Here is a 54,710-nt window from a genome sequence, read left to right as displayed (position 1 = left end):
ACGCCACCACCGACAACAAGGTGCCGACACTGGCCTCGGCCACCAAGCCGGCGGCGCCGGTCGCCGCAGCCCCGGCGGTGGGCAACACCGGTTTCACCATTGCCGGTGGCAAGGATGAAGCCTTCGCCAAGGTCGGTACCGCACTGGAAGGCGTGGAAGGCGTGACCATTGCCAGCCGCGCGCAGCTGCTGGGCTCGTACGACGTGGCCTACGAAGGCAGCAACTTCCTGATCCGCGTGGTGGCGGTTGATGCAGGTGCCTACATCTCCGCGGTCGACCCGCGTGGCCTGCCGGCCACCGCCGAAGCGCCGGTGAAGCTGATCGCCGCGCTGAAGGCGAAGCTGGCTCAGTAAGGGCCGCCCTGGTGGAGGCCGACCTTGGTCGGCGCTTCCGTGCCAACCAAGGTTGGCACCTACCGGAAGACGTCCCTTGGTAGAGGCCGACCTTGGTCGGCGCTTTTGTGCCAACCAAGGTTGGCACCTACCGAGAACAGAAAAGGGCGCCATGGGCGCCCTTTTCTGTTGCCGCCGCGGGCGCTTCTCAGCGCTCCAGCAGCTTCAGCTTGTCCGGCTTGCCGTCCCATTCGCCGGCGTCGGCGGGCGGGTCCTTGCGCACGGTCAGCACCGGCCACTCCTTCGCCAGCTCGGCGTTGAGGGCAACGAAGCCTTCCTGGCCGGCGGGGACGTCGTCCTCGGGGAAAATCGCGTTGACCGGGCACTCCGGCTCGCAGAGGGTGCAGTCGATGCACTCATCCGGGTCGATCACCAGGAAGTTCGGGCCTTCGTGGAAGCAATCCACGGGGCACACTTCCACGCAATCGGTGTGTTTGCACTTGATGCAGTTTTCGGTGACGACAAAGGGCATGGGCTGGGGGTGGATCGATTCCTGAACCCGCCAATTCTAGAACAGGTTGGCCCCCGGTGTCGGGATGGGACGGAAAACGGGCGTCTGGCAGGCGCGGCCATTGGCGGCACGGCAGGGCGTGTGCGAGGCTGCGCGACAACCGGTCCTGGTGGCCGGGCTCCCTTCCCAGCAGGATCGTCCATGTCCCAGGCCCCGTCCCGCACCGCCTCCCACGGTGGTGAAAACACGGCGTTCATCGTCCTGATCAGTTGCGTGGCCACGCTTGGTGGCTTCCTGTTCGGCTTCGACAGTGGTGTCATCAACGGCACGGTCGATGGCCTGCGCCAGGCCTTCAACTCCAGCGAGGCGGCGCTGGGTTTCGAAGTTGCCTCGATGCTGCTGGGCTGCGCGATCGGTGCCTTCCTGGCCGGTTGGTTGGGCGACCGCCTGGGGCGCCGTGGTGTCCTGATCGTGTCCGCGCTGATGTTCCTGGTCTCGGCGCTGGGCGCCGGGGCGGCCCACGCGTCCTGGCTGTTCATCGCGGCCCGCGTGCTGGGCGGCTTTGCGGTGGGGGCGGCCAGCGTGATGTCACCGGCCTACATCGCCGAAGTCGCCTCAGCGCGCTATCGCGGTCGGCTGGCCACGGTGCAGCAGATGGCCATCATCTGCGGTTTGTTCGCGGCTTTCCTCAGCAATTACCTGCTGGCCCGCGCCGCCGGCGCCTCGACCGAGCCGCTGTGGCTGGGCCATGAGGCGTGGCGCTGGATGTTCTGGATGCAGGCGCTGCCCTCCGCGCTGTTCCTGCTGTTGCTGCTGGTGATTCCGGAAAGCCCGCGCTTCCTGGTGCTGAAGGGCCGCCAGGGGCAGGCGAGGGCGGTGTTGTCGCGACTGTACGGCGAGGCCGCTGCCCGGGCCAAGCAGGCCGAGATCGAAGCCAGCCTGGCACAGGACCAGCACAAGCCGCGCTTCGGCGACCTGCGCAGCAGGGCTACCGGCAGGCTGCGCCCGATCCTCTGGGTGGGCATCGGCCTGGCCATGTTCCAGCAGCTGGTCGGCATCAACGTGGTGTTCTACTACGGCGCGGTGCTGTGGCAGGCGGTGGGTTTCTCTGAAAGCGACGCACTGCTGATCAATGTGCTGTCCGGCGCGCTGAGCATCGGCGCCTGCCTGCTCACCGTGCTGCTGATCGACCGCATCGGGCGCAAGCCGCTGCTGTGGGTCGGCTCGGTCGGCATGTCGGTGGCGCTGGTGCTGATGGTGGTGGCGTTTGCCAGCGGCAGCCTGGCCGGCGGGCGCCTGCAGCTGTCCGATGGCATGGGACGGCTGGCGCTGGTCGCCGCCAACGTCTACGTGGTGTTCTTCAACATGTCCTGGGGCCCGGTGATGTGGGTGATGCTGGGCGAGATGTTCCCCAACCAGATCCGCGGCCCGGCGCTGGCGGTGGCGGGTGCGGCGCAATGGACCTCGAACTTCGCGATCACCGTGACCTTCCCGATGCTGCTGGCCGGCATCGGCCTGGCCGGCGCCTATGGCATCTACGCGGTCGCGGCGATCCTCTCGATCGTCTTCGTGGTCCGCTACGTACGCGAGACCAAGGGCAAGGAGCTGGAGCAGATGGAAGGCTGACGGCGACTGGCTTCGGTTGCGTTCCGTTGGCGCCTGCTTGTCCAGAGTGTGAGGGGGCAGGCTGATCTGGCCCCCTCCTGACAGTTTCATGGTGCGTGCGGATGCGGCGAAGCGCTGGTCGGTTGTTGCCGCAGCTGGCGGGAAACCGTCCAGAGTCGGTGGGGTCACCCAGGGCAGGACCGTTGGCGCCAAGGATGGCGCCATCGAGCCCCCATGGATGGGTTCACGGCGTGTCCTGCCCTGGGTGACCCCACCGGCTCGAGCCGATTGCAGGGAGGCGCCAAAGCGACCAACCCGACCGCAATCACTGCAATCCCGGAAAACAGAAAAGCCCGCACAAGGCGGGCTTTTTCGGTTCCTGCTGCGGCGACTGGCGCTCCCTAGGGGACTCGAACCCCTGTTTTAGCCTTGAGAGGGCCACGTCCTAACCACTAGACGAAGGGAGCGTAACTGTGTCGCTGCCGAGGCAGGAGCGCTAGTATATGCACCTCGATGCCATTGGGCAATCCCGAAACTTCAACCGGAAGCGCCAACATCATTTCCTCTGCTACATCACCGTTCAGCCTGCGCGTCATCCCGCGCGACCAGCACACGATCTCCCGCAAGGACATCAGCCCGAACGCCCTGCGCGTGCTTTACCGCCTGCGCGATGCCGGCTTCGGCGCCTACCTTGTCGGCGGCGCGGTGCGCGATCTGCTGGTCAATGGCCAACCCAAGGATTTCGACGTGGCCACCGACGCCACGCCCGAGCAGGTCAAGCAGCTGTTCCGCAACTGCCGCCTGATCGGCCGCCGGTTCCGCCTCGCCCACGTAGTGTTCGGTCGCGAAATCATCGAAGTCGCCACCTTCCGTGCCAACAGCGATGACGGCAGCGGCGACCGCGAGATGGAAAACGGCATGCTCGTGCGCGACAACGTGTACGGCACCATCGAAGACGACGCCATCCGCCGCGACTTCACCTGCAACGCCCTGTACTACGCCATCGAGGACTTCTCGGTGCGCGACTACACCGGTGGTTTCGAGGACGTGCAGGCGCGCCTGATGAAGCTGATCGGCGACCCGGTGCAGCGCTACCAGGAAGACCCGGTACGCATGCTGCGAGCGGTGCGCCTGGCGGCCAAGCTCGGCTTCCAGATCGAAGAGGGTACTGCCGCGCCGATCCCGCACCTGGCCGGCCTGCTCAACGAAGCCGCGCCAGCGCGCCTGTTCGAGGAAGTGCTCAAGCTGTTCCTGTCCGGACACGGCGTGGCCAGCTTCGAAGGCCTTGAGCGTTACGGCCTGCTCGACGTGCTGTTCCCGGAAAGCGCCAAGGCGCTGAAAGCCAACCGCACCGGCGCGCTGCGCCGCATGCTGGTCGAGGGCCTGGCCAATACCGATGCGCGGGTGGCCAACGACGAACCGGTCTCGCCGGCGTTCCTGTTCGCGCTGCTGCTGTGGCCGGCGTTCTGCCGTGCACAGGCGACCCTGCTCAAGCAGGGCGTGGCACCGGAAGAGGCGCAGCGCCGCGCCGCCGACCGCGTCACCGTGCAGCAGTTGAGCACCATCGCGCTGCCGCGCCGCTTCTCGCTGCCGATGCAGGAAATCTGGCTGCTGCAGTCGCGCTTCAGCTCGCGCCAGCGCAAGCGCGTGTTCCGCACCCTGACCCATCCGCGCTTCCGTGCCGCGTTCGATTTCCTCAGCCTGCGCCAGGTGGCGTCGTCCGAGCACGCCGCCGATGTCGAGTTCTGGCGCGAAGCGCAGGCGCAGTCCGGTCGTGAGCTGGAGTCGTCGCTGGATGCGATGCACAGCGAAGATGGCGATGACGAGAGCGGAGCGCCGCGCAAGCGCCGCCGTCGCCGCCGTCGTCCGGGTGCCGCGGCCGGTGCAGCGGGCGAGTAAGCGATGACCCTCGCCTGGATCGGCCTCGGCGCCAACCTCGGCGACGCGGCCGCCACCGTCGGCGCGGCGATTGCCTCGCTGGACGGCCTGCCCGGGACCCGGCTGCGCCAGGCCTCGCGGCTTTACGCAACGCCGGCCTGGGGCAATGAAGACCAGCCGCCGTTCGTCAATGCGGTGGCCTCGGTCGAAACCACCTTGCCGGCCGATGAGCTGCTGCAGGCCATGCTGGCGCTGGAGCAGCGCTTCGGTCGCACGCGTGATCCGGCAGTGCACTGGGGCCCGCGCGCGCTGGACCTGGACCTGCTGCTGTATGGCGCGCAAGCGCTCGACCAGCCTGGGCTGAAGGTGCCGCATCCGTACCTGCACGAGCGTGCCTTCGTGCTGGTGCCGCTGGCCGAAATCGCGCCGGAACTTACAATTCCTGGCCATGGACGCGTGCAGGATGCAGTGATGCGGGTCGATGCCTGCGGGATCGCGCCGATAGGGTGATAATGCCCGGGTTATCTCCCCCGGTTATCAGCACATGAGCACCCACGCAGACAGCAAGCCCTGGACCGTTCCCGCCCTGGCCGAGGCCAAGCGCAATGGCCAGAAGCTGGTCATGTTGACCGCCTACGACGCCGGCTTCGCCCGCACCTTCGATGCCAACGGCGTCGACCTGATCCTGATCGGCGATTCGCTGGGCATGGTCGTGCAGGGTCATGATTCGACCCTGCCGGTGACCGTGGCCGACATGGTCTACCACACCCGGGCCGTGGCCCGCGTGCTGCAGCGTGCGCTGCTGGTGGCCGACCTGCCGTTCGGCGCCGATGCCACCCCGGAACGCGCGCTGGATGCCTCGCTGCAGCTGCTGCAGGCCGGTGCCGAGATGGTCAAGATCGAAGGTGCCGGCTTCAAGGTCGACATCATCCGCTACCTGGTCGAGCGCGAGATTCCGGTCTGCGCGCACCTCGGCCTGACCCCGCAGTCGGTGCTGCGACTGGGCGGCTTCAAGATCCAGGGCCGCGGCGATGCTGCGCGCCAGCTGGTGGAGGACGCCAGGGCCGTGGCCGCCGCAGGCGCCAGCATCATGGTGCTTGAATGCGTGCCGACTCCGGTCGCTGCCGAAGTGACCGCTGCGGTGGATGTGCCGACCATCGGCATTGGCGCGGGCCCGCAGTGCGATGGCCAGGTGCTGGTGCTGCACGATTTCCTCGGCCTGGACAGTGGCCATCGCCGTCCCAAGTTCGTCAAGGATTTCCTTGCCGAAGGTGGCTCGGTGGCCGGTGCCACCCGCGCCTTTGCCGACGCGGTGCGCGACGGCAGCTTCCCCGACGAACAGCACGCCTACGCCCAATGATCCAGACCTTCAACGAGCTCGGCGCGTTGCGCGAGCAGATCGCCCAGTGGAAGCGTGAGGGCCTGCGCGTGGCGCTGGTGCCGACCATGGGCAACCTGCATGGGGGGCACCATTCGCTGGTGACCCTGGCCCGCCAGTACGCCGACAAGGTGGTGGCGAGCATCTTCGTCAATCCGACCCAGTTCGGCCCCAACGAGGATTTCAGTCGCTACCCGCGCACGCCCGAGGCCGACGTGGCCGGGCTGGAGCAGGTCGGCTGCGATGCCGTGTGGCTGCCCAGCGTGGAGACGATGTATCCGCTGGGCGTGGACAGGACCACGCGCATGCACGCGCCGGGTGTCAGTGAAGTGCTGGAGGGCGCCAGCCGCCCGGGGCACTTCGATGGCGTCTGCACGGTGGTGGCGCGCCTGTTCCTGCAGGTGCAGCCGGACGTGGCCGTGTTCGGCCGCAAGGACTACCAGCAGCTTGCCGTGATCAGGCAGATGGTGGCCGAGCTGTCGTTCCCGATCCAGATCGTCGGTGCTGAGATCGTGCGCGACGAGGATGGCCTGGCCAAGAGTTCGCGCAACCAGTACCTGAGCGACGAACAGCGCCCGGTCGCGACCACCATCCACCGCACCCTGCTGGGCATGCGCGAGGGCTACGTGGCGGGGCAGGCACGTGATCGCATCGAAGCCGACGCCACGGCCGCATTGCAGGCAGCCGGGTTCCAGGTCGACTACGCGGTGCTGCGCACCCCGGAGCTGGCCGAGCCGACCTTCGACGGCGGTGGCCGCGTGGCGCTGATTGCCGCGCGCCTGGGAACCACCCGGTTGATCGACAACCTGGAGTTCTGAGTTCCGGCGGCGCCGCGCGATGCATGGGGTCAGATCCCTTTTCCAGGGGAAAAGGGTTCTGACCCCGGTTTCACCGCCTACCTGAACAGGTTGCCGGCCGTGATGCCCCGCGCTGCGCGGGTGCTAGAATCCGCTCTTTCCTTTGCCGTTGCAGCGCCCCCATGCACCTGTCCCTGCTCAAGACCAAGATCCATCGCGCCACCGTCACCCATTCCGAGCTGAACTACGAAGGCTCGATCGCCATCGATGACAACCTGCTGGCTGCCACCGGCATCCGCGAGTTCGAGCAGGTGCACATCTGGGACGTGACCAATGGTGCGCGTTTCTCGACCTATGCCATCCGCGCCGAAGCCGGCAGCGGCGTTGTCTCGCTCAACGGTGGCGCCGCGCGCCACGTGCAGGTCGGTGACATCATCATCATCGCCGCGTTCGCCAGCATGACCGAGCAGGAAGCTGACAGCTTCAGGCCGAAGCTGGTGTACGTTGATGGCAACAACCAGATCACCCACACCAACGACACGATCCCGACCCAGGCCGCATGACAACGAACAACGGATTCGACTCGCTGCATTCCCACGCCCAGCGCCTGAAGGGCGCAAGCATTCCCAGCCTGCTCGCCGCCGAACCCGGCCGTGTACAGGAGCTGGCGCTGCGGGTCGGTCCGTTGTACGTCAATTTCGCCCGGCAGAAATACGATGCCGCGGCGTTGCAGGCGCTGTTGGCGCTGGCTGCCGAGCGTGATGTCGGTGGTGCCATCACGCGCCTGTTCCGCGGCGAACAGGTCAACCTGACCGAAGGGCGCGCCGCGCTGCATACCGCGCTGCGCGGCGATGTGGTCGATGCGCCGGTGGCGGCCGAGGCCTATGCCACCGCGCGCGCGATCCGCCAGCGCATGGGCGTGCTGGTGCGCGCGCTGGAAGACAGTGGCGTGACCGATGTGGTCAGCGTCGGCATCGGTGGTTCCGACCTTGGCCCGCGCCTGGTCGCCGACGCGCTGCGTCCGGTCAGCGGTGCGCGCCTGCGCGTGCATTTCGTCTCGAACGTGGACGGCGCCGCCATGCAGCGCACGCTGGCCACGCTGGATCCGGCCAAGACCGCCGGCATCCTCATCTCCAAGACCTTCGGTACGCAGGAAACGCTGCTCAACGGCCAGATCCTGCACGACTGGCTGGGCGGCAGCGAGCGCCTGTATGCAGTCAGCGCCAATCCGGATCGCGCCGCCAAGGCCTTCGCGATCGCCGCCGATCGCGTACTGCCGATGTGGGACTGGGTGGGTGGCCGCTATTCGCTGTGGTCGGCGGTCGGTTTCCCGATCGCGTTGGCGATCGGCTTCGAGCGCTTTGAGCAGCTGCTGGAAGGCGCCGCACAGATGGATGCGCATGCGCTGGATGCACCGCTGGAGCGCAACCTGCCGGTGCTGCATGGCCTGACCGACATCTGGAACCGCAACCTGCTGGGCCATGCCACGCATGCGGTGATGACCTACGACCAGCGTCTGGCGCTGCTGCCGGCCTACCTGCAGCAGCTGGTGATGGAAAGCCTGGGCAAGCGCGTGCAGCGTGATGGTGCGCCGGTCACCACCGACACCGTGCCGGTGTGGTGGGGTGGGGCAGGCACCGATGTGCAGCACAGCTTCTTCCAGGCGCTGCACCAGGGCACCAGCGTCGTTCCGGCCGACTTCATCGGCTGTGTGCACAACGATGATCCCTACACGATCAATCACCAGGCCCTGCTGGCCAACCTGTTGGCACAGACCGAGGCGCTGGCCAATGGCCAGAGCAGCGACGATCCGCACCGTGATTACCCGGGCGGGCGGCCGAGTACGCTGATCCTGCTCGACGCGCTGACCCCGCAGGCACTGGGTGCGCTGATCGCCATGTACGAACACGCCGTGTACGTGCAGTCGGTGATCTGGAACATCAACGCGTTCGACCAGTTCGGTGTCGAGCTCGGCAAGCAACTGGCCAGTGGCCTGCTGCCGGCGCTGCAGGGCGAGGATGTGGCGGTTGCCGATCCGATGACCCGCGAGATCCTGGCGCAGCTGAAGCGCTGATGCTCTGGTAGTGCCGGCCGCTGGCCGGCATCCAGGTGATGCTTCAATCGTTCATGAGGTTGCCGGCCAGCGGCCGGCACTACCGCAGCGGATGGGTTGCCGGCCACCGGCCGGCACTACCGCGTCACCGGCTCGGGTCGCGCTCCGGGCTTGGCCGCTTGGCCAGTTTGCGCTGCAGCGAGCGCCGGTGCATGCCGAGAAGGCGCGCGGCCGCTGACACGTTGCCGCCGGTCTCGTGCATCGCCTGCTGGATGTGTTCCCACTGCAGGCGGCTGATCGGCGTCATCGCATCGGGCACTTCCATTTCGCCATCGTCGGCCGGGCCGTCGTCTTCCTCGCCGAGGGCGCGCAGGATCATCGGCACCGTGGCCGGCTTCGGCAGGTAATCATCCGCACCCAGCTTGATCGCCTCCACCGCGGTGGCGATGCTGGCGTAGCCGGTCACCAGCAGGATCCGCATGTCCGCGCGCAGCGCGCGCAGCGGCTGGATCAGTGCCAGGCCGGAATCGCTGCCCAGCTTCAGGTCGATCAGCGCGAAGGCCGGTGGATGCTGCCGGGCCAGCGCCAGCGCACTGGCGGCATCCTGTGCGGTCTGCGTTTCAAGCCCCTTGCGGGCCAGGCTGCGTTGCAGGGTACGCAGGTACAGCTCGTCGTCGTCGACCAGCAGGCCCAGGGTGGAATGGTGAAGGGTCATGGGGTGTCCTCGCGTGGGGCCAGCGGCAGGCGGAAGCCGACGCGGCTGCCGGCCCCCTGGGCCGGGCGCATCCACATCTCGCCGTCGAGGCGTTCGATGGTGGCATGGGACAGGGCCAGGCCGACGCCCATGCCCTCGCTCTTGCTGCTGCCGAACAGCTTGCCCGGCAGCACGGCGGCACGGGCGTCGAAGCCATGGCCGTAGTCGCGGACTTCGCCGATCAGGTCGTCGCCTTCGATGCGCAGGTCCAGGTCCACGCGTGGCCGGCCGGCTTTCTCGCCGGCATCGGCGGCGTTGTTGAGCAGGACCATCAGCAGATGGCCTACGCCCGGGTCCAGCGGCAGCCGCAGCGGCGCATCATCGTTGCGGTGCAGGTCGATGGTCGGCCGCACCAGGCGCCATTGCTCAAGCACCTGCTGTGCGCTGGAATGGCTGCGGCCCGGTGCGTCGGCCGAGGCCGGAGCAGCCAGCGCCAGCACGCGCTCCCGGCACTGCACCAGCAGCTCGCGCAGGGTTTCCATGTCCTCGCGCACTTCCGGCTCTTCGCTGCGCTCGGCCACATCGTCGGCCAGCAGGGTCATGGTCGCCAGCGGCGTGTTCAGTTCATGCGCCACCGAGGCGGCATGGGTGGCCAGCGCGACGATGCCCTCGTTGCGGGCGAAGCGCTCGCGCAGTGCCGACAGTTCCAGTTCGCGCTCCCGCAGGGCCAGCGCCAGCCGGGTGGAGAAGGCCAGTACCACCGCGGCGGAGATCAGGAAGTTGGCGACCACGCCCCAGCGATTCAGGTCCTGCGCGCGGAAATAACCGTCCGGCAATGGCTGGCCGAAGATGCCGCTGGCGGCGTAGCCGAGCAGGCAGGCCAGTGCGACCGCCAATGCCCAGCGCAGGGGCAGGGCGAACGCGGCCAGCGCGATCAGGATCAGGAACAGCGAGCTGAACGGGTTGGCCATGCCGCCGCTCCAGCCGACCATCCAGGTCAGGATGATCACGTCCACCAGGATGTGGCCGAACGCGGTCAGCGGTGCGGTGTCAGCCGCGTCCGGACGCAACTGGGTATAGATGTTGAACAGGGCCAGCACCGCCACGCCGGCCCATAGCGGCAGCTGCGGCAACGGCAGGCCCAGCACCCAGGTGGCAACCAGGATGGTGGCGGCCTGGCCGCCTACGGCAAGCCAGCGCAGGCTGCACAGGGTACGGAGAAACGGGGCGTCGGGACCGGTCATTCACGCTCATCGTATGCGTTCACGGGCGGCTGTGCCTGCGACAATCGGCCGCAGCCGTGCCACCGGCTGAATGCGAGTCACCCGGAATGCGGGGGCGGGCGGTAGAATGCGCCCATGCACGACGCCGTCACCCGCCCGACTCCTCCCTCCGATGCCACCTCCTGGCCCCGCCGCCAGACCCATGCCGTGCAGATCGGCGGGGTCACCGTAGGCGGAGGCAAGCCGGTCGTGGTGCAGTCGATGACCAACACCGACACGTCCGACGTGGCCTCCAGCGTGAAGCAGGTGGCCGAGCTGTGGCGGGCCGGTTCGGAAATGGTGCGTTTGACCGTCAATACCGTGGAAGCCGCTGCGGCGATCCCGCGCATCGTCGACAAGCTGGCGATGATGGGCATCGACGTGCCGCTGATCGGTGATTTCCACTACAACGGCCACCAGCTGCTGACCGCCGAGCCGGCATGTGCCGAAGCGCTGGCCAAGTACCGCATCAATCCGGGCAACGTCGGCTTCGGCAAGAAGAAGGATCTGCAGTTCGCTCAGTTGATCGAGTTCGCGATCCGCTACAACAAGCCGGTGCGCATCGGTGCCAACTGGGGCTCGCTGGACCAGGCCCTGGCGGCGAAGTTGATGGACGAGAACAACCTGCGCGAGCAGCCCTGGGATGCCGGTCGCGTGCTGCGCGAGGCGCTGATCCGTTCGGCGCTGGATTCGGCCGAGCAGGCGGTGGAGCTCGGCCTGCCGCGCGATCGCATCGTGCTGTCGGCCAAGGTCAGTGGCGTGCAGGAGCTGATCGCGGTGTACCGCGACCTGGCCCAGCGCTCCGATTTTGCCCTGCACCTGGGCCTGACCGAGGCCGGTATCGGCAGCAAGGGCATCGTCGCCTCGTCGGCGGCGTTGGGCGTGCTGCTGCAGGAAGGCATCGGTGACACCATCCGCATCTCGCTGACCCCGGAACCGGGCCAGTCGCGCACGCAGGAAGTGATCGTCGCCCAGGAACTGCTGCAGACCACCGGCCAGCGTGCCTTCACGCCGCTGGTCACGGCTTGTCCGGGCTGCGGCCGCACCACCTCCGAGTTCTTCCAGGAACTGGCCAAGGTGGTGCAGAACCACGTGCGCGAGAAGATGCCGCTGTGGAAGATCCACCATCCGGGTGCGGAGAACATGACCCTGGCGGTGATGGGCTGCATCGTCAATGGGCCGGGTGAGTCGCGGCACGCCAACATCGGTATTTCCCTGCCGGGCACCGGTGAAACCCCGGCCGCGCCCGTGTTCGTCGATGGCGAGAAGAAGGTGACCCTGCGTGGCGAGAACATCGCCCAGGAGTTCGTCGCCCTGATCGACGATTACGTCGAACACAAATATGTCCGAAGCGCCGGATAAGCCTGCGATCCTCGCTGCGCCGGAGTCCGCCTCCGGTTTCCGCCACTGGATGGCGCACAATGCCTGGCGCCTGGTGCTGCTGTTCGGTGGCGTGCTGCTGCCGTTGGCGGGTTTCGTCGCGCTGGCCGACGAAGTGCACGAATTTGAATCGTTCCATTTCGATGCGCCGCTGCTGTGGCAGATGCATGGCCTGCACTCACCGCTGCTGGACCGCTTCTTCGTGCTCATTTCCAGGCTGGGCTACGAATGGTTCCTGATTCCCGCCGACGTGCTGATCATCGGCGTGCTGCTGGGCTACCGGCGTTGGCGTGAGGCCACGTTCGTAGCGGTCAGCTTCGTCGGCTCGGCGCTGCTGAACATGGGCAGCAAGCATTTCTTCCAGCGCCAGCGCCCCAGCCTGTGGGAATCGATCGCGCCGGAATCGACGTTCAGCTTTCCCAGCGGCCACGCGATGGGCTCGATGACCCTGGCCGTGACCCTGGTGCTGCTGGCCTGGAACACCCGCTGGCGCTGGCCGGTGCTGCTGCTGGCGCCCGCGTTCAGCCTGCTGGTCAGCGTCTCCCGGGTCTATCTGGGCGTGCATTACCCCTCCGATATCCTGGCCGGATGGTGTGCCGCGCTGGTTTGGGTGGTAGGGTGCTATCTGGTCATGTTCAGTCGCCGGCATCCTTGGCGACGTCAGTATTCGCCGCCAGCGACGGCCAGCGAAGCATCATCACAGGGGGATTGACGTGGATGGCCCCTCCGGGGCGTCTACGTAATAGATCAGTTGTTTCGTTGCAGCAGGTTCTGCAAGACAGGGGGCAAGCACAACGCGCGGTACTGTGATGCGCAAGGCAGAATGCCCGGGTCGCATCTCGAACGCGCTTGCAGGGGTATCGGCGCCCTGCCTAGCTTGACCTGCAATGGCCGCATTCGAAGAGGTACGTGAATGACGATTCGAGTCTACCTGGTGGATGACCACGCACTGGTCCGCACCGGGATGAAGATGATCCTGTCGGGGGAGACCGACATCGAGGTGGTGGGCGAAGCCGAGACCGGCGAAGATGCGCTGCGCGACGTCCGCCAGCTGCTGCCGGACGTGGTGCTGTGCGACCTGCACCTGCCCGGCGTGAGTGGCATGGAGGTGACCGAGCGCATCGTCCGCAGCCATCGCAACACCCGCGTGGTGATCGTGTCGGTGCTGGAAGACGGGCCGCTGCCGAAGCGTTTGCTGGAAGCCGGGGCTGCGGGCTACATCGGCAAGGGCTGCGATGCACAGGAGCTGCTGCGTGCGGTACGCGATGTGGCCATGGGCCGTCGCTACCTGGGCACCAGCATCGCGCAGAACCTGGCCTTGTCGACCGTTGAAGGCAACGGCTCTCCATTTGACAGCCTGTCGCCGCGCGAGCTGGAAGTGGCGTTGCTGCTGACCCAGGGCCTGCGCCAGGAAGACATCGCGCGGCGCCTGAGCCTGAGCGCGAAGACAGTGAACACGCACAAGGCGCGGCTGTTCGAGAAGATGGGGATCCACGACAACATCGCGCTGGCGCGCATGGCCAGCCAGTACGGGCTGGTGGATCCGGCACGGCCGCTGTAAGGGATTCGGCCAACGGCTGAGCCCCTCTCGGTGGTAGTGCGGTTGGATTGTGGTGGTTGGCCGGGCGGATGGGCTGTGCAGGGGGCGCTGCAAGTACGTCCATGTAAGCTCGGTCGCCGCATCCATGCGGCTCACGCCCCTGCACATCCCATCCGCCCGGCCACGGACAGGTTCCGTGCGCGTCCACCGCGGAAAGAAGAAGGGAAAGGCGGGAGCGGGTCGCGCGCTGTGCGCGCTCGTCGTCCGGGGTCGGATCCCTTTCCCGGTGGGAAAGGGCTCTGACCCCGATGATGCTGGAGCCGAGCATGGGCTCGGCTCCACAGCTGCGTCGGGCTCAGTGGCCGCGTACGCGCTTGATGATCTTCGCGGCGTCGGCGGCGCTGGCGCGCACCTTGTCCCACTGACCGTCGGCGATCCAGCTGCCCGGCACCATCCACGAACCGCCGATGCAGACCACGTTCTTCTGCTCGAGGTACTCGGCGGCGGTGTTTTCGGTGATGCCGCCGGTCGGGCACAGCTTGAGGTCGGCAACCGGGCCGGCCAGACCCTTGATCATCGCCAGCCCCCCCACGGCGGTGGCAGGGAACAGCTTGCACACGCGGAAGCCGCGCGCATACAGCGACAGCAGTTCGGTCGGCGTGGCCGCACCCGGCACTACCGGCAGCGGTGCCGCCGCCAGCGCATCGGCCAGCGCCGGTGGCGTACCCGGGGTCACCAGGAAGTCCGCGCCCGCATCGATCGACTGCTGCATCTGCTCCACGGTCAGCACCGTGCCGGCGCCCACCACCACGTCCGGCAGCTCGCGCTTGAGCATCGCCAATGCTTCCATCGCCACTGGCGTACGCAGCGTCAACTCGATCGCCGGCAGGCCACCTTCCAGCAACGCCGCACTGACCGCACGCGCCTGGTCCAGCGTATGAATCGTCACCACCGGCAGGATGCCCGCCGCACGCAACAGCTCCGCCGCCTTCACCTGATGTTGTTCGATACCCATGCTTTTGCCCTTGCCTTTGCTCTTCTTGATTCAGTGGCCGCAGCGCAAATGACGCGCCGGGAATTGTCCAGGGCGCTCTACTGCCCAGGCCGGGAAGCCTGCCGCGGCTTTTCGCTTCAGGCGTCTTTTGCCTCATGCGGCGCCGCCGCCGCTGCGGCATCGTGCCCCAGCTCGTACTCCGCGTCGTATTCCCACGGCCCGCCATCGGCCGCCGCCGGCCCGCACGAAATCGAAATCGCACCCTGATCGGCCGGCCCCACCACGCGTCGGTTGATCGCGAACAGGTTGCGGCCCAGGTCATGCGCGGCAGGCGCCGTGTTCGGGGCCAGCGGACGCGCGGCCCACTCGGCCGCGTCCACCAGCACTTCCAGCGTGCCGGCCTCGCCATCAAGGCGGATCATGTCGCCCTCGCGGACCTTGGCCAGCGGACCACCGCGCGCCGCTTCCGGCGTCACATGGATCGCCGCCGGAATCTTGCCCGAGGCGCCGGACAGGCGGCCGTCGGTGACCAGTGCCACGCGCCGGCCCTGGTTCTGCAGCAGCCCCAGCAGCGGCGCCAGCGAATGCAGTTCCGGCATGCCGTTGGCACGCGGGCCCTGGTAACGCACCACCGCCACGAAGTGCTCGGGCAGTAGGCCGCCGGCATGCAGCTTGTTCAGCACCTGCGGCGCATCGACAACCACGGCCGGTGCTTCGATCGTGCGGTACTGCGGCTTCACCGCCGACAGCTTGATCAGCGACTTGCCCAGGTTGCCGCGCAGCAGGCGCAGGCCGCCCTGGTGCTCGAACGGGTTGTCGACGCCACGCACCACTTCGTCATCGGCGCTGTGTTGCAGGCCCGGCAGGTAGACCAGCTGGCCGTCGCGCAGCTGCGGCTCGCGCGCGTAGTCGGCCATGCCGCCGCGCGCCACGCTGACCAGGTCACCGTGCATCAGGCCCGCCCTGATCAGCTCGCCGAACACGAAGGCCGGTCCGCCAGCGGCCGCGAAGCGGTTCACGTCGGCCTCGCCGTTCGGATAGACGCGGGCCAGCAGCGGAATCAGCTGCGACAGTTCGTCGAAGTCGTCCCAGGTCAGCACGATGCCGGCGGCACGCGCCACTGCGATCCAGTGGATGGTGTGGTTGGTCGAACCGCCGGTGGCCATCAGCGCGATGACCGCGTTGATGATCGCGCGCTCATCGATGATCCGGCCCAGCGGGCGGAAGTCGTCGCCGAGCGCGGTGATGTCCAGTGCACGTTCGGTGGCTTCGCGGGTGAGGGCGTCGCGCAGCGGCGTGCCCGGATTGACGAACGATGCGCCCGGCAGCTGCACGCCCATCGCTTCCAGCAGCACCTGGTTGGAATTGGCGGTGCCGTAGAAGGTGCAGGTGCCGGCGCCGTGGTACGAGGCGGACTCGGCTTCCAGCAGCTCTTCGCGGGTGGCTTCGCCGGCGGCATAGCGCTCGCGCACTTCCGCCTTCTGCTTGTTCGGGATGCCCGGGGTCATCGGGCCGGCCGGCACGAACACCGCCGGCAGGTGGCCGAAGGCCAGCGCGCCGATCAGCAGGCCCGGCACGATCTTGTCGCACACGCCGAGGTAGACGGTGGTATCAAACATGTCATGGCTGAGGCCGATCGCAGTGGCCTGGGCGATCACATCGCGCGAGAACAGCGACAGTTCCATGCCGCCGCGGCCCTGGGTGACGCCGTCGCACATCGCCGGCACGCCGCCGGCCACCTGTGCGGTGGCACCCAGCTCGCGGGCGATCTCGCGGATCTGCTCGGGATAGGTCTCGAACGGCTGGTGCGCCGAGAGCATGTCGTTGTAGGCGGTGATGATGCCCAGGTTCGGCGTCACGCCGCCGCGCAGGCGGCTCTTGTCGGTACCGCCACAGGCGGCGAATCCATGGGCGAGGTTGCCGCAGCTCAGGCGGCTGCGGAACGGGCCTTCGCGCAGGGAGGCGTCGATCGCGGCCAGGTAGGCGGCACGCGAGGCGGCGCTGCGGCGGATGACACGCTCAGTGATGGCTTGCAGTTGCGGATGGAGGCTCATTGGCTACCGGCGTTCAAGGTGGCGAGAGGCAAGCGGCGGCGGGGCGCCGCCGCCGACATCAATCAGCCCAGTGGACGCGCAGGCGCGCGCCTTCCAGGTTGATCGCGTTGAGGATCGGATACTGCTGGGCGTCGTTGCTGTCCAACGCTTGGCGCAGCACCTGCAGCTTCTGCTTGCCGCGCAGCAGCAGCAGGCGCTGTCGGCATTGGCGCAGCCCATGCGGGGTCAGCGTGATGCGCAGCGGCCACTGGTTCGCGCCCGGGCAGCCGGTGGCATCCAGCGCGGCATAGGGCAGGGTGCTTTCCAGTGCGCGGGCGAGGTCCTTCGAGCCCGGGAACAGCGAGGCGGTGTGGCCGTCGTTGCCCATGCCCAGTGCCACCAGGCTCGGCGGCTGGCTGTGCTGTGCCTGCAGGTTGGCGGTGTACACGCATTCGGGCAGGGGCTTGCCGATCCGCACCAGTGGATCGAAATGCGCACCCTCGGCGCGTTTCAGCAGGTGCTCGCGCACCAGCCAGGCATTGCTGTCGCGATCCTGCGGCGACAGCCAGCGCTCGTCGGCCAGGCTCACTTCCACCCGGTCCCAGTGCACGTCCAACTCGGCCAGCGCCTGGTAGACCGGCGCCGGTGTAGTGCCGCCAGACAGCAGGATGCGGGCGCGGCCCACTTCGTTGATGTCGTGGTTGAGGGTGTGCGCCATCTCGGCGGCAACGGCTTCGATCCAGCCATCGGCATCGCCATGGTTGATGAACTCGATGCGGTCGTCGTGGAAGGTGGTGGGGCTCATGCGGCAACTCCAGGTGCGTCACGTTCGGCGTCGGCGGCATAGGCGGCGGCGCCCAGCAGTCCGGCGTGGGGATGCATCACCGCCAACGAGGGCACGCGCGCCATGATGGAAGAGAACCGGCCCTTGTGCTCGAAGCGCTGGCGGAAACCGGAGTGCTGCAGCGAATCGAGCATCTTCGGGGTCAGCCCGCCGGTCAGGAACACGCCGTCCCAGGCGCCCTGGGTCAGCACCAGATCGCCAGCAATGGCGCCGAACACGGCGCAGAACACATCCACGGTGCGCATCGCCTGCGGATCGCCGTGCAGGGCGCGGGCGGTCACGTCCACCGGCTGCAGCTGGCCCGGATCGATGCCGGCCATCTCGCACACGGCGCGATGGATGTTGACCAGGCCGGGGCCGCAGATCAGGCGCTCGTTGGAGACGCGGCCGAACTGCTCGGACAGGATCTCCAGGATGCGGATCTCTTCCGGGGTTCCCGGCGGGAAGCTCACATGGCCGCCTTCGGTTTCCAGCGGATAGCAACGGCCGTGGCGCATGATCAGGCCGCCGACGCCGAGCCCGGTACCGGGCCCGATCACCGCGTAGTTGCGTGGCTGGCCGGGCTTGCCCGGTACCCAGGCAGCCCCGCCGACCTGGACCACGTCATCGGGCTGCAGCAGCGAAATCGCCATCGCCTGTGCGGCGAAGTCGTTGATCAGGTGCAGTTCGTCGAACCCGAGCATGGCAGCGGTGCGGCTGCGCGAGATTACCCACGGATGGTTGGTGATGCGTGCTTCGTCACCATCCACGCGACCGGCCACGGCGAACACGCCGCGGCTTGCCGTGGCGCCGATCTGTTCCAGATGGTGGCGCGCGGCATCACCCAGCGACGGGAACTCCGCCACCGCGTACTCGCGGATGCTGTCCTTCTGCAGCGGTGCGTCCAGCGAGGTGTCGGCCAGGGCGAAGCGCGCGTTGGTGCCACCGATGTCGGCGACCAGCACTGGCTGCGAGCTGGCACTCATGCCGACGCTCCGCTGTCGGGCGCGTCCAGGTCCTGCGGCAGGAACCCGCCCGCATTGCCCGGGCCCCATTGGCCGGCGGGGTAGGGCTCCAGCGGCAGCTTGGCGTCCTTCCAGGCGTCGGCGACGCTGTCGATCCAGGCCCAGGCCGCACGCACTTCGTCATCGCGCACGAACAGCGTGTGGTTGCCGTTGAAGGCATCCAGGAACAAGCGTTCGTAAGCGATACGGCGGTGCAGGCCGGTCGGCACCGACAGTTCCAGCTCCAGCGGATGCAGCTCCAGCGCGCCCCATTCCGGGCCTGCCAGGCTGCTCATCAGGCCCAGTTCGATGTTTTCCTGCGGCTGCAGCTGGAACACCAGGCGGTTCGGTGCGGCCTGCGCGCGCTGCGGGCGCTCGAACAGCCAGTGGGTGACCGGCTTCAGCGTGACCACCACGCGGGTGGTGCGCTCGGGCAGGCGCTTGCCGGTGACCAGGTGGAACGGCACGCCGCTCCAGCGCCAGTTGTCGATATGCGCGGTGACACCGGCGAAGGTTTCCACGTCGCTGCCTTCCGGCGGCTGGTAGGCCTGTGCCGGCTGGCCATTGATGGTGCCGGCGGTGTAGCGGCCACGGATGCTGTCACGCGCGGCGTGCCGGGCATCGAGCGGGCGCAGGGCGCGCAGCACCTTGACCTTCTCGTCGCGGATGCGATCGGCTTCCAGCGATGCCGGCGGTTCCATCGCCACCATGCACAGCAGCTGCAGGATGTGGCTCTGCACCATGTCGCGCAGCGCGCCGGAGCGGGCGTAATAGGCATCGCGGCCATCCACGCCTTCGCTTTCGGCCACCAGGATGTGCACCGATTCGATGTAGTTGCGGTTCCACACCGCTTCCAGCAGCGTGTTGCCGAAGCGCAGTGCGATCAGGTTCTGCACCGCGGCCTTGCCCAGGTAGTGGTCGAGGCGGAACACGCGGTCCTCGTCGATCCACTGGCCGATGGTGCTGATGATTTCCTCGGCGCTCTCGCTGTCGCTGCCGATCGGCTTTTCCAGCATCAGGCGTGCCGGCGCGGCGAGGGCGCCGCCCTTGGCCAGGCCTTCGCAGGTGGAGATGTACAGGCCCGGCGGGATGGCGAGGTAGCTGACGCACTTGCGGTGCACGAGGTCGGCGACCGCGGCGGCAACCGAGTCGACGTCGCGCAGGTCCACAGAGCGGTAGTCGATGCGACGCAGCAGGGCGCTGATGTCGTCCTGCGTGGCCATCGGCATGGCCTGCTGCAGGCGCGGCCGCAGGATGTCATGGAAGGCTTCGGTGTCATGCCCGGACAGGGCCAGCGCACGGATGCGGAAGTCCTCCGGCAGCAGGCCGTCGCCAAGCAGGCGAAGCAGCGAAGGGAACAGGTAGCGCTGGGCCAGATCACCTGTGGCACCGAACAGGAAGAGGGTGTCGTGCATCGCTCGAGTTTCAGATCCGGGTGACATCGTTGTCAATCGCTTCATGGCTGGGTTCGGGGGACATCCGCGCAACTGCCTGTCCGAGGTTCGTCAGGGGCGTTCTCCGGGGGGCCGGAAGACCGTTCCATTCGAAACCACTGCCTCGGCGGAACCTTCGTTCAACCGCCGACGCAGATCGGTGCGCACCGATCATCGGATAGTGCCACGTGAAAACGTTTACATGGCAGAATGGGCAACTGTATTCGATTGCAGTGCTCGCCGTCATGCGGCAAGCGCGCAATCATCACTGCCATCGGGAGGGCCGAGGCAGTCCCAAAAGACAGCCCGGCTTCGGGCGGACCGGATAGGTGATATGGCAAAAGTGCAGTTGCAGGGTGTGCGCAAGGTCTATGACAACGGCCAGGTCGCGGTGAAGGACGCCAGCTTCGAGGTCGCCGATGGCGAGCTGATGGTGCTGGTCGGCCCGTCCGGCTGTGGCAAGTCGACCCTGCTGCGGATGGTGGCTGGCCTGGAGGAGATCAGCGGCGGCACGCTGACCATCGGTGATCGCGTGGTCAACGACGTGGCGCCGAAGGATCGCGACATCGCGATGGTGTTCCAGAGTTATGCGCTGTACCCGCACATGACCGTGGCCGAGAACCTGGCCTTTGGCCTGAAGCTGCGCGGTCACGACAAGGCGACCATCGACAAGCGCATCGCCGAGGCGGCGCAGACGCTGGGCCTGACCGAGATGATGGACAAGCTGCCCAAGGCGATGTCCGGTGGCCAGCGCCAGCGTGTCGCGCTGGGCCGTGCGCTGGTGCGCGAGCCGGCGGTGTTCCTGCTCGACGAACCGCTGTCCAACCTGGATGCCAAGCTGCGCCACAGCGTGCGTACCGAGATCGCGCAGCTGCACCGCAAGCTGGGCACCACCATGATCTACGTGACGCACGACCAGGTCGAAGCGATGACCTTGGGCCAGCGCATCGTGGTGCTGAAGGATGGCGTCATCCAGCAGATCGATACGCCGATGGCGCTGTACGATCGCCCCGCCAACCTGTTCGTGGCCGGCTTCCTCGGCAGCCCGGCGATGAACGTGCTGCGCGGTACGCTGCAGGGCGATGCCGGTGGCGTGACCGTGGTCGATGGTGAGTGGCGTGCACCGCTGGGCCAGGCCACCATCGATCCGGCCTGGCTGCAGAAGCCGATCGCGGTGGGCGTGCGTCCGGAGCACCTGCAGCCGGCGGCCGCCGACGATGCGCATGCGTTCGTCGCACGCATTGAAGGCATCGAACCGGTCGGTAACGAGATCTTCGTCAACCTGAGCAGTGGCCAGCACGCGCTGACCATGCGCGTGGCGCCGCAGGCGCTGCCCGAGGTGGGCGAGCAGATCCGCGTGGCGATCCACCCGCAGGGCCTGCATTTCTTCAGCGCGGAAACCGGCGAGCGCCTGTAAGGGGTAGTGCCGGCCGCTGGCCGGCAACCTCAACCCTGCATGGTTGCCGGCCAGCGGCCGGCACTACCATTCCTGCACCCACCCGTGCAGGTCCCCGCCTGCTTCAGCGGGCCAGGCCATCCAGCAACGGCACGCGCTGCGCAATGGCATCGCCCACCTGCAGGTCAGCGTCGCTGGCCTCCAGTGGCAGTACCGCCAGTGCCAGGTCGCCGGCCACGCTGGCAATCGTGCCCAGCCCCGCGCCATCCTGCTGCACGCCATCGCCGGCCTGTGCCGGTGCTGCGGTATGCAGCAACTGCACCGCACGCTTGGCCTTGCCGAGGAAGTGGGTGCGGGCGACGATTTCCTGGCCGGGATAGCAGCCCTTCTTCACGCTGTAGCCGTTCAGGCGGTCCAGGCCCAGCTGTTGGGGGGTCCACACTTCGCGCTGGCCTTCTTCCAGCCGCGGCAGGCCGTAGCGCAGGTCGGCCTGGCGCCAGGCCAGGGCGAAAGCGGCCTCATCGGCTTCATTGCCGGCCGCGAACGCGTCGGCGCTGCCAACGCGCAGGGTGCGCGGCAGGGCATCGCTGCCCAGGTCCAGCTCCCAGCCGTCGCCTGCGGTCTGCGCAATCGCCGCGCCGCTGGCGGCCTCGGGCGCGGTGAACGCGCCAGCCGCCGCCAGATCGCTGCGCACCTGCACCTTCACCTTGCGGCGGAACACGAAGCGCTGCAGTTGCGACGCAATCGCATCGGCATCGCCGTCAGCCAGCACCAGCATCACGTGGTCTTCGGCCAGCCGAAGCAGCTGGAACACCGCCAGGGTGCGGCCCTTGGCGCTCAGCCAGGCACTCCACTGCCAGTGCTGCAGGGGCAGGGCGGTGACATCGCTGCTGAACTGGGCGTGGGCAAAGACAGCCGCATCCGGGCCCTGCAGGCTCAGCAGCTGGTGGCCGGGCAGGCGCGGATATCCGACGAAAGCAGGGGGCAGGTTGTCAGGCACGTGAACGAGGTCTAAAATTTGTGCGTTGCGAGACCGAACATGATAGGCCAAACAACCCCCACTCCCGACGACGAATCTGAAGCCCCGCTGGTCCCCGCGGCACCCGTGCCCGTGGAACAGGAAAAAGCGGAAGAATTCGGCGGCCGCGGCGGACTTGATCCGGTGCGGTATGGCGATTGGGAGAAAAACGGACGCTGCATCGATTTCTGATCAGCATTGAGCCAACGCGGCCGTGTGCCGCCCAGCCGAGACAACGAGCCCAGCGAATGGCGACCAGACAACGCCCACTTTCCCCGCACCTTCAGGTGTATCGCTGGCAGATTCAGATGGCCACCTCGATCCTGCATCGAGCCACTGGCGTCTTTCTGTCTGTTGGTGCCCTCATCATCGCCGCCGGCCTGCTGGCCCTGATGATGGGGCCCGAGTCCTGGAACTGCTTCACCGGCCATGCCGGGGCCTGGTATGGCCGCGTGTTCCTGTTCGCGTGGACATGGTCGTTCGCCTATCACCTGTGCAATGGCATCCGCCACGTCGTGCAGGACTTCGCCATCGGCTTCAGCATCCCCGCCTTCATCCGCAGCAGCTGGCTGTCGGTCATCGGCAGCCTGGTGATCACCCTGCTGGTGTGGGCCTATGTGATGTTCGGAGGTGCCGCGTGAGCAAGTTCCGTACCCCGTTGAAGAACGTGCGCGGCCTTGGCTCGGCCAAGACCGGCACCGAGCACTTCGTGCACCAGCGCCTGACCGCCGCCGCACTGGTGGTGCTGGGCATCTGGTTCCTGGTCTTCGTGCTGGGCCTGCTGGGCTCGGACTACGCCACCGCCGCCGCCGCCGTGGCCAAGCCGTGGAACGCGGTGCCGCTGATCGGCCTGCTGATCGCGATGTTCTGGCACGCGCAGCTCGGCATGCAGGTCGTGCTGGAAGACTACATCCACGAATCGCTGCTGGCCCTGGTGCTGCAGACCGCGGTGAAGTTCGTCGCCGTGCTCGGCATGATCGTCAGTGTGTTTGCGGTGGGCCGCATCGCCCTCGGCGTTGCCTGAGCCCAGGCACCTACACAGGAATCCAGATTAGATGTCCGCTTACAAGATCACCGAACACAAGTACGACATGGTCGTGGTCGGCGCCGGCGGTGCCGGCCTGCGCGCCACGTTCGGCCTGGCCGCCAAGGGCCTGCAGACCGTGTGCCTGACCAAGGTCTTCCCGACCCGTTCTCACACCGTTGCCGCCCAGGGCGGTATCTCGGCCGCGCTCGGCAACATGGGCGAGGACGACTGGCGCTACCACTTCTTCGACACCATCAAGGGGTCGGACTGGCTGGGCGACCAGGACGCCATCGAGTACATGTGCCGTGAGGCCATCCCGGCCATCATCGAGCTCGAACATTACGGCGTGCCGTTCTCGCGCACCGCCGAAGGCAAGATCTACCAGCGTCCGTTCGGTGGCATGACCACCAAGTATGGCGAAGGCCCGGCGGCGCAGCGTACCTGCGCGGCGGCCGACCGTACCGGCCACGCGATGCTGCACACGCTGTACCAGCAGTCGCTGAAGCACGACGCGCGCTTCATGATCGAGTACTTCGCGCTCGACCTGATCTTCGACGAGGAAGGCGCCTGCCGCGGCGTGCTGGCCCTGGACATGTCCGACGGCACCCTGCACCTGTTCCGCGCCCAGGGCGTGGTACTGGCCACCGGCGGCTACGGCCGTGCCTACTTCAGCGCCACCTCGGCGCACACCTGCACCGGCGACGGTGGCGGCCTGGCCATGCGTGCCGGCATCGCCATGCAGGACATGGAGTTCGTGCAGTTCCACCCGACCGGCATCTACGGCGCCGGCTGCCTGATCACCGAGGGTGTCCGCGGTGAAGGTGGCATCCTGCGCAACAGCAGCGGCGAGCGCTTCATGGAGCGTTACGCGCCGCACTACAAGGACCTGGCCTCGCGCGACGTGGTCAGCCGTTCGATGACCATCGAGATCCGCGAAGGCCGCGGCGTCGGCGAGCACAAGGACCACATCCTGCTCGACCTGACCCACCTCGGCCCGGGCGTGATCGACGAGAAGCTGCCGGGCATCGCCGAGAGCGCCCGCATCTTCGCCGGCGTCGACGTACACAAGCAGCCGATTCCGGTCATCCCGACCGTGCACTACAACATGGGCGGCATCCCGACCAATTACCACGGCGAAGTGGTGCAGAAGGTCGGCGACAACGACAACGCGGTAGTGCCGGGCCTGTACGCCATCGGCGAAGCGGCCTGCGTGTCCGTGCACGGCGCCAACCGCCTGGGCTCGAACTCGCTGCTGGACCTGGTGGTGTTCGGCCGTGCCGTGGCCAACCGCTGTGCCGAGACCATCAAGCCGGGCGCTGCGCACAAGCCGCTGCCGGCCGATGCCTGCGACAAGGCGCTGGGCCTGCTGGACAAGCTGCGCCACGCCAACGGCGATACCCCGACCTCGGTCATCCGCGATCGCATGCAGCGCACCATGCAGGCCGACGCGGCGGTCTTCCGCACCAGCCAGACGCTGAAGGAAGGCTGCGAGAAGATGGACAAGATCTTCGACTCGTTCCAGGACGTGAAGGTCTCCGACCGTTCGCTGGTGTGGAACTCGGACCTGATCGAGACCTACGAGCTGAACAACCTGCTGCTCAATGCGGTGGCGACGATCAACTCGGCCGAACAGCGCAAGGAAAGCCGCGGCGCGCATGCGCACGAGGACTTCCCGGACCGCGACGACGTCAACTGGCAGAAGCACACCCTGGTCAGCGTCGACGAGAAGGGCAAGTGCAGCTTCGACTACCGTCCGGTGCACATGTACACGTTGACCGACGACGTGTCCGTGGTGCCGCCGAAGCCGCGCGTGTACTGATCCGACCCCGCCTACCATGCAATCCGCGCCCACGGGCGCGGGCCGCCTGAGCCAACGAGAGCAGCCATGGCCGAGTTTTCACTCCCCAAGAATTCCAAGATCACGAAGGGCAAGCACTTCCCCGTCAAGAACGGCGGCAAGAACGTGCGCACCTTCAAGATCTACCGCTGGAGTCCGGACGACGACAGCAACCCGCGCACCGATACCTATGAAGTCGATCTGGACGCCTGTGGCCCGATGGTCCTGGACGCCCTGATCAAGATCAAGAACGAGATCGACCCGACCCTGACCTTCCGCCGCTCGTGCCGCGAAGGTATCTGTGGTTCGTGCGCCATGAACATCGACGGCACCAACACCCTGGCCTGCACCCGAGCCATCTCGGACTGCGGCAAGAAGGAAGTGCCGATCTACCCGCTGCCGCACATGAACGTGGTCAAGGACCTGGTTCCGGACCTGACCCACTTCTACGCGCAGTACGCGTCGATCAAGCCGTGGATCCGCACCCAGACCCCGGCACCGCCGGACCGCGAGCGCCTGCAGTCGCCGGAAGACCGCAAGAAGCTGGACGGCCTGTACGAGTGCATCCTGTGCGCCTGCTGCTCGACCAGCTGCCCGAGCTACTGGTGGAACGGCGAGCGTTACCTGGGCCCGGCGATCCTGCTGCAGGCCTACCGCTGGATCATCGACTCGCGCGATGAGGACACCGGTGCGCGCCTGGACGATCTGGAAGATCCGTTCAAGCTGTACCGCTGCCACACCATCATGAACTGTGCCCGGACCTGCCCGAAGGGCCTGAACCCGGCACTGGCGATCGCCGAGATCAAGAAGCTGATGATGGAACGCCGCGCCTGATACACGGCGCAGGGTAGTTGCATGACCCCAGTAGAGCCACGCCATGCGTGGCTTTGCTGTATCTGGAGAAACACGATGGAAGAAGACGTTCTGCTGAAGAAGCTGCGCTGGCGCTGCCGCCGCGGCATGCGTGAGCTGGACCAGCTGTTCGGCCGCTACCTGGACCACGAGTGGAGCACTGCGCCGACCGAAGAGCGCGAGGTTTTCCTGTTCCTGCTCGACTGCGAGGACGATAAGTTGTGGCGCTGGTTCATGGGCTACGAGGCCTGCCCGCATGCGCACGCGATCCCCTTCATGCAGAAGATCCTCGCCCTCAAGCCTTGAGTGGCGCCCCTCGCGGCTGCAGGCCGCCGCCCAGTTGGCGGTGCTGCTGGCTGCGCCGTGGCTGCTGCGCGCATCGGATCTGCCTTCACGGCTGCTGATGCCCGCAGTGGTGCTGGCCTGGTGCACGGGCCTGGCCGAACTGGCCTGGCGCCAGCGCAGGCCGCGCGTGCAGGTGCTTCTGCCGCCGCTTCCCGAGCCACTGCAGGTGGCCGGGCAGGACGTTGATACGCCACGGCTGGTGGTGCGTGGCCCATGGCTGTTGTTGCTGTGGCGTGAGGATCGGCGCCGCCAGCGCCTGCTGTTCTGGCCGGATGTGCTCGATTCCGGGCAGCGACGTGAACTGCGACTGGCCGTGGCCGCACGCGCCGTTTCCCGTCAGCCCCGGACGATGGCACCATAAGCTGAATTGACCGGCGTGCCTGCATGTTCAAACCCATTCCCGTGGCCATTGGCCTGCGCTACCTGCGCGCCAAGCGCCGCAACGGCTTCATCTCCTTCATCTCGATGGCATCGATCCTGGGCATCGCGCTCGGCGTTACGGTGCTGATCACCACGTTGGCGGTGATGAGCGGATTCCAGAAGGAAATCCGCAGCCGCCTGCTGCAGATGACCGCGCACACCACCATCAGCCGCGACGGCGAGCCGATGCCGGACTGGATGCGCGTGGTCGACGTAGCCCGCAAGGATCCGCGCGTGGCCGGTGCCGCGCCTTACATCGAGATCCAGTCGATGATCAGCGGCCCACGCGTGCAGGGTGCGATCATCCAGGGCATCGATCCGGCGCTGGAGCCGAAGGTATCGGTGATCGACAAGAAGGTCACCAAGGGCAGCTATGCCAGCCTGACGCCGGGCAGCTTCAACCTGCTGCTGGGCAAGGAACTGGCGATCTGGCTCGGCGTCGACGTCGGTGACCAGGTGCTGGTGACCTTCGCCGAAGTGCAGGGCACGCCTGCCGGTGCCGTGCCGCGGATGAAACGCTTCACCGTCAGCGGCATCTTCGAGGCCGGCTACAACGAGGTCGACCGGGGCGTCGGCTTCGCCAACATGCAGGACCTGGAGCGCGTGCTGCGCAGCGACGGCGCCACCGGCGTGCGGCTGAAGCTGCACGACATGGACCGCTCGCTGGAAGTGGGCGTGGACCTCGCGCAGAGCCTGGGTGGTGCCTACCGCGTGAGTGACTGGACCCAGCAGAACGCCAACCTCTACCACTCGCTGCGCATGGAGAAGGTGGTGATGGGCATCCTGCTGTCGCTGATCATCGCCATGGGTGCGTTCAACCTGGTGTCCTCGCAGGTGATGCTGGTGACCGACAAGCAGGCCGACATCGCCATCCTGCGCACCCTCGGCCTGACCCCGGGCGGGGTGATGCAGGTGTTCATGGTGCAGGGTTCGCTGATCGGCATCTTCGGCACGCTGGCCGGCCTGATCGGCGGCATCACCCTGACCCTCAACCTGGAACGCATCCTGGGCGCCATCGAAAGCGTGTTCAACGTCAAGCTGCTGCCGGAGGATGTGTACTACATCACCGGCCTGCCGACCGACATGCAGACCGGCGACGTGGTGGCGATCACCGTGGTCGCGCTGCTGATGAGCTTCCTGGCCACCCTGTATCCCGCCTGGCGGGCGGCACGCACCCAGCCGGCGGAGGCCCTGCGTTATGAATAAGGTCTTCAACCGCGGCGATGAGGTGATCCGCGCCGAAGCACTGGGCAAGACCTACGCCGAAGGGCGCATGCAGACCCCGGTGTTCGATGGACTGGACCTGACCGTGACCGCCGGCGAAACCGTGGCGATCATCGGTGCCTCCGGTGCCGGCAAGAGCACGCTGCTGCACCTGCTGGGCGGGTTGGATATTCCGACCGCAGGCGAGGTCTACGTGACCGGCCAGCGCATGTCCGCGCTGTCGGACACCGCGCGTGGCCTGCTGCGCAACCAGGCGCTGGGCTTCGTCTACCAGTTCCACCACCTGTTGCCTGAGTTCACCGCGCTGGAAAACGTGATGATGCCGGTGCTGCTGGCCGGCACTGCCGTGGCCGAAGCGAGCAGCCGGGCCACCACGCTGCTGGAAGCGGTCGGCCTCGGACATCGCCTGGACCACAAGCCGGGCGAGCTGTCCGGCGGCGAACGCCAACGTGCCGCGGTGGCACGTGCGCTGGTCAATCATCCGGCCTGCGTGCTCGGTGACGAGCCGACCGGCAACCTGGATGACCGCACCGCGGGCACCGTGTTCGAGCTGATGCTGGAACTCAACCGCGCGCGTCATACCAGCCTGGTGCTGGTTACCCACGACCGCAGCCTGGCGCGGCGCCTGGACCGGGTGCTGGAGCTGCGCGAAGGGCGCCTGCACGCACTGGCCCACGCCGACGTCTGAGCGGCCGGCAACGGCCGCCTCCCGGCGCCTGAACGGGTTTACCTGCCCTCGCGCCGGTCGCACATCGGCCGGCGCATGATCGCAGCAGGTTCCCCGAGGAGATCGCCATGAAGACCCCGATCCTGATCGCCGGACTCTGCCTGGCGCTGGCCGCCTGCGCGACCACCGGCCGGCTCAGCAGTACCGAGAAACTGGATCTGTACCGCGCCCACGCCGGCGCGCCGCAGAACGACATGCAGTTCTTCGGCAGCCTCAATGGCTGGACCGAACTGGGTGACAGCGCGCTGGCGGTGTGGACCCGGCCGAGCGAGGCTTACCTGCTGGAACTGAGTGGTCCGTGCCCGGACCTGTCGTACGCCACCGCCATCGGGTTGACCAGCAGCATGGGCCGCGTGTCATCGCGTTTCGACAAGGTGCTGGTGCGCGACCCGACCGGTGGCCCGCGCATGCCGTGCTTCATCAACAGCATCCGCAAGCTGGACGTGAAGGCACTGCGTGCCTCCGAGCAGGAGCTGCGCCAGGCGCAGGTGCAGGAGCGCGAGGAAAATACGAAATAGCGCGGTAGTGCCGGCCGCTGGCCGGCAACCTGGCATCTGCGCGATGCCGGCCAGCGGCCGGCACTACCTTTGGGTCAGGCTTCCGGGGTGAAGCCGGCAGGCTTTTCCGCGTCCTTCTCGAACAGGAACTTGACCAGTTCGCCCTCAAGGAATGCGCGATGCTCCGGGGTGCGCGGCGACAGGCGGTTTTCGTTGATCAGCATGGTCTGGTGCGCGAGCCACGCGGCCCAGGCCTGCTTGCCGATGTTGTTGAAGATGCGCTGGCCCAGTTCGCCGGGGTAGGGCACGAAGTCCAGGCCCTCGGCATCGCGTTGTTCGTACTGGCAGAAGACGGTTCGGGACATGGCACTCACTCGTGGTTGCGGGGTTTCTTGGAATTTCGTTTCGGCGCCTTGGTCGTGGCGCCGTCGAGCAGCTTGCGGATCGGCGCTGGCAGGCCCAGCGCGGGCAGCTCGTCGTTGGCGACCCAGCGCAGCGTGGGTTCTTCCACGCGCAGGCCGTGCACCTGCCGCGACAGTACCTGCAGGTGCAGCTTGTAGTGGCTGAAGGTGTGCTGCAACACCGGCAGTTCCTCGGCGTCTTCCAGCGAACCTTCGACGTGCGCGTCGAACCAGTCCTGCAGTACGCTGCCGGCATCGGCCTGCGGCAGCGTCCACAGCTGCGCCCAGATGCCGGTGTCCGGCCGCTTCTGCAGCAGCACGCGCTGCTGGGCGTCGCGCAGCAGCAGGGCCACGGCTTCGCGCTCGGGCAGGGTCCTGCTGGGCTTGGGCGTGGGTAGTTCGGCGGTGCGGCCTTCGCGGCGCGCCACGCACGCGTCCTGCAGCGGGCAGATCACGCAGGCTGGCTTGGCGCGGCTGCACACCGTCGCACCCAGGTCCATCTGTGCCTGGGTGTAGTCGGCCATTCGCCCGGCCGGCACCTGCGCCACGTGCGCCTCGGCAATCGACCACAACTGTTTCTCGATGGCCGGCAGGCCGGGAAAGCCGTCGATGCCGTGGTAACGGCTGAGCACGCGCTTGACGTTGCCATCGAGGATCGCGAACGGATCGTTCCAGGCCTGGCTGAGGATCGCACCTGCGGTGCTGCGGCCGATGCCGGGCAGGGCATGCAATGCATCGAAATCGCGCGGCAGGTCGCCGTCGTGCAGTTCCACGCAGCGCTTCGCGGCGGCGTGCAGGTTGCGTGCGCGGGCGTAGTAGCCGAGCCCGGCCCACTGCGCCATCACCGCGTCATTGCTGGCGGCGGCGAGGTCGGGCAGCGTCGGGAAATGCTGCAGGAACCGCTGGAAGTACGGGATGACCGTGGCTACCTGGGTCTGCTGCAGCATGATTTCCGACAGCCAGACCCGATAGGGGCTGCGTGGGTGCTGCCAGGGCAGGTCGTGGCGACCATGGTCGTCGAACCAGTGCAGCAGGCGGGCGACGAAACCGTCCCGTTCTGCAGTTTCGGCGCTGGCGTGCGGCTGGCGGGGCATTGGAGTTCCAGAGAGGCAGCCACCCGTGGGGTGGCTCTACCAGGCTGCGGTAGAGCCACGCCATGCGTGGCTGCGCGGTGTATCAGGCGCCCAGCGCTTCGGGCAGCAGGGCGTCGACGAACGCTTCCGGATCGAACACGCGCAGGTCTTCCGGGCGCTCGCCGATACCGGCAAAGCGGATCGGGATGCCGAACTCGCGGGCCAGCGCGAACACCACGCCGCCCTTGGCAGTGCCGTCCAGCTTGGTCACCACCAGGCCGGTCACGTTCACTGCGGCATTGAACTGGCGCAACTGCGACAGCGCGTTCTGGCCGGTGGTGCCGTCGATCACCATCAGCACTTCGTGCGGGGCGGTGGGGTCGATCTTGCCGAGCACGCGGCGGATCTTGCCCAGCTCGTTCATCAGGCCGGACTGGGTGTGCAGGCGGCCGGCGGTATCGGCGATCAGCACCGAGGTGCCGCGGGCCTTGCCGGCCTGCAGCGCGTCGAATGCCACCGAAGCGGCATCGGCGTTCTGCCCCTGCGCGACCACGGCTACGCCGTTGCGCTCGCCCCAGGCCTGCAACTGGGCCACGGCGGCGGCGCGGAAGGTATCGCCGGCAGCCAGCATCAGGCTGTGGCCGTCGTCCTTGAAGCGCTTGGCCAGCTTGCCGATGGTGGTGGTCTTGCCGACGCCGTTGACGCCGACGGTGAGCACCACGAAGGGCTTGGCGTTGCGATCGATCACCAGCGGCTTGGCCACCGGCTGCAGGATCGCGATCAGCTCGGCGCGCAACGCGGCCAGCAGCGCATTGGCGTCGGCGAACTCGCGCGACTTCATGCGCTTGCGCAGGCCCTCGACCAGATCGGTGGTGGCGCCCACGCCGACGTCGGCGGTGATCAGTGCGGTTTCCAGTTCGTCCAGCAGATCGTCGTCGAGCTTGGGGTTGCGCGAGAACAGTCCACCGAAGCTGCGCGCGATGACGCTGTTGCGCAGGCGTTCGCGCCAGCCGGGCTTGCCGGCAGGCGCCGGAACGGCATCGATCGAGGCGGCGGCAGGCAGGTCGTCGGTGACCGGTGCCGGGGTGGGCTGAGGCAGTGGTGCGGGTGCCGGTTCGATGGCCGGGGCCGCCACCGGGGCGACGTCGATCCGGGCGGCCGATTGCGGAGCGCTCGGAGCGGGAACGACCGGAGCCGGAACCACCGGAGCCGGAACCACCGGGGTGGGCTCGAAAGCGACCGGAACGACGGCTGCCGGCGGCGGCTCGGCCGGCGCAGGCGCGGCCGGTACGGCTACCGGTGCTGGCTCTTTGTCCTCGACCGGCGCGGCCGACGGGAACGCCGCCGCCAGCTCTTCAGCCGAGTAGTGCTGGGTCTTGGGTGCCTCCGCTGCGGGGGCATCCTGGGGCTTCTTGCGGCGGAAAAAACTGAGCATTGGCAAAAGGCGCTGAAATCAGGGGGATATGCTACCACTCGGGCCTGTCGGGCCGATGTGGACTCAAGGTCGCGGCCCGGAGACCGCCATGGACAACGTGATGGGAATTGCCCTCGGCGGGATGCGTGCGTCCCAGCAGGGCGTGCAGGTGGCTGCGCACAACGTGGCCAACCTGGCGACCCCGGATGCCCAGCGCCTGCAGCTGCAGCGCAGTGCTGCCGGGCAGGGTGGGGTGCAGGCCGCGGTGATTCCCGTCGGCGCCGATGCCGGCGCGCCGCTGGGTGACCTGCTGGCCGCGAAAGCCGAGGTGGTGGCCTTCGCCGCCAATGCCGCGGTGATCCGCCGCCAGGACCAGATGCTGGGTTCGCTGCTGGATCGCGACGCCTGAACCCCTTCGGCAGGCGCCAACCGCCGCCCCTGGTGGGTGCCAACCTTGGTTGGCACTCTCCACCCGCGCCGGTAGGTGCCAACCTTGGCTGGCACGCTCGATCCGCCCCGGTAGGTGCCAACCTTGGTTGGCACGCTTTTGGGGCGCCAACCAAGGTCGGCCTCTACCAGAGCACCGCCGGGTAAGCCGGGCCATGCCCGGCGACCACCCTGTCGATCAGGCCGACAGCTCCAGCAGCAGCTTGTTCAGCCTCGCCACGTAGGCACCCGGGTCCTTCAGGCTGTCACCGGCGGCCAGCGCGGCCTGGTCGAACAGCACCCGGCCGAGGTCGTCGAAACGCGCGCCATCGGCTTCGGCATCCAGCTTGGCAATCAGTGGGTGGCCCGGGTTGATTTCCAGCACCGGCTTGCTGTCCGGCACCTTCTGCCCGCTGGCTTCCAGGATCTGGCGCATCTGCAGGCCCAGGTCCTGTTCGCCGATGGCCAGTACCGCCGGCGAATCGGTCAGGCGGTGTGACACGCGCACTTCGGCCACGTCATCGCCCAGCACGGTCTTCAGGCGCTCGACCAGGCCCTGCTTGTCCTTCGCCGCGGCTTCCTGTTCCTGCTTGTCCGCTTCGGTTTCCAGCGCGCCCAGGTCGAGATCGCCACGAGCGATGTCGACGAAGCCCTTGCCGTCGAAATCGGTCAGGTAGCCCATCAGCCACTCGTCGATGCGGTCGGTCAGCAGCAGCACTTCCACGCCCTTCTTGCGGAACACTTCCAGGTGGGGGCTGTTGCGCACCTGGCTGTAGCTCTCGCCGGTCAGGTAGTAGATCTTGTCCTGGCCTTCGGTCATGCGGCCGAGGTAATCGGCCAGCGACACCGTCTGCGCATCGCTGTCGCCGCGGGTGGAGGCGAAGCGCAGCAGCCCGGCCACCTTCTCGCGGTTGTTGTAGTCCTCGGCCGGGCCTTCCTTCAGCACTTGGCCGAATTCCTTCCAGAACGTGGCGTATTGCTCCGGCTTGTCGGCGGCCAGCTTGTCCAGCATGTCCAGCGAGCGTTTGGTCAGCGCCGCCTTCATCGAATCGATGACCGGGCCGGACTGCAGGATCTCGCGCGAGACGTTCAGCGACAGGTCGTTGGAGTCGACCACGCCCTTGATGAAGCGCAGGTACAGCGGCAGGAATTGCTCGGCCTGGTCCATCACGAACACGCGCTGCACATAGAGCTTCAGGCCCTTGGGCGCATCGCGGTGGTACAGGTCGAACGGCGCGCGGCCGGGCACGTAAAGCAGCGAGGTGTACTCCAGCTTGCCTTCGACCTTGTTGTGGCTCCACGCCAGCGGATCGCTGTGGTCGTGCGCCACGTGCTTGTAGAACTCGGTGTACTCGGCGTCGCCGATCTCGGTGCGCGGACGGGTCCACAGCGCGCTGGCGCGGTTGACGGTCTCCCACTCGACGGTGGCGCCTTCCTCGCCTTCCTTCGGCATCTGGATCGGCAGGCCGATGTGGTCCGAGTACTTCTTGAGGATGCTGCGCAGGCGCCAGCCGTCGGCGAAATCATGCTCGCCATCCTTCAGATGCAGGACGATGCGGGTGCCGCGCTCGGCCTTGTCGACGGTGGCGACGTTGAAATCGCCTTCGCCGCGCGAGGTCCAGCGCACGCCTTCACCTGCGGCCAGGCCGGCGCGGCGCGAGGTCACTTCGACCTCGTCGGCAACGATGAAGGCGCTGTAGAAGCCGACGCCGAACTGGCCGATCAGCTGCGAATCCTTCTTCTGGTCGCCGGACAGCTGGCGCAGGAAATCGCCGGTGCCGGACTTGGCGATCGTGCCGAGATGGGCAATCGCCTCGGCGCGACTCATGCCGATGCCGTTGTCTTCGATGGTGATGGTGTGGGCGGCGGGGTCGAAGCTGACGCGCACGCGCAGTTCGCTGTCGCCTTCCAGCAGGGCCGGCTGGGTCAGGGCTTCGAAGCGCAGCTTGTCGGCGGCGTCGGCGGCGTTGGAGACCAGCTCGCGCAGGAAGATCTCCTTGTTGGAGTACAGCGAGTGGATCATCAGCTGCAGCAGCTGCTTGACTTCGGTCTGGAAGCCAAGGGTTTCGGTCTGGGTGGTCTCGGTCATCGATAGGGCTCCATGTGCAATGCCGCGCCAGCGCGTGCGGCCTCGCCAAGGGGTATGGCTGATTGTCCCGAAATCAAGGGGTTGGTCGGCCGGGCGGCGCCCGGCACCTGCAGAGGCCGAAGCAACAGCAACAGCAACAGCAACAGCGGGCTATCCGTGGGATGGCGGGGCGGTGTGGGTTGGCAGGACACGCCGTAAACCCCCCTCCGGGGGCCGGCCCAGCCGCTGGCGGCTGTGCGTTCGGGCGCTCGCGAAGCAGTGCTTCGCAAGCAAAGCGCCCTCACCCATGGGGGCTCGATGGCGCCATCCATGGCGCCAACGGTCCTGCCACCCCACACCGCCCCGCCTCTGACAGGTTCACTCGGCTGTTGGTGGGTGTCGACCTTGGTCGACACATCTGTCAGACATCGAAATAAATCTGGGGTCAGATCCGTTTTCCGCAGGAAAACGGATCTGACCCCAAGAGCCGTTCCGACAGATCGCAGGAAACTGTCGAAGGCGGGGTGGGTCCGGTTGAGGGGGCGTGAGCCGCATGGATGCGGCGACCGAGCTTACATGGACGTACTTGCAGCGTCCCCCTCAACCGGACCCACCCCGCCATCCCACGGGGATGCCCGCTGTTGCTGTTGCTTCGGCTTCTGCGGGTGCCGGGCGCCGCCCGGCCGAACTACAATCCCGCTCATGCTGAATTTCTCGAATTCCTCCCGCCGGGGGCGCCGATGAGCGGCCGCGGTGGCAATGACGGCCAGGTCCGCATCATCGGCGGGCGCTGGCGCAATACCCGGCTGCCGGTGCCGACCCTGCCGGGCCTTCGCCCCAGCAGCGACCGCGTGCGCGAGACCCTGTTCAACTGGCTGATGCCCAAGCTCGGCGGGGCCCGCGTGCTGGACCTGTTCGCTGGCAGTGGCGCGCTGGGCCTGGAGGCGGTCTCGCGTGGCGCTGCCCACGCCACCCTGGTCGAGCGCGATGCGCAGCTGGGACGCAACCTGACCGCCGCCGTCGCCAGGCTGCAGGCCAGCGACCAGATCACCGTCGTGCAGGCCGATGCCCTGCGCTGGCTGCAAGGGGCGCAGGCGCAGCAGGCCGACCTGGTCTTCATCGACCCGCCGTTTGCCGATGGCCTGTGGCAGGACGTGCTGGCCCAGCTGCCGCGGCACCTGGCCGCCGACGCCTGGCTGTACCTGGAATCGCCGGCCGGCCACGTGCCGGTGCTGCCGCCGGACTGGCTGCTGCACCGCGAGGGTGGCACCCGCGAGGTGCGCTTTGCCCTGTACCGCCGTGCCACTGCTACACTTTGACCTCATCTGAACATCTGCATCCGCCCATGACCGTGGCCAATCGCCGCATTGCCGTCTACCCCGGCACGTTCGACCCCATCACCAACGGTCATATCGACCTTGTGAGCCGGGCCGCGCCGCTGTTCGAAAAGGTCGTGGTCGGCGTGGCGCAGAGCCCGTCCAAGGGCCCGGCGCTGCCGCTGGAGCAGCGCGTGCAGCTGGCGCGTGGCGCGCTGGCCCACCACGGCAACGTCGAGGTCATCGGCTTCGATACCCTGCTGGCCCATTTCGTACGTTCGGTGCAGGGCGGGGTGCTGCTGCGCGGCCTGCGCGCGGTGTCCGACTTCGAGTACGAATTCCAGATGGCCAGCATGAATCGCCACCTGATCCCCGAGGTCGAGACCCTGTTCCTGACCCCGGCCGAGCAGCACAGCTTCATTTCGTCCTCGCTGGTCCGCGAGATCGCGCGCCTGGGCGGCGACGTGTCCGGTTTCGTGCCGGCCGCGGTGCTCGAAGCCCTGCGCAAGGTCCGCGAAGCGAAGTCGGCACAGTCGTAAGCCCCGCTGTACCCGCACCCCATTACGTACACCACCACGCACCATTCCGGGAGGAAACCCATGAACACCACCATGCGCGCGATGCTGATCGCTTCGTTGGCCCTGGCCTTCACCGCCTGCAAGAAGGAAGAGGCCGCTCCGGTCGACGAGGCCAAGCAGGCCCTGGTCGCCCCGGCCAAGGACGACGATGCAGGCTGGAAGAAGTACCTGCAGGAAGTGGCGATCCAGAACATGGGCAACATCACCAACAGCCCGTTCCTGTACTACCTCTCGCCGGAATCGGACCCGGACTTCCAGGCCAAGTACGAGCGCCAGACCGAAAGCGCGACCCAGGCCGTGGCGCGTGGCGTGCAGCCGGGCAACATGCTGGCCTTCGGTTCGTCGGCCTCGGGCAAGATGGCGGACATGATCCAGGCCGTGTTCAAGGACGTGTCGCCGGATTCGATGAAGGGCGTGCGCGTCGTCTTCATCGGCCAGTCGGCCGACAACGCCCGCGTGCAGGCTGCGATCCAGCCGACCGGTGCCGAGTACATTTTCGTCGAAGCCAAGTAATACCGAGCCATGGCGGCCATGCTCCGGCATGGCCCGGGCGGCATCCTGCAAGGGCGCCGCTGATGACCTGACCGGCCCGCGCGCCCGCGCTGGCCGGTCCTTTGTCCCAGGGCGCGGGCGAGGAGTATCGCCGTGTCGCTGAAAATCAACGAGCTCTGCGTCAACTGCGACGTATGCGAGCCGGCCTGCCCCAACCAGGCCATTGCGATGGGTGAAACCATCTACGTGATCGACCCTGCGCGCTGCACCGAATGCGTGGGTCATTTCGACGAGCCACAGTGCGTGGTCGTCTGCCCGGTCGAGTGCATCGACCCGGACCCGGAGATCGTGGAAACGGAAGACCAGCTGCTGGCCAAGCTGCGCCAGCTGCAGCACGATCACCCCGAACTCTACGCGGAGCCCCCATCCGAATGAAGACGCTGATCGTCCGCCCCCTGTTGCTGCTCGGCCTGCTGCTGAGCCCCATGGCCTGGGCTGACAGCCCGGCCCGTGCCGATCGCCCTGATGGCGCGGCCATTGCCAGCGGCCACGCACTGGCCACCCAGGCCGGCATCGACATCCTGGCGCAGGGCGGCAACGCCTTCGACGCTGCAGTGGCGGTGTCGTCCACGCTGGCGGTGGTCGAGCCGATCAGTTCCGGGTTGGGCGGCGGCGGCTTCTTCCTGCTGCACGACGCGGCCACCGGCAAGGATGTGATGCTGGATGCGCGCGAGACCGCCCCGGCTGCGGCGACCCCGCAGGCCTTCCTCGACAAGCAGGGCAACCTGGACCGTGATCGTTCGGTCAACGGTGCCTGGTCGGCGGGTATTCCCGGCCTGCCCGCAGCGCTGGTCGAGCTGTCGGCCAAGCATGGCAAGCTGCCGTTGTCGGCCTCGCTGCAGCCGGCGATCCGCATCGCGCGCGAAGGTTTCCCGGTGTACGACCGCATGGCCAAGGGCTACGCGTCGCGGCGTGAAGTGATGGAGCGCTATCCCGGCACGCGCGAGGTCTACCTGCGCAATGGCAAGCCGATCGCCAGCGGTGACCTGTTCAAGCAGCCGGAACTGGCGCAGACGCTGGAGCGCCTGGCCGCGGGTGGCTTTGATGGCTTCTACAAGGGCCAGACCGGAAAGCTGTTGCTGGCGGGCGTGAAGCAGGCTGGCGGCAAGTGGACCGCTGAAGAACTGGCCGGTTACCGCGTCAAGCAGCGCGAGCCGATCGTGTTCAACTACAACGGCTGGAAGATCACCACCGCGCCGCCGCCGTCGTCCGGTGGCATCGCGCTGGCCAGCATGCTGCAGATCCTGGAAGGCTGGGACATCAGGAAGATGGACCCGGCCCACCGCACCCACCTGGTGGTGGAGTCGATGCGCCGCGCCTACCGCGACCGCACCTTCTTCCTCGGCGATCCGGACTTCGTGCAGATCCCGCAGAAAGTGCTGACCAGCAAGGACTACGCACAGGGCCTGCGGGCGACCATCCATCCGGAGAAGGCCACGCCCAGCGACCTGCTGTCGGGCAACCCGACGCCGCTGGAAGATGACGAGACCACGCACTTCTCGATCATCGACCGCGACGGCAACCGCGTCGGCGCCACCCAGACCGTCAACCTGCTGTATGGCTCGGGGCTGATTCCCAAGGGCACCGGCGTGCTGCTGAACAACGAGATGGACGACTTCGCGCTGAAGCCGGGCACGCCCAATGCGTTCGGCGTGATGGGCTATGAGGCCAATGCGCCGAAGGCCGGCAAGCGCATGCTCAGCTCGATGACGCCGACCTTCATGGAGAACGCCGACAAGGTCGTGGTGCTGGGCACCCCGGGTGGCAGCCGCATCATCACCATGGTGCTGCTGGGCATCCTCGGCTACGACGACGGCCTGGATGCACAGCAGGTTGCCGCGCTGCCGCGCTACCACCACCAGTGGCTGCCGGACCTGATCGAAGCCGAGGACGATGCGTTCGACGCGGCGACGGTGAAGCAGTTGCAGGCGATGGGCCACAAGATCGACCTGCCGGGTGACGTCGCCGCAGGCGGCCGCGGTTCCAGTCACGTGTGGGGCAACCTGCAGACCGTGGAATGGGACCGCAAGGCGAACAAGCTGTTCGGCGGCAGCGACCCCCGCAACCCGGTGGGCAGCGCCCAGGTCGTGCCGGCACGCTGATCCGGTAGCGCCGGCTGCTGGCCGGCAATCCGGCAGATTACCGAAACCCCGCCTTTGCCGGCGGGGTTTTCTGTTTCCTTTCTAGCGATTATTTAACGGGCCGGCGCCGATAATCGACGCATGAAACTCTGGTCTATTCGTGGAAACTCGCAGCGCCTCGATGGCGGCGCGATGTTCGGCAACGCACCGCGTGCGTTGTGGGAAAAATGGGCGGCGCCGGACGAGCTCAATCGCATCGAGCTGGCCTGCCGCGCACTGCTTGCCAGTCCGCTGGAAGGCAAGACCGTGCTGTTTGAAACGGGTATCGGGGCGTTCTTCGATCCGCGCATGCGCGAGCGCTACGGCGTGCAGGAAAGCCAGCACGTACTGATCGATTCGTTGCGCGAAGCCGGCTTCGAGCACGAGGATATCGACGTGGTGGTGCTCAGCCACCTGCACTTCGATCATGCCGGTGGCCTGCTGGCGGCATGGAGCGAAGGGCGAGAGCCGGAACTGCTGTTCCCCAATGCGACTTATGTGGTCGGTGCGCAGCATTGGCAGCGCGCCGTGCAGCCGCATCCGCGCGACCGTGCCAGCTTCATTCCGGAACTGCCGGGCCTGCTGCAGGCCAGTGGCCGGCTGGAAGTGGTGGACGGGGAGTACTCGAAGGCACTTGGCCGCAGCGTGCGCTTCAGCTACAGCGACGGGCATACGCCGGGACTGATGCTGGCCGAGATCGTCGGTCACGCGCATGCCGGCGAAAGTGCGCATGGTGGCGTGGTGTTCTGTGCCGACCTGATCCCGGGGCGCTCATGGGTACACGTGCCGATCACCATGGGCTACGACCGCAACGCCGAGCTGCTGATCGACGAGAAGCGGCAGTTCCTTGAAGACAAGCTGGCGCGCAACGTGCGGCTGTTCTTCACCCACGACCCGCAGGTGGCGCTGGCGCAGCTGGGCCGTGATGACAAGGGACGTTTCGTGACCCTGCACGAACAGGGCGAGCTGAAGGCGCGCGCCCTAGGGTAATGAAAAGGCCGGGCAATGCCCGGCCTTTCACTGACGGTGGTAGATCCACGCCATGCGTGGATGGCGTTCGATCCGGACGCGACGATTATGACGACTTCAGGCAGCTGCTCATGAAGGTCTTGCGCGCATCACCGGCCAGCTTCTTCGCGCCCGCGTCAGCGTTGCACTTGCGCATCCGTTCCTGCTGCGGATTGACCGCCTTGGTCTCGGCAGCGTGGCCGCTGAGGCAGGAGCTCTGCGCGGTCTTGTAGGCATCACCCTTCAAGCCCTTGTTCTTGGCCGAGCATTCGGCCATGCGCTGCTGCTGCGGGGTTGTGGCGTTGGCAGCCAGGGGCAGGCCGACCAGCAGGACGGCGGCCAGCAGGAAAGAGGCTTTCATCGGGAGCTCCAAGGGTGGCGGGTGCGCGGAGCATTCGCTTCAGGCCGGCAAGGCCACGTGAAGAATCACGCCAGTGCCGCGCCTGCTTGCGGCAACGTTCAGACCGGCGTATTACTTAGCTATATGGGTAAGTATTATCCTGCCATTGAAGACGTCTTCCAGGCACTGGCCGACCCGACCCGTTGCGCGATCGTAGCGGCGCTTGGGCAGGGACCGCGCACGGTGTCGATGCTGGCCGAACCCTTCGAGATGGCCTTGCCCTCGCTGATGAAACACCTGGCCGTGCTGGAGCGCAGCGGTGTGGTGCGCAGCCACAAGCAGGGGCGCACACGCACCTGCGAACTGGTGCCGGCGCGGCTGGGCCAGGCCGAACAATGGCTCGCAGAACAGCGTGCGGCTTGGGAAGCGCGTTCCGACCGCATGGTCGATTTCGTCGAAACCCTTCACCGACAGGAGCAGGCCCATGGCCGTAGACGCAGGTAACAACCCCGACACCGATCTGGTGATCAGCCGTGTGCTGAACGCACCGCGCGCCGCCTTGTGGCGGGCGTGGACCGACCCGGAACTGCTGCGCCAGTGGTGGTGCCCGAAGCCGTGGACCACCGAGGTACGCGCATTCGACCTGCGCCCCGGCGGGGCCTTCCACACCTTCATGCAGGGCCCCGATGGCGGCAGCAGTGACAATCCGGACAGTTTCCTGGAGATCGTGCCGCAGCAGCGCCTGGTGTTCACCTCGATGCTGGGTGCGGGCTGGCGACCGCAGTCACCCTGGCTGGGCTTTACCGCCGTGATCACGATGGAGGACGAGGGGCAGGGCTGCCGCTACACCGCGCGGGTGATGCACCCGGACAAGGCCCTGCGTGACCAGCATGAGCAGCTGGGCTTCTTCAACGGCTGGACCACCGCCATCGACCAGCTGGAAGCCTTCGCCGCCGGGCTGTAGGCAGGAATGCGGGGTGGTGGGGTCAGGGCCCTTTCTGCGAAAGGGGTCCGACCCCCGCGATGTTGGGGTCGGATCCCTTTCGCTGTGAAAGGGCTCTGACCCCGGTTCACCGGATCAACCGACGCGGGTACCGAAGATGCGGTCGCCGGCGTCGCCCAGGCCCGGCAGGATGTAGCCCTTGTCGTTGAGCTGGGCATCGATGGCTGCGGTGTAGATCTCCACGTCCGGGTGCACGGCCTTGACCGCTTCGATGCCTTCCGGCGCGGCCACCAGGAAGATGCCCTTGATGCGGCGGGCACCGGCACGCTTGAGCATGTCGATGGTGGCGATCAGGGTGCCGCCGGTGGCCAGCATCGGGTCCAGGATCAGCGCGTCGCGCTCTTCCAGGCGGCCGGTCAGGCGCTCGAAGTAGGGCACCGGCTGCAGGGTTTCCTCGTCGCGCTGCAGGCCGACCACGCTGACACGGGCCGCCGGGATCAGCGACAGCACGCCGCTGAGCATGCCCAGGCCGGCACGCAGGATCGGCACCACGGTGATCTTGGCGCCGGCAATACGCTGCACCGTCACCGGGCCGGCCCAGCCGGGCAGGGTGTGCGGCTCGGTGTCCAGGTCGGCGGTGGCCTCGTAGGCCAGCAGCGTACCCAGCTCGTTGGCCAGTTCGCGGAAATCCTTGGTGCTGAGCGCAGCGTTGCGCATCAGGCCGATCTTGTGCTGCACCAGCGGGTGGCGCACTTCGACGATCTTCATGGTCGGGAAGGGGGAAAAGGAGAGAGGAGGCCATTTTGCCGGATTGGCGTGTCGAACCCCAAACCGGGCCTGGATCTGATCTACATGAAATGTGCAGGCGCATGTCACAGCCATGCAACCTTGCGGACATACCGTGCAGACCCATTCTTAACAGGAATGGGGATTCCCAGTGCATATCAAGACTCCGTTGGCCGTTGCCATCACCCTGACCCTGGCGATGGGGGCCGCGGCACCGCTGCAGGCTGCCGGGCAACAGGCGGTAGCCGCTACCGGCGCCGTGGCGGCCGACGCGGTAGACCTGGACCGTATCGAAGTGCGCGCCCAGCTCGAATCGCAGATCCGCGCGGTCGACCTCAAGCGCAGCAGCGACGCCATCGAGGACGCGGTGTCCTCCGATGCCCTGGGCCAGTATCCGGACAAGAACGTGGCCGAATCACTGCAGCGCCTGCCGGGCGTCAGCGTGACCCGCGACCAGGGCGAAGGCCGCTTCGTGGTCATTCGCGGCCTGGATGCCAATCTCAACAGCGTCAGCGTGGATGGCATCGCCATCGGTACGCCGGAAGATTCCAGCCGCGCCGCGCCGCTGGACGTGATCCCATCGGACTCCACCGAGCGCCTGCGGGTGGTCAAGTCGCCGACCCCGGACATGCCCGGTGATGCCATCGGCGGCGCCGTGCTGGTGGAATCGGCGTCGGCCTTCGACCGCGACGGCCGCAGCCTGCGCGGCAAGATCGAGGGCAGCCACCAGCAGCTGTCCGGCGAGACCAGCCCCAAGGCCGCCTTCAACTACAGCGAAGTGTTCAACGACACGTTCGGCGTGGCGCTGGGCGTGAATTACCAGAAGCGCCGGTTCGAGTCGGACAACACCGAAGTGGAGTACGACGGCGAGGACGATGCCGCCCCCGGTGACGTGACCGCGATCAACCTGCAGCACCGCAAGTACGAGATCGAGCGCAAGCGCATCGGTGCCAACCTCAACCTCGACTGGCGCCCCAACGAAGACAGCACGTACTACCTGCGCACGCTGTACAGCCAGTTCGACGATGCGGAGACCCGCCAGCGCGTGATCTTCAACTTCGACGACGCGAAGATGGTCAAGACCGGCACCGACCAGTACCGGCTCGATGGCATGCCGAAGGACTCGATCGACAAGCGCATGCGCTACCGCACCAAGAAGGAGAACACCTTTGCGGCCAGTCTTGGTGGCGAGAACAAGCTGACCAACGCCGTGGTCGATTACCGGATCGGCTACACCCGTACCGAAGAGCGCGTGAACGACGAGATGGAGGCGCGCTTCAAGCTCAACGGCAAGGCCTTCAATGGCACCCTGGACCAGAGCAGCCGCCTGCCCAGCTACAGCTTCGACAATCCGCAGTGGCTGGACAACGGCAACTACGCGTTCGACCGCGTCGTGCTTTCGCCCAAGCAGGTGAACGACAAGGAACACAGCGCGCAGGTCAACGTGCGCTTCGACGGCGACAGCAGCAGCATCAAGTTCGGCCTGCTCGGCCGCTGGCGCGACCGCGACGTGAATGTCGATGAGCGCGAACTGCGCGTCGGCCCGAAGGTGGTGCTGTCGAGCTGGACCACCTCTTCGCCGGAGCATCGCCACGGCAACATGGGGGATGGCATGGACTCGGCTGCGATGCGCGCGTTCTGGGCCGCCAATGGTGGCCAGTACAGCGCCCGCCCGCAGGATGTCGGCGGCAATGCGATGACGTCGCTGGAAGAGGATTACGTGGCCAGCGAGGACATCTTCGCCAGCTATGCCATGGGTACCTGGGATGTGGGCGCGCTGCGCATCATCGGCGGCGTGCGCGTGGAGAACACCCGCTTCAAGGCAGTCGGCAACCAGGTGGACGTGGCCGCCAACGGCCGCAGCTTCACCGTCACCCCGCGCGTGGCCAACAGCAGCTACACCAACGTGCTGCCGGGCCTGCATCTGCGCTATGACGCGGCCGATGACTGGGTGCTGCGCGCCTCGGCCAACAAGACCGTATCGCGCCCGTCCTTCGGCGACGTCTCGCCGCGCGTGGGTTACAGCCGCGGTGACGAGGAAGTGCGCCTGGGCAACCCGGAACTGGATCCGTACGAATCGAAGAACATCGACCTGTCGGTGGAGAAGTACATCGGCAGCAGCGGCATCGTTTCGCTGGGCCTGTTCCACAAGTCGATCGATGGCTACATCGTGGAGACCGTGCGGACCAATGATCCGGCCTACGGCGGATTCGACGTGACCCAGCCGATCAATGGTCGCAAGGCCACCGTGCGTGGCGCGGAATTCAACTGGCAGCAGCAGCTGGCCTTCCTGCCGGAGGGCCTGGATGGCCTGCTGATCGGTGCCAGTGGCACCTGGCTGGACACCACGTTCGATGCCGGCATCAAGGGACGTGAGGGCGAGGACTTCACCCTGCCGCGCGCTTCCAAGCATGTCTACAGCGCACACATCGGCTATGAAAAGTACGGTGTAAGCACGCGTCTGGCGGCCGTGTACCGCAGCGAGTATCTGGACAGCATCGGCAAGGGGCGTGCATTCGACATCTACGTGGCACCCAACACCCAGCTCGATTTCTCGCTGGACTACAAGTTCACCCCGCGCGTGAGCATGTACTTCGAAGCGCAGAACCTGCTGGACAAGCCGCTGGAGCTGTACCAGGGCACCCGCTCGCGCACCCTGCAGATGGAAGAGTACGGCCGCACCTATGCGCTGGGCCTGAAGGTGGCGCTGTGATGGGGCGTGGCGTCACTGTCCTGGCCGCCGCGCTGGCGGCTACGCTGGTCGCCGGCTGCACGCCGGCCACCGGCAACGATCCGGTTGCGGGAGCGGCCGCGCCGGCCGCCAATGGCGAGCGCGTGGTGAGCACCATCGCCGAAGCGTTCCTGTCACCGATGACCCCGGCCGACAACATCGACTCGCCGGCGGCCTGGCGCGCGCCGGACGGCGCGCTGTGGCTGATCGCCACCGCCAAGGCCACCGACAAGCTGGTGGTCTACGACGGCAGCACCGGCCAGCACCTGCGTGACGTCGGCAGCAGCGGCACCGCACCGGGGCAGTTCGACCGCCCAAACGGCATCGCGGTGACCGACGACCTGCTGTGGATCGTCGAGCGCGACAATCACCGCGTGCAGGTGCTGAGCCTGCCGGACTTCGCGCCGCTGGCGACCTTCGCTGCGGACGACCTGCGCAAGCCGTACGGTCTGTGGGTCGACCGCCGTGCCGATGGCTACAGCGTCTACGTCACCGATTCCTGGGACAACGGCGAGGATGCGCAGGGGCGTGACATCCTGCCGCCGCTGGCCGAGCTGGACAAGCGCGTGCGCCAGTACCATGTGACCCGCGACGGCGCGAAGGTCGAGGCGAAGCTGGTGGCCAGCATCGGCGATACCACCGAGGCCGGTGCACTGCGCGTGGTCGAGTCGATCTGGGGCGACCCCGAGAACGACCGGCTGCTGATTGCCGAAGAGGACGAGCGCTACGCCAGCGAGTTCAAGGTCTACACCCTGGCGGGCCGCTTCACTGGCACCACCTTTGGCCGCGACGTGTTCAAGGCCCAGGCCGAAGGCGTGACCCTGCGCACCTGCGGCAAGGACGGCTGGTGGATCACCACCGAACAGGGCAAGCAGCGCAGCGTGTTCCACCTGTTCGACCGGCACACGCTGAAGCCGGTCGGCGCGTTCCAGGGCAATACCGTGGCCAACACCGATGGCATCTGGATGATGCAGCAGCCCAGCGCGCGCTTCCCACACGGTGCGCTGTATGCAGTACATGACGACCAGGGCGTGGTGGCCTTCGACTGGGAGAGCATCGCCAAGCAGCTGGCGTTGCCGCTGGAGTGTGGCGCATGAGCGGGCAGTGCGTAATGCGCGCGCTGGCGCTGGGCCTGCTGCTGGCGCTGCCGTCGCTGTCGTTCGCGGCGGCCGAACCGAATACCCAGGTGCCGGCAGGTAGCCGCCACTACGCGGCGACGACGGTGCCGGACCGCATCGTCGCCTCGCCGGCGGTTGATTCCAGTCATGGGTTCGCCGTGGCCTGGCGTACCGACGACAGCGTGCAGGCGCCGCTGCTGGAAATCGCGCTGGCCGCAGATTCGCCGGCCATTGAAGGCATCCGCCAGGTGCGTGCGACGACCCGCGCGCTGCAGACCGAGAACGGTCTGTCGCACCACCATCGGGCAGATATCGATGGCCTGCAGCCGGATACCCAGTACGTCTACCGTGTGCAGGGCAATGGCAGCTGGAGCGCCTGGAACCAGCTGCGCACGCTGGCCAGCGCCGATCAGCCGCTGACCCTGCTGTACTTCGGCGATACCCAGAACAAGAACGTCAGCCATGTCAGCCGCGTGGTGCGTGCCGCGCAGAAGGCTGCGCCGCAGGCGCGCATGAGTCTGTTTGCCGGTGACCTGGTCAGCGGAGGCGACAACATGGATGACAGCGAGTGGGGTGAGTGGTTCGCTGCGACCAGTTGGCTGGCGCAGGAAACGCTGGTGGCGCCGGCCATCGGCAACCACGAGTACTTCGAGGAATTCGAGGACACCCCGCAGGAGCGCCGCGTGCTGGGCCGCCACTGGCCGGTGACGTTCGCGCTGCCGGGCAATGGTGCCACCGCCGCGCAGCAGACCAGCTACTGGTTCGATGCGCAGGGCGTGCGCGTGGCCGTGGTCGATGGCACATCGGCACTCGACCTCGGCACCGCCAAGGCGCAGGCACAGTGGCTGGACAAGGTGCTGACCGGCAATCGGCAGGCGTGGACCATCGTGCTGCTGCACCAGCCGTTCTACTCGCCGCGCGAAGGGCGCGAGAACGCCGCGTTGCGTGACGTGCTGCTGCCGGTGGTACGCCGCCACAACGTCGATCTGGTGCTGCAGGGCCATGACCACACCTATGGCCGCCGTGGCGAAGGGCAGGCCGCGACGCCGCAGTATGTGGTGACCGTGGCCGGACCGAAGCAGTACCGCCTTTCCGACGAAGCGCGCAGGACGATGGACCCGGTGGCCGAGGACACCCAGCTGTTCCAGGTGCTGAACATCGACCCGCAGCACCTGCGCTATGAAGCACGCACCGTGACCGGCCGTCTTTACGATGCCTTCGAATTGCGTCGTGATGCCAAGGGTGGAAAGCAGCGCACGGAGCTGACCGAAGGCCGCATTGCTCCGCGCGACTGCCCGCGCGCGCAGACCGCCAAGGGTCGCGCCGACCGCTGCTGGGAATGAGGAGACGCCGATGACCACACCCCGCCGCATCATTCCATTGGCTGCCATCGGCGCGTCCCTGCTGTTGCTGGCCAGTGCGGTAACCGCCGCCGATACCGTGCTGCATCCCTTCCTGGTCGCCCAGCCGGCGCAGGCCCCGCAGGAGGTGAACCTGGCGGTGGAGATCCCGGCCGGCAGCTTCACCAAGTACGAGATCAAGGAAGACGGCCTGGTGCACGTGGACCGCTTCCAGTCGATGCCGGTCGCCTATCCGGCCAACTACGGCTCGATGCCGCGCACCCTGGCCGGCGACAACGATCCGCTGGATGCACTGGTGTTGACCCGCGAACCGCTGCATCCGGGCGTGATCGTGCGTTTCCGGCCGATCGGTTACCTGAAGATGATCGATGGCGGCGAGCACGACGAGAAGATCATCGGGGTGCCGACCGACAAGGTCGACCCGACCTACGCCAGTATCCGGGACCTGGCGGACCTGCCGGAGGCCGAACGGCAGCGGATCGAAGCGTTCTTCCGCGTCTACAAGGACCTGCCGGCCGGGCGCAACCCGGTGCAGCTAAATGGCTGGGGCAACGCCGCCGAGGCACGGTCAGTGATCCGCGAGGCCATGCAGCGGTTCAAGCGCTAGAACCCCGCCGTGGGTGGGTGGCCGGACGCGCGCATCACCTTCACCGCCCCTGGCTATCATGTCCGCCTTCCACAACGAAGGCGGTGCATGTGTCGGTAGCGTTGGTATGGTTCCGCCGTGATCTGCGGCTGCAGGACAATCCGGCCCTGCAGGCCGCGCTGGATGCGGGTCACGACGTGGTGCCGGTCTATCTCCACGCGCCGCACGAGGAAGGCGAGTGGGTGCCTGGCGCGGCCTCCGATGCGTGGCGCCACCGTTCACTGGGTGCCTTGGACGCCGACCTGCGCACGCGCGGTTCGTCGCTGGTGCTGCGTAGTGGTGACAGCCTGCCGGCCCTGCAGTTGCTGATCGGGCAGACCGGCGCCGAGGCGGTGTACTGGAACCGCAAGTACGAGCCGGCCACCCAGGCACGCGACGCCACCATCAAACGCACGCTGCGCGAGCAGGGCATCGACGCACAGAGCTGCAATGGCAGCCTGTTGTTCGAGCCCTGGGACATCGCGACACAGCAGGGTCAGCCGTACAAGGTGTTCACTCCGTACTGGCGCAACGTACTCAGTCATTGGCGCCTGCCGACGCTGAGTGCCGCGCCGAAGGCACTGACCGCGCACTCGGTCGACGGCCTCGCATTGGACGAGCTGCGGCTGGCGCCCACGCTGGACTGGGATTCCGGCTTCTGGGAGCACTGGCAGCCGGGCGAGGCCGGCGCGCTGGAGGCGTTGTCCGTGTTCGAGGACGGCGCGTTGCGCGGTTACCGCGAGCAGCGTGACCTGCCGGACCGGGTCGGCACCTCGCGGCTGTCGCCGCATCTGCATTTCGGCGAGATCGCACCGTGGCGCATCGCGCATGCGCTGGAGAGATTGCGCAGTGCCGGCACTGACGCCGACATCGACGGCTATCTGCGGCAACTGGGCTGGCGCGATTTCGCCTACCACCTGTTGCATCACTTCCCGAAGACGCCGACCGACAACCTCAATCCGCGTTTCGACCGCTTCCCTTGGGCCACGCCCACTGCAGCGCAACTGCATGACTGGCAGCGCGGCAACACCGGCGTGCCGATCGTCGATGCGGGCCTGCGCGAGCTGTGGCACACCGGTTACATGCACAACCGGGTACGGATGATTGTTGCCAGCTACCTGTGCAAGCACCTGCGTGCGCACTGGCTGCAGGGCGCGCGCTGGTTCTGGGACACCCTGGTCGATGCCGACCTGGCCAACAACACGATGGGCTGGCAGTGGGTGGCAGGCACCGGCGCCGACGCGGCCCCGTACTTCCGGGTGTTCAACCCGGTCACCCAGGCCGAGAAGTTCGACCCGCAGGCCCGCTACATCAGCCGCTGGGTGCCCGAACTGGCGGCGCTGCCGGTGAAAGCGCGCTTCGCGCCGTGGCAGCATCCGCTGCTGCTGGCGGCGCATGCCCCGGGCTATCCGCGTACGCCGCTGGTGGATCTGGCCGTCGGCCGCGATGCTGCGCTGGCCGCCTACCGGCAGACGGGGGCTGGGTAAAGCGCGGGCTGAGCGTTCCAGTCAGTTAGCTGAACGCGGCCCTGTTGCCGCGACCGATCATCATCCCGACATCGCATCGGGCTGTTTATTCTCTCTGCGCCCGTAAGCCGCCGACCCGACCGGAAAACAAGGAGAACCACATGATCCGCAACACCACCCGCAACGTCGCACTGGCCCTGATGAGTGCGGCCGTCCTGTCGGCCTGCGCCACCGGCGGCTCCTATGTGCAGAGCGACCAGTACGGCAACCCGACCGAACAGCAGAACCGTACCGGCCGCAACGCGCTGATCGGTACCGCCATCGGTGTGGCTGCCGGCCTGCTGACCGGTGACAGCGCCACCGAGCGGCGCCAGCACGCGCTGATCGGAGCTGGTATCGGCGCACTCAGCGGTGCCGCCGTCGGCCAGTACCAGGATCGCCAGGAACGCGCGCTGCGCGAGCGCACCGCCAACACCGGCATCGATGTGCAGCGCCAGGGCGACAACATCATGCTGAACCTGCCGGACGGCATCACCTTCGACTTCGGCAAGGCCACCCTGAAGCCGCAGTTCTACGGCTCGCTCAACGGTGTGGCCGGTACGCTGCGCGAGTACAACCAGACCATGATCGAAGTGGTGGGCCACACCGACAGCATCGGCAGCGACGCGGTCAACAACCGCCTGTCGAAGGAACGCGCCGATTCGGTGGCGCAGTACCTGATCGGCCAAGGCGTGCAGAGCGTGCGCATCGAAACGCTGGGGGCCGGCAAGTCGTATCCGATTGCCGACAACAGCACCGATGCCGGCCGTGCCAAGAACCGTCGCGTTGAAATCCGCGTGATTCCGCTCAAGCAATAACGCGTAGCGTTGTTGCTGTTCCGGCCTGGCCGGAACGAAAATGCCGCCCTTGCAGGCGGCATTTTCTGTAGGTGCCGAGCTTGCTCGGCACGCCGATAGCGCTTCCGGTTGCGGCTTCTCCGAACGGCGCCGACCAAGGTCGGCATCTACCGAGAGCCACGCAGCCGGAACGAAAATGCCGCCCTTGCAGGCGGCATTTTGTGGGTGCCGAGCTTGCTCGGCACGCCGACAGCGTTCCCGTTCGCGGCTTCTCCGAACGGCGCCGACCTTGGTCGGCGCCGTTCCAACCGCAGTCGAGCATGGCTCGACTCTACAGAAGCCGGTTACACCGCCGAGGCGGCGACCTTCTCCAGGATGCGCTTGCCGCTGCTCTCCAACGCCGCGTCTTCCTGGGCCTTCTGCTGCTGTGCCAGCTTCGCACCCGGGCACTGCGCCAGCATGTAGTTGGCGTCGAAGTTGAGCTTTTCCACCAGGAAATCGACGAACGCCCGCACCTTCGGCGAGACCAGGCGGCCACCGGCGAACACGGCGTTGAAGTCCACTTCCGGGCCGGTCCAGCCGGCCAGCACACGCCGTACCATGCCGGACTCGACGAACGGCTTGGCCATCACATCACCGGTCAGCAGCAGGCCTTCGCCACAGACCAGTGCACCGTTCAGCGCAGACATGTCGTTGGCGGTCATCAGCGGGGTGACCGGGAAGTCACGCAGCTCGCCGCCGTTCTCGCCCAGCTGCCAGGTGAAGCGCGGTGAATTGCCAGTGTGATACGGCTTGCGCATCGCCAGGATGCGATGGAACTGCAGTTCTTCCGGATGCAGCGGCTCACCATAGCGCTCGATGTAGGCCGGGCTGGCGAACACCTGCGTGCGCAGGCTGCCCAGCTTGCGCGCGACCAGGTTGGAATCGGGCAGGGCGCCCACACGCAGCGCCAGATCCGCTTCGCCGGCAATCAGGTCCAGCTTCTCGTTGCCCATGTGCATGTCCAGGCGGATTTCCGGATACTGCGCATGGAACTGGCCCAGCAGCGGGGCGATCCAGGTGATGCCGATCGAATAGGGCACGGTGAAGCGCAGCCAGCCGCGCGGGCCGGACTGCAACTGGCTCACCGCGCTTTCGGCTTCTTCCAGCTCGCGCGCGATGCGCTGGCAATGCTCGTGGTAGATCGAGCCGGCTTCGGTCAGGCCGAGGCGGCGGGTGGTCCGGTGCAGCAGCCGCGCGCCCAGGCGCGTTTCCAGCTCCTGCACTTTGCGGCTGACCGTGGTCTTGGGCAGGCCGAGCGATTTGGCAGCGGCAATGAAACTGCCTTGCTCGACCACCTTGACGAAGATCAGCGTCTCGTTGAGATCGTGGGACATGGTCGGGGATCCTGGACGTCGGGGATGGGACAATCGTGACAGAACGATTGGACCGGGAGCGGGATGATTATTCCCCTTAATCAGGACTAATCAAGTAAAGGTTTGAGGTCTATCGTGGCGCCATTCGTGAAATGGAGCCCCCTCGCCATGAGCCTGCGCAACATTCTTGCCCGCTTCCGGCATGTCGGCCAGAACACCCTGGACCTGGCGATGACCGTCGAAGCCCGTCCGAGTTCCTTGGTACACAAGGACTTTCGTGAGTTTACCGCGCCCATGCGTCAGCAGCGTGGCGGTGCCATCCGCCTGGCCCCGCACAAGGGTGACCGGCTGCGCCGGATCGGGACTATCCCGGATTTGGGAGGAAATGTCCCGTGAATGGGATACTGACGCCCGAAGTCCTGGTCCTCGGCGGCACCGGTGCCGTCGGCCAGGGCGTGGTCGGCGCATTGCTGGAAGCCGGCAGCCCGGTGCTGGTGGTTGGCCGCGATCCGGGTCGGCTGGCGGCGCTGCATGAGCAGTTCGCCGACGAGCCCGGCCTGGAGACGCTGCTGGGCTCGCTCAGCGATGACGGCTCGGCACGTGTCTTGGCCGAACGCATCGCGCAGCGCCCGCGTCCGCTGGCGGCGGTCATCGCCGCAATGGGTGGCCCCTACCGTCGCGGCCGGGTGACCGACCGCAATGGCGATGAGCTGTTGGGGGCGATGCAGGCCGACCTGATGCCGCACGTGCACGCGGTGCGTCACCTGCTGCCACTGCTGCAGGACAACGTGCATGCACGCCGCTACGTGATGATCGGCAGCCCCGCCAACGCCAAGCCCTGGGCGGGCTACGGCGAGACCTCGATCACCACCGCCGCGCTGCGCATGTACGCGCAGGTGGTGCACCAGGAAGCGCAGGCACTGGGTGTGCGCGCGCAGATGCTGGAAGTCTGCAGTCCGGTGTGCACCCCGGCCAACGCGGCCAATGCGTGCATCGAGTGGCCAAGCTCGTTGCTGGTCGGTCGTCGTGTGGTCTCCCTGCTGGACGGCTGCCGCGACAACCGCGCCATCGTCCGCTGCGACAGCAGTGATGCCGAACTGCCGCGCGGCCTGCTGCACCTGGATGTCCCTCCACTGTGGCGCGATACCGCGGGCATCGCTTGACCTCGACCATGGTTGAGGTCGCAGTATGCGCCGCCGATTTTTGCAACACGTTCTCATATAGCTGTACCACCCCTCCGTACGGATGCATGCCATGACTTCCCCCAATACCACCCCACATCGTTTCGGCCATCGCATCGCGATGGTCGGCGTGTCGATCCTCGCCGCGGCCGTGCTTGCGGCCTGCAGCGGCGGCCATGCCGAAGAGGCCGGTGCTCCGCCGCCGCCGCAGGTCAGCGCCGCGCCGGTGCTGGTCAAGCAGGTCAGCCAGTGGGACGAGTTCAGCGGCCGCGTCGAAGCGGTGCAGAGCGTTGAACTGCGCCCGCGCGTGTCCGGCTACATCGACAAGGTCAACTACGTCGAAGGCCAGGAAGTGAAGAAGGGCGAAGTGCTCTTCACCATCGACGCGCGCAGCTACCAGGCCGAGTACGATCGCGCGGCCGCCGAGCTGGCCCGCGCCCGCACCCAGGCCACGCTGGCCCGCAGCGAGTCCGAGCGTGCCAAGCGGCTGTCCGAGCAGCAGGCGATCTCCACCGAGACCGCCGAGCAGCGTCGTGCCGCGGCCGACCAGTCCGGAGCCGCCGTGCAGGCCGCGCAGGCGGCGCTGGATGCCGCCCGCCTCAACCTGGAGTTCACCAAGGTGCGTGCACCGATCGACGGCCGCGCCGGCCGCGCGATGGTCACCGCCGGCAACCTGGTCACCGCCGGCGACAGTGCCAGCGTGCTGACCACGCTGGTCTCGCTGGATACCGTGTTCGTCTACTTCGATGCCGACGAAAGCACCTTCCTGCGCTATGCACAGATGGCACGCAAGGGCGAGCGCCCCAGCGAGCGTGACAGCGCGCTGCCGGTGAAGGTCGGCCTGTCCGGCGAAGAGGGCTACCCGCATGCGGGCAAGGTCGACTTCCTCGACAACCAGGTGGCCCGCAGCACCGGCACCATCCGCGTCCGTGCGCTGCTGGACAACGCCGACCGCCAGTTCACGCCGGGCCTGTTCGCCCGCGTGCAGCTGCTTGGCAGCGGCCAGTTCCAGGCCATGCTGATCGATGACAAGGCCGTGCTGACCGACCAGGACCGCAAGTACGTCTACGTGGTAGACAAGGATGGCAAGGCCCAGCGCCGCGACATCCAGCTCGGCCGCACCGCCGACGGCCTGCGCATTGTCGAGCACGGCCTTGCCGCCGGCGACAAGGTGATCATCGACGGCGTGCAGAAGGTCTTCATGCCGGGCATGCCGGTGCAGGCCAAGGCCGTGGCGATGCAGCCGCAGGCTGCGCCGGCACCGGGCCGCGATGCCACCGCCGCCCTGAACCACTGATCCGCCGGCTCCTGATCCGCGTCCCCGCTTAGCTGCCGGCGCCAGCGGCAGCCTTCCCTGCCTTCGTCATCCCGGCGAGGGGCAGGGTGGCTGTTGCCCGCCGGACGCCTTTCCCAGGAATTCCTCCATGGACTTTTCCCGTTTCTTCATCGACAGGCCGATCTTCGCGGCGGTGCTGTCGATCGTGATCTTCGCCGCAGGCCTGATCACGATTCCAATCCTGCCGATCAGCGAGTACCCCGAAGTGGTGCCGCCGTCGGTGGTCGTGCGCACGGTGTATCCGGGCGCCAACCCCAAGGTCATTGCCGAGACCGTCGCCACGCCGCTTGAAGAAGCGATCAACGGCGTCGAAGGCATGATGTACCTGAAGTCGGTCGCCGGCTCGGACGGCGTGCTGCAGATGACCGTCACCTTCCGCCCCGGTACCGATCCGGACGCGGCGGCGGTGAAGGTGCAGAACCGCGTGGCGCAGGCGCAGGCGCGCCTGCCCGAGGACGTGCGCCGGCAGGGCGTGACTACGCAGAAGCAGTCGCCAACCTTCCTGATGGTGGTGCACCTGACCTCGCCGCAAGGCAAGTACGACACCCTGTACCTGCGCAACTACGCCCGCCTGCACGTCAAGGATGCGCTGGCGCGTATTCCGGGCGTGGGTGAC

The 54,710-nt window shown here is 67.1% G+C and carries 57 protein-coding genes and 1 tRNA gene (2 of these 58 only partly in view); 41 read left to right on the top strand and 17 right to left on the bottom strand.

The annotated features are described in order from the left end of the window. Positions 1–353: the 3' portion of a hypothetical protein gene (locus AC5P6H_RS08975; protein WP_495202535.1), read on the top strand. It extends 163 nt beyond the left edge of the window; 353 of the gene's 516 nt are visible here — the last part of the coding sequence; the start codon falls outside the window, past its left edge; its stop codon occupies positions 351–353. A 187-nt stretch (positions 354–540) separates the two neighbouring features. Here AC5P6H_RS08975 and fdxA read toward each other — a convergent pair whose 3' ends face one another. Further along, a complete protein-coding gene (gene fdxA / locus AC5P6H_RS08970; protein ID WP_005409054.1) occupies positions 541–864 on the bottom strand; it encodes a ferredoxin FdxA in 324 nt (107 codons plus the stop codon). Positions 865–1,044: 180 nt separating this feature from the next. Here fdxA and AC5P6H_RS08965 point away from each other — a divergent pair, with 180 nt between their 5' ends. Beyond that, positions 1,045–2,469 carry a sugar porter family MFS transporter gene (locus AC5P6H_RS08965; protein ID WP_075077236.1) on the top strand — a complete coding sequence of 475 codons (1,425 nt, stop codon included), beginning with the start codon at positions 1,045–1,047 and terminating at the stop codon, positions 2,467–2,469. Positions 2,470–2,840: 371 nt separating this feature from the next. Here AC5P6H_RS08965 and AC5P6H_RS08960 read toward each other — a convergent pair. Beyond that, positions 2,841–2,915: transfer RNA gene (locus AC5P6H_RS08960), tRNA-Glu, on the bottom strand. Between the two features lie 52 nt (positions 2,916–2,967). Between AC5P6H_RS08960 and pcnB the strand changes: the two genes are divergently transcribed. The 6 genes from pcnB to pgi all read left to right on the top strand — a co-directional run bounded on the left by pcnB (position 2,968) and on the right by pgi (position 8,575). Continuing rightward, positions 2,968–4,347 (top strand): polynucleotide adenylyltransferase PcnB, encoded by a 1,380-nt coding sequence (pcnB, locus tag AC5P6H_RS08955; RefSeq protein ID WP_032960826.1) that lies wholly within the window; start codon positions 2,968–2,970, stop codon positions 4,345–4,347. 3 nt (positions 4,348–4,350) lie between these two features. Continuing rightward, positions 4,351–4,836, top strand: a complete 486-nt coding sequence (gene folK / locus AC5P6H_RS08950; protein ID WP_495202534.1) for a 2-amino-4-hydroxy-6-hydroxymethyldihydropteridine diphosphokinase — start codon at positions 4,351–4,353, stop codon at positions 4,834–4,836. A 34-nt stretch (positions 4,837–4,870) separates the two neighbouring features. Beyond that, complete coding sequence (panB, locus tag AC5P6H_RS08945; protein WP_014646749.1) at positions 4,871–5,686, top strand: 3-methyl-2-oxobutanoate hydroxymethyltransferase; 816 nt, start codon at positions 4,871–4,873, stop codon at positions 5,684–5,686. Further along, on the top strand, positions 5,683–6,522 hold the full coding sequence (gene panC / locus AC5P6H_RS08940) for a pantoate--beta-alanine ligase (RefSeq protein ID WP_014646750.1): 840 nt from the start codon (positions 5,683–5,685) through the stop codon (positions 6,520–6,522). The genes panB and panC overlap by 4 nt, the downstream gene beginning before the upstream one ends. A 161-nt stretch (positions 6,523–6,683) precedes the next feature. Further along, the gene (gene panD, locus AC5P6H_RS08935; protein ID WP_014646751.1) at positions 6,684–7,064 is read left to right on the top strand and encodes an aspartate 1-decarboxylase; all 381 of its coding nucleotides are present in this window, start codon (positions 6,684–6,686) and stop codon (positions 7,062–7,064) included. Next, complete coding sequence (pgi, locus tag AC5P6H_RS08930; RefSeq protein ID WP_049442316.1) at positions 7,061–8,575, top strand: glucose-6-phosphate isomerase; 1,515 nt, start codon at positions 7,061–7,063, stop codon at positions 8,573–8,575. Before panD ends, pgi begins: the two co-directional genes overlap by 4 nt. 124 nt (positions 8,576–8,699) lie before the next feature. Here pgi and AC5P6H_RS08925 read toward each other — a convergent pair whose 3' ends face one another. After that, positions 8,700–9,269: a response regulator transcription factor gene (locus AC5P6H_RS08925; RefSeq protein ID WP_241886683.1), complete on the bottom strand. Its 570-nt coding sequence runs from the start codon at positions 9,267–9,269 to the stop codon at positions 8,700–8,702. Next, complete coding sequence (locus tag AC5P6H_RS08920) at positions 9,266–10,492, bottom strand: ATP-binding protein (protein ID WP_032960817.1); 1,227 nt, start codon at positions 10,490–10,492, stop codon at positions 9,266–9,268. The genes AC5P6H_RS08925 and AC5P6H_RS08920 overlap by 4 nt, the downstream gene beginning before the upstream one ends. 114 nt (positions 10,493–10,606) lie before the next feature. On the opposite strand from AC5P6H_RS08920, the gene ispG reads away from it, so the two are divergent. The 3 genes from ispG to AC5P6H_RS08905 all read left to right on the top strand — a co-directional run bounded on the left by ispG (position 10,607) and on the right by AC5P6H_RS08905 (position 13,451). After that, positions 10,607–11,872, top strand: coding sequence for a flavodoxin-dependent (E)-4-hydroxy-3-methylbut-2-enyl-diphosphate synthase (gene ispG / locus AC5P6H_RS08915; RefSeq protein ID WP_041863307.1), 1,266 nt, complete (start codon positions 10,607–10,609; stop codon positions 11,870–11,872). Next, positions 11,853–12,602 carry a phosphatase PAP2 family protein gene (locus AC5P6H_RS08910; RefSeq protein ID WP_262224889.1) on the top strand — a complete coding sequence of 250 codons (750 nt, stop codon included), beginning with the start codon at positions 11,853–11,855 and terminating at the stop codon, positions 12,600–12,602. Before ispG ends, AC5P6H_RS08910 begins: the two co-directional genes overlap by 20 nt. A gap of 201 nt (positions 12,603–12,803) precedes the next feature. Beyond that, complete coding sequence (locus AC5P6H_RS08905) at positions 12,804–13,451, top strand: response regulator (protein WP_005416124.1); 648 nt, start codon at positions 12,804–12,806, stop codon at positions 13,449–13,451. 334 nt (positions 13,452–13,785) lie between these two features. On the opposite strand, the gene AC5P6H_RS08900 is transcribed toward AC5P6H_RS08905, so the two are convergent. The 5 genes from AC5P6H_RS08900 to zwf all read right to left on the bottom strand — a co-directional run bounded on the left by AC5P6H_RS08900 (position 13,786) and on the right by zwf (position 19,699). Continuing rightward, positions 13,786–14,445 (bottom strand): bifunctional 4-hydroxy-2-oxoglutarate aldolase/2-dehydro-3-deoxy-phosphogluconate aldolase, encoded by a 660-nt coding sequence (locus tag AC5P6H_RS08900; protein ID WP_014646757.1) that lies wholly within the window; start codon positions 14,443–14,445, stop codon positions 13,786–13,788. A gap of 116 nt (positions 14,446–14,561) precedes the next feature. Then, positions 14,562–16,478 (bottom strand): phosphogluconate dehydratase, encoded by a 1,917-nt coding sequence (edd, locus tag AC5P6H_RS08895; RefSeq protein ID WP_032958604.1) that lies wholly within the window; start codon positions 16,476–16,478, stop codon positions 14,562–14,564. A gap of 58 nt (positions 16,479–16,536) precedes the next feature. Then, positions 16,537–17,262 (bottom strand): 6-phosphogluconolactonase, encoded by a 726-nt coding sequence (gene pgl / locus AC5P6H_RS08890; protein WP_014646759.1) that lies wholly within the window; start codon positions 17,260–17,262, stop codon positions 16,537–16,539. Continuing rightward, entirely contained in the window at positions 17,259–18,266 is a 1,008-nt protein-coding gene (gene glk, locus AC5P6H_RS08885) for a glucokinase (RefSeq protein WP_014646760.1), read from the bottom strand. The genes pgl and glk overlap by 4 nt, the downstream gene beginning before the upstream one ends. Beyond that, positions 18,263–19,699 carry a glucose-6-phosphate dehydrogenase gene (gene zwf / locus AC5P6H_RS08880; protein WP_014646761.1) on the bottom strand — a complete coding sequence of 479 codons (1,437 nt, stop codon included), beginning with the start codon at positions 19,697–19,699 and terminating at the stop codon, positions 18,263–18,265. The genes glk and zwf overlap by 4 nt, the downstream gene beginning before the upstream one ends. A gap of 352 nt (positions 19,700–20,051) precedes the next feature. Between zwf and AC5P6H_RS08875 the strand changes: the two genes are divergently transcribed. Beyond that, positions 20,052–21,134: an ABC transporter ATP-binding protein gene (locus AC5P6H_RS08875; RefSeq protein WP_126411940.1), complete on the top strand. Its 1,083-nt coding sequence runs from the start codon at positions 20,052–20,054 to the stop codon at positions 21,132–21,134. A 103-nt stretch (positions 21,135–21,237) separates the two neighbouring features. Here AC5P6H_RS08875 and ygfZ read toward each other — a convergent pair whose 3' ends face one another. Then, positions 21,238–22,113: a CAF17-like 4Fe-4S cluster assembly/insertion protein YgfZ gene (ygfZ, locus tag AC5P6H_RS08870; protein WP_032958610.1), complete on the bottom strand. Its 876-nt coding sequence runs from the start codon at positions 22,111–22,113 to the stop codon at positions 21,238–21,240. A 39-nt stretch (positions 22,114–22,152) separates the two neighbouring features. Between ygfZ and AC5P6H_RS08865 the strand changes: the two genes are divergently transcribed. From AC5P6H_RS08865 to AC5P6H_RS08820, 10 genes are all read left to right on the top strand, one after another. Continuing rightward, positions 22,153–22,323 carry a DUF1674 domain-containing protein gene (locus AC5P6H_RS08865; protein WP_005409075.1) on the top strand — a complete coding sequence of 57 codons (171 nt, stop codon included), beginning with the start codon at positions 22,153–22,155 and terminating at the stop codon, positions 22,321–22,323. Positions 22,324–22,379: 56 nt separating this feature from the next. Next, positions 22,380–22,772: a succinate dehydrogenase, cytochrome b556 subunit gene (sdhC, locus tag AC5P6H_RS08860; RefSeq protein ID WP_024958620.1), complete on the top strand. Its 393-nt coding sequence runs from the start codon at positions 22,380–22,382 to the stop codon at positions 22,770–22,772. Then, positions 22,769–23,155 (top strand): succinate dehydrogenase, hydrophobic membrane anchor protein, encoded by a 387-nt coding sequence (sdhD, locus tag AC5P6H_RS08855; RefSeq protein WP_005409077.1) that lies wholly within the window; start codon positions 22,769–22,771, stop codon positions 23,153–23,155. Before sdhC ends, sdhD begins: the two co-directional genes overlap by 4 nt. A gap of 31 nt (positions 23,156–23,186) precedes the next feature. Then, the gene (gene sdhA / locus AC5P6H_RS08850) at positions 23,187–24,977 is read left to right on the top strand and encodes a succinate dehydrogenase flavoprotein subunit (protein WP_014646765.1); all 1,791 of its coding nucleotides are present in this window, start codon (positions 23,187–23,189) and stop codon (positions 24,975–24,977) included. 66 nt (positions 24,978–25,043) lie between these two features. Then, the gene (locus tag AC5P6H_RS08845) at positions 25,044–25,829 is read left to right on the top strand and encodes a succinate dehydrogenase iron-sulfur subunit (protein ID WP_005409079.1); all 786 of its coding nucleotides are present in this window, start codon (positions 25,044–25,046) and stop codon (positions 25,827–25,829) included. A 75-nt stretch (positions 25,830–25,904) separates the two neighbouring features. Beyond that, positions 25,905–26,153, top strand: a complete 249-nt coding sequence (locus AC5P6H_RS08840; protein WP_049442321.1) for an FAD assembly factor SdhE — start codon at positions 25,905–25,907, stop codon at positions 26,151–26,153. After that, entirely contained in the window at positions 26,104–26,553 is a 450-nt protein-coding gene (locus AC5P6H_RS08835; RefSeq protein WP_041863309.1) for a hypothetical protein, read from the top strand. Before AC5P6H_RS08840 ends, AC5P6H_RS08835 begins: the two co-directional genes overlap by 50 nt. Positions 26,554–26,576: 23 nt before the next feature. Beyond that, positions 26,577–27,818: a lipoprotein-releasing ABC transporter permease subunit gene (locus tag AC5P6H_RS08830; protein WP_032958619.1), complete on the top strand. Its 1,242-nt coding sequence runs from the start codon at positions 26,577–26,579 to the stop codon at positions 27,816–27,818. Further along, positions 27,811–28,524, top strand: a complete 714-nt coding sequence (gene lolD / locus AC5P6H_RS08825; protein WP_014036806.1) for a lipoprotein-releasing ABC transporter ATP-binding protein LolD — start codon at positions 27,811–27,813, stop codon at positions 28,522–28,524. Before AC5P6H_RS08830 ends, lolD begins: the two co-directional genes overlap by 8 nt. Positions 28,525–28,631: 107 nt before the next feature. After that, positions 28,632–29,081 carry a DUF6491 family protein gene (locus tag AC5P6H_RS08820; protein WP_032958624.1) on the top strand — a complete coding sequence of 150 codons (450 nt, stop codon included), beginning with the start codon at positions 28,632–28,634 and terminating at the stop codon, positions 29,079–29,081. 74 nt (positions 29,082–29,155) lie between these two features. Here the strand turns inward: AC5P6H_RS08820 and AC5P6H_RS08815 are convergent, their stop codons facing one another. The 3 genes from AC5P6H_RS08815 to ftsY form a co-directional block, all read right to left on the bottom strand. After that, the gene (locus AC5P6H_RS08815) at positions 29,156–29,425 is read right to left on the bottom strand and encodes an oxidative damage protection protein (protein WP_004153160.1); all 270 of its coding nucleotides are present in this window, start codon (positions 29,423–29,425) and stop codon (positions 29,156–29,158) included. 5 nt (positions 29,426–29,430) lie between these two features. Beyond that, on the bottom strand, positions 29,431–30,555 hold the full coding sequence (gene mutY / locus AC5P6H_RS08810) for an A/G-specific adenine glycosylase (RefSeq protein ID WP_495202533.1): 1,125 nt from the start codon (positions 30,553–30,555) through the stop codon (positions 29,431–29,433). Between the two features lie 82 nt (positions 30,556–30,637). Further along, a complete protein-coding gene (gene ftsY / locus AC5P6H_RS08805; RefSeq protein WP_046429948.1) occupies positions 30,638–31,969 on the bottom strand; it encodes a signal recognition particle-docking protein FtsY in 1,332 nt (443 codons plus the stop codon). 88 nt (positions 31,970–32,057) lie between these two features. Here ftsY and AC5P6H_RS08800 point away from each other — a divergent pair, with 88 nt between their 5' ends. Next, entirely contained in the window at positions 32,058–32,357 is a 300-nt protein-coding gene (locus tag AC5P6H_RS08800; RefSeq protein WP_014646771.1) for a hypothetical protein, read from the top strand. 216 nt (positions 32,358–32,573) lie between these two features. On the opposite strand, the gene htpG is transcribed toward AC5P6H_RS08800, so the two are convergent. Beyond that, a complete protein-coding gene (gene htpG, locus AC5P6H_RS08795; RefSeq protein WP_046429950.1) occupies positions 32,574–34,463 on the bottom strand; it encodes a molecular chaperone HtpG in 1,890 nt (629 codons plus the stop codon). 719 nt (positions 34,464–35,182) lie between these two features. On the opposite strand from htpG, the gene rsmD reads away from it, so the two are divergent. From rsmD to AC5P6H_RS08765, 6 genes are all read left to right on the top strand, one after another. After that, positions 35,183–35,761 carry a 16S rRNA (guanine(966)-N(2))-methyltransferase RsmD gene (gene rsmD / locus AC5P6H_RS08790; RefSeq protein WP_014646773.1) on the top strand — a complete coding sequence of 193 codons (579 nt, stop codon included), beginning with the start codon at positions 35,183–35,185 and terminating at the stop codon, positions 35,759–35,761. Positions 35,762–35,787: 26 nt separating this feature from the next. Next, positions 35,788–36,297 (top strand): pantetheine-phosphate adenylyltransferase, encoded by a 510-nt coding sequence (gene coaD / locus AC5P6H_RS08785; RefSeq protein WP_014036814.1) that lies wholly within the window; start codon positions 35,788–35,790, stop codon positions 36,295–36,297. Between the two features lie 60 nt (positions 36,298–36,357). Continuing rightward, positions 36,358–36,849 (top strand): hypothetical protein, encoded by a 492-nt coding sequence (locus AC5P6H_RS08780; protein ID WP_005409092.1) that lies wholly within the window; start codon positions 36,358–36,360, stop codon positions 36,847–36,849. A 132-nt stretch (positions 36,850–36,981) separates the two neighbouring features. Then, positions 36,982–37,263: a YfhL family 4Fe-4S dicluster ferredoxin gene (locus tag AC5P6H_RS08775; protein ID WP_004153175.1), complete on the top strand. Its 282-nt coding sequence runs from the start codon at positions 36,982–36,984 to the stop codon at positions 37,261–37,263. Next, the gene (gene ggt / locus AC5P6H_RS08770) at positions 37,260–38,990 is read left to right on the top strand and encodes a gamma-glutamyltransferase (protein ID WP_014646774.1); all 1,731 of its coding nucleotides are present in this window, start codon (positions 37,260–37,262) and stop codon (positions 38,988–38,990) included. The genes AC5P6H_RS08775 and ggt overlap by 4 nt, the downstream gene beginning before the upstream one ends. A gap of 120 nt (positions 38,991–39,110) precedes the next feature. Continuing rightward, complete coding sequence (locus tag AC5P6H_RS08765; protein WP_019338337.1) at positions 39,111–39,998, top strand: MBL fold metallo-hydrolase; 888 nt, start codon at positions 39,111–39,113, stop codon at positions 39,996–39,998. Positions 39,999–40,083: 85 nt separating this feature from the next. On the opposite strand, the gene AC5P6H_RS08760 is transcribed toward AC5P6H_RS08765, so the two are convergent. After that, positions 40,084–40,377: a PsiF family protein gene (locus tag AC5P6H_RS08760; RefSeq protein ID WP_046430010.1), complete on the bottom strand. Its 294-nt coding sequence runs from the start codon at positions 40,375–40,377 to the stop codon at positions 40,084–40,086. A 57-nt stretch (positions 40,378–40,434) separates the two neighbouring features. Here AC5P6H_RS08760 and AC5P6H_RS08755 point away from each other — a divergent pair, with 57 nt between their 5' ends. Both AC5P6H_RS08755 and AC5P6H_RS08750 read left to right on the top strand, forming a co-directional pair. Beyond that, positions 40,435–40,860: an ArsR/SmtB family transcription factor gene (locus tag AC5P6H_RS08755; RefSeq protein WP_229653747.1), complete on the top strand. Its 426-nt coding sequence runs from the start codon at positions 40,435–40,437 to the stop codon at positions 40,858–40,860. Then, positions 40,841–41,320 (top strand): SRPBCC family protein, encoded by a 480-nt coding sequence (locus tag AC5P6H_RS08750; RefSeq protein WP_495202532.1) that lies wholly within the window; start codon positions 40,841–40,843, stop codon positions 41,318–41,320. The genes AC5P6H_RS08755 and AC5P6H_RS08750 overlap by 20 nt, the downstream gene beginning before the upstream one ends. 114 nt (positions 41,321–41,434) lie before the next feature. On the opposite strand, the gene upp is transcribed toward AC5P6H_RS08750, so the two are convergent. Then, positions 41,435–42,067 (bottom strand): uracil phosphoribosyltransferase, encoded by a 633-nt coding sequence (gene upp / locus AC5P6H_RS08745; protein WP_005409099.1) that lies wholly within the window; start codon positions 42,065–42,067, stop codon positions 41,435–41,437. Positions 42,068–42,284: 217 nt separating this feature from the next. Between upp and AC5P6H_RS08740 the strand changes: the two genes are divergently transcribed. From AC5P6H_RS08740 to AC5P6H_RS08715, 6 genes are all read left to right on the top strand, one after another. After that, positions 42,285–44,798 (top strand): TonB-dependent receptor, encoded by a 2,514-nt coding sequence (locus tag AC5P6H_RS08740; protein WP_425604835.1) that lies wholly within the window; start codon positions 42,285–42,287, stop codon positions 44,796–44,798. Further along, a complete protein-coding gene (locus AC5P6H_RS08735; RefSeq protein ID WP_032959149.1) occupies positions 44,798–45,913 on the top strand; it encodes an NHL repeat-containing protein in 1,116 nt (371 codons plus the stop codon). The genes AC5P6H_RS08740 and AC5P6H_RS08735 overlap by 1 nt, the downstream gene beginning before the upstream one ends. Beyond that, complete coding sequence (locus AC5P6H_RS08730) at positions 45,910–47,277, top strand: purple acid phosphatase family protein (protein WP_014646781.1); 1,368 nt, start codon at positions 45,910–45,912, stop codon at positions 47,275–47,277. The genes AC5P6H_RS08735 and AC5P6H_RS08730 overlap by 4 nt, the downstream gene beginning before the upstream one ends. A gap of 10 nt (positions 47,278–47,287) precedes the next feature. Next, a complete protein-coding gene (locus AC5P6H_RS08725) occupies positions 47,288–47,902 on the top strand; it encodes an inorganic diphosphatase (RefSeq protein ID WP_014646782.1) in 615 nt (204 codons plus the stop codon). Positions 47,903–47,991: 89 nt separating this feature from the next. Next, positions 47,992–49,407, top strand: a complete 1,416-nt coding sequence (locus AC5P6H_RS08720; protein WP_169410700.1) for a cryptochrome/photolyase family protein — start codon at positions 47,992–47,994, stop codon at positions 49,405–49,407. 140 nt (positions 49,408–49,547) lie between these two features. After that, positions 49,548–50,243, top strand: a complete 696-nt coding sequence (locus AC5P6H_RS08715; protein ID WP_014646784.1) for a YiaD family glycine zipper/OmpA-like lipoprotein — start codon at positions 49,548–49,550, stop codon at positions 50,241–50,243. A gap of 323 nt (positions 50,244–50,566) precedes the next feature. Here the strand turns inward: AC5P6H_RS08715 and AC5P6H_RS08710 are convergent, their stop codons facing one another. Beyond that, positions 50,567–51,598, bottom strand: coding sequence for a LysR family transcriptional regulator (locus AC5P6H_RS08710; RefSeq protein ID WP_032959145.1), 1,032 nt, complete (start codon positions 51,596–51,598; stop codon positions 50,567–50,569). Between the two features lie 147 nt (positions 51,599–51,745). Between AC5P6H_RS08710 and AC5P6H_RS08705 the strand changes: the two genes are divergently transcribed. The 4 genes from AC5P6H_RS08705 to AC5P6H_RS08690 all read left to right on the top strand — a co-directional run. Beyond that, a complete protein-coding gene (locus AC5P6H_RS08705; protein ID WP_041863314.1) occupies positions 51,746–51,973 on the top strand; it encodes a hypothetical protein in 228 nt (75 codons plus the stop codon). Further along, positions 51,970–52,740 carry an SDR family NAD(P)-dependent oxidoreductase gene (locus tag AC5P6H_RS08700; protein ID WP_495202531.1) on the top strand — a complete coding sequence of 257 codons (771 nt, stop codon included), beginning with the start codon at positions 51,970–51,972 and terminating at the stop codon, positions 52,738–52,740. Before AC5P6H_RS08705 ends, AC5P6H_RS08700 begins: the two co-directional genes overlap by 4 nt. A gap of 91 nt (positions 52,741–52,831) precedes the next feature. Continuing rightward, a complete protein-coding gene (locus AC5P6H_RS08695; protein WP_014646787.1) occupies positions 52,832–54,055 on the top strand; it encodes an efflux RND transporter periplasmic adaptor subunit in 1,224 nt (407 codons plus the stop codon). Positions 54,056–54,182: 127 nt separating this feature from the next. After that, a protein-coding gene (locus tag AC5P6H_RS08690; RefSeq protein ID WP_053495139.1) for an efflux RND transporter permease subunit crosses the window boundary here: on the top strand, positions 54,183–54,710 show its 5' end (the start). Its footprint extends 2,643 nt past the window's final position; only the first 528 of its 3,171 coding nucleotides appear in the window; the start codon lies at positions 54,183–54,185; its stop codon lies beyond the right edge, outside the window.

This window comes from Stenotrophomonas sp. YJH_SMC_110 (assembly GCF_059369255.1).
Note: the sequence above shows the minus strand (reverse complement) of the source record. Positions and strands in the feature narration are given on the sequence as shown.

Coding starts and splice junctions, on each gene's coding strand:
- AC5P6H_RS08710 (WP_032959145.1), bottom strand. CDS start 51,598: ATGTCCCACGATCTCAACGAGACGCTGATCTTCGTCAAGGTGGTCGAG.
- AC5P6H_RS08865 (WP_005409075.1), top strand. CDS start 22,153: ATGATAGGCCAAACAACCCCCACTCCCGACGACGAATCTGAAGCCCCG.
- AC5P6H_RS08765 (WP_019338337.1), top strand. CDS start 39,111: ATGAAACTCTGGTCTATTCGTGGAAACTCGCAGCGCCTCGATGGCGGC.
- panC (WP_014646750.1), top strand. CDS start 5,683: ATGATCCAGACCTTCAACGAGCTCGGCGCGTTGCGCGAGCAGATCGCC.
- AC5P6H_RS08715 (WP_014646784.1), top strand. CDS start 49,548: ATGATCCGCAACACCACCCGCAACGTCGCACTGGCCCTGATGAGTGCG.
- folK (WP_495202534.1), top strand. CDS start 4,351: ATGACCCTCGCCTGGATCGGCCTCGGCGCCAACCTCGGCGACGCGGCC.
- panD (WP_014646751.1), top strand. CDS start 6,684: ATGCACCTGTCCCTGCTCAAGACCAAGATCCATCGCGCCACCGTCACC.
- panB (WP_014646749.1), top strand. CDS start 4,871: ATGAGCACCCACGCAGACAGCAAGCCCTGGACCGTTCCCGCCCTGGCC.
- edd (WP_032958604.1), bottom strand. CDS start 16,478: ATGAGCCTCCATCCGCAACTGCAAGCCATCACTGAGCGTGTCATCCGC.
- ggt (WP_014646774.1), top strand. CDS start 37,260: ATGAAGACGCTGATCGTCCGCCCCCTGTTGCTGCTCGGCCTGCTGCTG.
- AC5P6H_RS08730 (WP_014646781.1), top strand. CDS start 45,910: ATGAGCGGGCAGTGCGTAATGCGCGCGCTGGCGCTGGGCCTGCTGCTG.
- ftsY (WP_046429948.1), bottom strand. CDS start 31,969: ATGCTCAGTTTTTTCCGCCGCAAGAAGCCCCAGGATGCCCCCGCAGCG.
- AC5P6H_RS08965 (WP_075077236.1), top strand. CDS start 1,045: ATGTCCCAGGCCCCGTCCCGCACCGCCTCCCACGGTGGTGAAAACACG.
- pgi (WP_049442316.1), top strand. CDS start 7,061: ATGACAACGAACAACGGATTCGACTCGCTGCATTCCCACGCCCAGCGC.
- AC5P6H_RS08800 (WP_014646771.1), top strand. CDS start 32,058: ATGGACAACGTGATGGGAATTGCCCTCGGCGGGATGCGTGCGTCCCAG.
- lolD (WP_014036806.1), top strand. CDS start 27,811: ATGAATAAGGTCTTCAACCGCGGCGATGAGGTGATCCGCGCCGAAGCA.
- coaD (WP_014036814.1), top strand. CDS start 35,788: ATGACCGTGGCCAATCGCCGCATTGCCGTCTACCCCGGCACGTTCGAC.
- AC5P6H_RS08830 (WP_032958619.1), top strand. CDS start 26,577: ATGTTCAAACCCATTCCCGTGGCCATTGGCCTGCGCTACCTGCGCGCC.
- AC5P6H_RS08905 (WP_005416124.1), top strand. CDS start 12,804: ATGACGATTCGAGTCTACCTGGTGGATGACCACGCACTGGTCCGCACC.
- sdhC (WP_024958620.1), top strand. CDS start 22,380: ATGGCGACCAGACAACGCCCACTTTCCCCGCACCTTCAGGTGTATCGC.
- AC5P6H_RS08760 (WP_046430010.1), bottom strand. CDS start 40,377: ATGAAAGCCTCTTTCCTGCTGGCCGCCGTCCTGCTGGTCGGCCTGCCC.
- AC5P6H_RS08815 (WP_004153160.1), bottom strand. CDS start 29,425: ATGTCCCGAACCGTCTTCTGCCAGTACGAACAACGCGATGCCGAGGGC.
- AC5P6H_RS08820 (WP_032958624.1), top strand. CDS start 28,632: ATGAAGACCCCGATCCTGATCGCCGGACTCTGCCTGGCGCTGGCCGCC.
- sdhA (WP_014646765.1), top strand. CDS start 23,187: ATGTCCGCTTACAAGATCACCGAACACAAGTACGACATGGTCGTGGTC.
- AC5P6H_RS08750 (WP_495202532.1), top strand. CDS start 40,841: ATGGCCGTAGACGCAGGTAACAACCCCGACACCGATCTGGTGATCAGC.
- AC5P6H_RS08780 (WP_005409092.1), top strand. CDS start 36,358: ATGAACACCACCATGCGCGCGATGCTGATCGCTTCGTTGGCCCTGGCC.
- AC5P6H_RS08740 (WP_425604835.1), top strand. CDS start 42,285: ATGGGGGCCGCGGCACCGCTGCAGGCTGCCGGGCAACAGGCGGTAGCC.
- htpG (WP_046429950.1), bottom strand. CDS start 34,463: ATGACCGAGACCACCCAGACCGAAACCCTTGGCTTCCAGACCGAAGTC.
- zwf (WP_014646761.1), bottom strand. CDS start 19,699: ATGCACGACACCCTCTTCCTGTTCGGTGCCACAGGTGATCTGGCCCAG.
- AC5P6H_RS08840 (WP_049442321.1), top strand. CDS start 25,905: ATGGAAGAAGACGTTCTGCTGAAGAAGCTGCGCTGGCGCTGCCGCCGC.
- AC5P6H_RS08910 (WP_262224889.1), top strand. CDS start 11,853: ATGTCCGAAGCGCCGGATAAGCCTGCGATCCTCGCTGCGCCGGAGTCC.
- AC5P6H_RS08845 (WP_005409079.1), top strand. CDS start 25,044: ATGGCCGAGTTTTCACTCCCCAAGAATTCCAAGATCACGAAGGGCAAG.
- mutY (WP_495202533.1), bottom strand. CDS start 30,555: ATGCCCCGCCAGCCGCACGCCAGCGCCGAAACTGCAGAACGGGACGGT.
- upp (WP_005409099.1), bottom strand. CDS start 42,067: ATGAAGATCGTCGAAGTGCGCCACCCGCTGGTGCAGCACAAGATCGGC.
- ispG (WP_041863307.1), top strand. CDS start 10,607: ATGCACGACGCCGTCACCCGCCCGACTCCTCCCTCCGATGCCACCTCC.
- glk (WP_014646760.1), bottom strand. CDS start 18,266: ATGAGTGCCAGCTCGCAGCCAGTGCTGGTCGCCGACATCGGTGGCACC.
- AC5P6H_RS08875 (WP_126411940.1), top strand. CDS start 20,052: ATGGCAAAAGTGCAGTTGCAGGGTGTGCGCAAGGTCTATGACAACGGC.
- pgl (WP_014646759.1), bottom strand. CDS start 17,262: ATGAGCCCCACCACCTTCCACGACGACCGCATCGAGTTCATCAACCAT.
- AC5P6H_RS08925 (WP_241886683.1), bottom strand. CDS start 9,269: ATGACCCTTCACCATTCCACCCTGGGCCTGCTGGTCGACGACGACGAG.
- AC5P6H_RS08900 (WP_014646757.1), bottom strand. CDS start 14,445: ATGGGTATCGAACAACATCAGGTGAAGGCGGCGGAGCTGTTGCGTGCG.
- fdxA (WP_005409054.1), bottom strand. CDS start 864: ATGCCCTTTGTCGTCACCGAAAACTGCATCAAGTGCAAACACACCGAT.
- rsmD (WP_014646773.1), top strand. CDS start 35,183: ATGAGCGGCCGCGGTGGCAATGACGGCCAGGTCCGCATCATCGGCGGG.
- AC5P6H_RS08835 (WP_041863309.1), top strand. CDS start 26,104: ATGCGCACGCGATCCCCTTCATGCAGAAGATCCTCGCCCTCAAGCCTT.
- AC5P6H_RS08920 (WP_032960817.1), bottom strand. CDS start 10,492: ATGACCGGTCCCGACGCCCCGTTTCTCCGTACCCTGTGCAGCCTGCGC.
- AC5P6H_RS08705 (WP_041863314.1), top strand. CDS start 51,746: ATGAGCCTGCGCAACATTCTTGCCCGCTTCCGGCATGTCGGCCAGAAC.
- AC5P6H_RS08735 (WP_032959149.1), top strand. CDS start 44,798: ATGGGGCGTGGCGTCACTGTCCTGGCCGCCGCGCTGGCGGCTACGCTG.
- AC5P6H_RS08725 (WP_014646782.1), top strand. CDS start 47,288: ATGACCACACCCCGCCGCATCATTCCATTGGCTGCCATCGGCGCGTCC.
- AC5P6H_RS08695 (WP_014646787.1), top strand. CDS start 52,832: ATGACTTCCCCCAATACCACCCCACATCGTTTCGGCCATCGCATCGCG.